Consider the following 56390-nt stretch of genomic DNA (forward strand, 5'->3'; position numbering starts at 1 on the left):
TGAATCCGAACAATATCTCATCGGCTAGCTATGCGATTTCCCACACAGCGCAATCTAAAGTTGCCACAAGGGACCTCGCAGTAGACATCCCTGATACATGTCATTCGATCCCACTCTAGTTACTGACTAGACTGTCAGGAATGCAAAATCCGTGCTGATCACCTGCAGTTAATGAACAACGCTAACGCATTAGGAAGCCAGTATAAATTTGCCAATTTACATTTAGCAACATAGAATGGTCACCATGGCTTAGCCCCAAGCTCTTGATCGCCACTTATCACCACTATCGCTAGGTGAAAACTAGAACTATACCTTGCAAAAAAATTTATCTCCGCATATGCATCCAAAATCTTGATTCGCGCAATATTCACTTTTTATTGAAAAATGCAAAAGAACTCACAGTCCCTGCAGTTTTACGTCCTCCCACAGCCCGAAAAGAATCCTGCTAATACAAAAGGATGGTCGGCGTACCTAGATACTGATTACTGGGACGACTGGGGAAAATACCGTACTCAGTTTTCTTTGACAGTTGTTGATCCTAAAGGAAAAAAGCACCAGATAGGACAAGTGAAAATTGGGTCACGGGGATTGAAGCCTCATGCTTCGGGGCCAAACGTTCCCCCAGGCCATCGTTATCCCGATCTCGAAAAGAGCTTCAGCCAACTCGATATCGACAAGGAATTCTTTTCCTTAGGGCAGGACGAGGAGTATTACTCGAATCTTAATACGCTTGGCGATCCGATTCGAGAGCAGATTCTGGTCGCCTTAAGGGATGTGGCGTGGGATAACGAGTTGTGGAAAGCGACACAGGACGAAATTGTCATGGGTGAATCATTACTCCGTTACGTTACTCATAGCACAGTCGAGGGGCAATTTAGGCGCATGGCACGTGGCGATGCTCGCGTCACAAGCTACAAATTCTCATATGCCCCTCCCAAGCGTTTGGGTGATGGTTCGCCGCCATTCAAGCTACAGTTTAGCGTTAACCCAAGGTCACCTATTCCGACAAACGTTCATGTCCTCATCGGCAGAAATGGTGTTGGAAAAACCCGCCTACTTTCTCTAATGACTAAGGCACTTGTGGCGAAAGACGCCACTGCCAAGCAGTCCGGAAAATTCGAGCTCAGCGAAGAAGGGACAAATAGCGGCAAGTTTGCAAATGTTGTTGCAGTGTCATTTAGCGCTTTTGACGAAGCCGAATTACTACCAGATCGAGGCTCGTCACCTGATGCCCTTGGCTTCTCTTTCATCGGGTTACGTGGATGGACGAGCGATTCGCCCACAGCAACTATTAAACCAAAATCTCCGCAAATGCTTGCAACCGAATTCTGCAACAGTCTAAAGGAATGCAGGATCGGCGTGCGGCGTAGAAGATGGGCAGAGGTTATTGGTACGCTCCAGTCCGATCCGGTATTTAAGGCAGCCCAACTAACAGACATGATTGAGGCAGACATATCCGAAGAAGACGAACTGGAAGGAGTATTGAAGACTTTCAAAGCGCTAAGCTCTGGACACAAGATCGTACTTCTGACGCTCACTCGCCTTGTCGAAAAGGTCGAGGAAAGAACGCTTGTTCTAATAGACGAACCAGAAGCGCACCTTCATCCACCACTACTATCAGCTATGACGCGCGCTATTTCGGAACTTTTGGTAAAGCGAAATGGCGTTGCCATCGTGGCTACACATTCCCCTATTATCCTTCAAGAGGTACCTAAGTCTTGCGTGTGGATAATTAACCGAATCCTCACTTCGTCAAAAGCCGAACGCCCAACGATTGAGACGTTTGGCGAAAGTGTCGGAATCTTGAGCCGAGAGGTATTTCAGCTTGAACTCTCCCAGTCGGGATATCATCATATCTTGAACGATGCGAGACGCGAGGCGACAACTTACAAAGAAGCTATAGAACTTCTAGGGAATCAGCTAGGTGCCGAGGCTAAGGCAGTTCTTCGAGCAATGTACCTAAGCGATGAGAGCTAGTATGAGGTATTTATCACTTCCGAAAGACGAAAAAAACAATACGTTCGTGGCACAGGACGTATTTGATATCTGTGTAACGATGGTTAAGAACCCTGCACTTAGGGCACAGCTTGAGGCCATAAGCACAGACATCAAAAAAGCAGCGATATGCTACGACACCGATGCAGCGGCCAAGACGCTTTACCTCACTCCGCTTACAGCGAAAATTCGCAAAGTAAATGGAGACGAATTGGTCAAGGTCTACACACTTCGTATGGTTCCCAAGAAAGCTAAAGGGAGACAGATATACGACCGCATTCTGTCAGCACCGGTAAATGGACGATGCCCATTTTGTGGAATTGGAACGGTGAACACCCTTGATCATTTCCTACCAAAGACGCATTTCCCGGTGTTTTCAGTCACGCCGAATAATTTGGTGCCCGCATGTACATGGTGTCAAGGCGAAAAAATGGAGTATTTTGCCACAACGGCGGGAGGACAGTTGCTCCACCCGTATTTTGATAATTTTGATCAGGATATTTGGCTTGCGGCAGATGTGGTCAAAGGATCCCCCGCAGCCTTTCGTTACCATGTGTCTCCACCTGCCCATTGGGCAGTGAATGATAAAGCAAGAGTTGCAGCCCATCTGAAAGAATTAAACCTCGGCCTCCTGTTCTCATCAAATGCTGGCAGTCGGCTTGCCGAGATTCGAGGACGCTTGGTCAAATTGCATAATCTGGGGAAAATGAACGCTGTGCGCTCACACTTAGAGGAAGAACTCGCCAGCATGGAAGAAGAATGTAAGAATTCATGGGTAGCGGCTATGTATCGGGCAGCCGTAGCCAGCAATTGGTTCTGCGATGGCGGATTTAGCTAAGCGCCAGCATTGTGCACACTGCTAATCTGGATATTAGGGGAGATACCTTAGGGGCTCGCCAGCGGCCCTGCAGGCAGACGCTGAAATGTAAAAAGCCCAACCGTGAGGCTGTGCTTTTCGATACTGCTGATGTTCTAGCTTCCCGACCTAGACTCGAACCAGGGATCTGCAGATTAACAAGATGGAGTTCTAAGAACACTAAAGGTGTCAAACTGAAAATTTCACAAAAATTCCTTGGTCTGTAGTTCTATTCGCACGGTGGACGGGTAGCCCTAACTCCAGCTCGATACCAGCAAGCAGTCAAGGGATCCATAGGAACGTTGAGCCACTCCCACGGCCTTTCCAAGCAGACCTCAGGATTTGTATTTCTCGAATCATAAGCGCAAGAATTATAGAAGGGGCAACACCGCCTAGCTGGCGACGCTTGTAAAGCCACCGTTTCCACAAAACCATCTTCACTTAAATGCAACCCCATGAAGTGTAAAGCAGCGTGTAATTTCTGTTGACCGAACTCAATGTCACTATTGATTGTAGCTGAATTTCCGAAATTGACGACATCATTGAGTCCTTGCACATCTCGCCCAATTTCTTCCAATTCAATTCGGGGGCAGGAAAAATCCGCAATAATACGCTGCAACGTTGTAGCCCTGACCGCCGGAGGTTCTTTTTTTATACAATCAAGCATCGTCAACTCAAAGAACGGTGCGGTTCTTCTTAACTCAAATTTTTCCCGCATATTCGCAACCAGACGCTTCACTTCGTCTCCCATTGGTTCAGCCAACGGAAATAACTGTTCCGTCTGAACAAAGACTTGCTCAATCAGCGCACGATACTCCTCAAGCCTTCTTAACGAAAGACGCTCGATAGCGGTAAACCTTCTATCGGCAGCTACGGTTTTTAATGCATGAAACAACTCCCAAAGTGCCAGTGGTGGATCATCGCATTGCAATGAGGTTATTGCGCAAGCAATAACTTGGTCATTGGCGATTTCGGGAATAACGTGGCGTGCTAAACCTAGAACTAGACGGTAAGGGGCCACCTTCTGCTTGTCCGGGAGTTCGCCATGAAGCATCAGGAATCGCTCCTCTAACATATTGGCAATCCCTTCGATTATTTCAACAACCCCGATCTCCGCCCTCACGCAGCGACCATGGTCGAGCTCTAATTCACAATGAATGATCGTCGAATACTCTGGTGGGTGTCCAAGCAAAGCGACCGCCAACTGTGATGTAGTAATACTTGCGCCGATCACTTTGCAAGCACCGCTGACGACAGAAGCATCAGGATTATCGCGTTGCCGCCGGGCGCCCATTCGGTAAAGATGAGTCCTTTGAACGGACGACAAAGCATAGTCCGTCAACTTTTTCGACGCAGAAGATTTTCCTACATTATCAATCTTGTTTCGGAAATTAGCCCACATGTTTACCATGCTGGCAAACGCATATATGCCATTAATCGTAGAAAGATTGTGAACGTAATGCAACCATTCATGGAGGAAATAACCAGCCGTTCGAGAGTTCGATAGGTCAAGCCTTAGTTTTCCATCATCCTCAACGCAAATATTTTCCCTTACTTGCTGAGGAATGCGGATCATGAAAAGGTCTGGGCAATAGGATGGGTTTCTCATGGCGCATAAGTGATAGAGTAGAAAATAGCAGCGGCTCTCGCCAGTTTACCTTTGCAAAGCATTTCACGCTAGTGGTGCAATTGTGCTACTTGCGTTGACACTTAGAATTCATCATGAATTCATTAGGGGCCGCCCTGCGGCCTCTCTATACCACCAAAACTTAGCCGTAGCCCCCCTGATTCTGTGCCACTTAAATTCCACCTTCTCACCTAGACTTGAACCAGGAACCAGCGAATTAAAAGTTCGGATACTTTCAGGATCTAGAAGCTCCCGGATCCACAAGCCATTTCCTCTGATTACTTTAGTGATGTGTTGGAAAATTGAGGAACGCGCCCAACATCATCCCGCACACGACTTACAATTGCAGCAACTAAAATATCTGACAGGTGAACAATTGTATGCAACGCGTCTTCATGGTAAATAGCATCGTCACCATGATCAAGAGTGAAGACATATCGAGCAGTCATACTGAAATCGTGATGAATTACATCAGAGAGAAAACTGTAGATGTCTCGTTGAAGCTCCTCACTCAACGGAAATATTCTAGCCTTGTCACCAACAATACTACCAAGACGAAAGCTTCGCATGTGAGCGTCCTTAATATTCTTTGCCTCAAGCGGTGATGCCCCCGCTGCAACATCTTCTTTGTACCAAGTAGAACAGCACTTATCCCACGCTTTTTCATTCATCACCGAGGCCATTTGTAGATAGCGATACGTCTGACCCGGAGCCAGCCAGTCAACATAAAATACAAGGGCCAACTCATGAAGAGAACGAAGCAACCCAACTGCAGTTAGTGGCTTCCCGGCCGAAACTAACAATCCCATCGATTCAACACAGTCTTCCGCTCGCAGAAGCACAGAATAGAGCGTATGGTGGTAATGTAACTTTGTAGAACCGGGCAAGTGAAAGTCGCGAACTAATTGTTTTGTATTGGAAAGAGCGGCAAGGAGTCGCGAAAAGCCCTCTGAAATATCTGGCTTCTTTGCGCCTAACACTGAAGGCACAAGCTCGGATATCACCGGCACCACTCCATCAAGGAGAACAACAGAGTCTTTTCGACCCCGCGCAAAGTTCCGCATTGAAAGACACGATTCCTCTAAGTCTTTCGGCTTAGCCATAAGTGCAACTGGAACTTTAACGATCCCCAACTGTTCATATGCGGCGTGAGGTACTGCATCATCAGTACAAATATAACTAAAATCGTCTTCAGGATTCGGAGTTTCGTATATGTATAGAACTGGTCGGGCACCTAGGCGAATGATCTCAATAGTGAACTCGAGGTCAGCGCGGTCAATTTCGTCACCATCAAGCTCCCAGCCCTGCGCTTCTTTTTTCCAGAAACCACGACGAATCTTGCTAAGCGTGAGTCGAGTTTCATGGACTGGAGTGCGCCCCTTTTGAAATGCCATATACTTCGCAAGGAAGATTTCATCCCTCGCCCTATCGTGCCTAACCTTGATCTGATCAATAGGGATTAGCTGAGTAGGGAGCGATCTAACAAGCTCGAGAGGATTAGCACTGAGCTTAACGGGAAATTTTTCCATGCAATGTGGCGGCAATCAATGTCTCAAGTTTTGGCATTTGAAAACACTAACATGGTGGTGGCACTTTCTCTACGCATTCTCGGTGAGATAGATCGCTCAACTTGCAGCATTGAAACAGCCGGACATCACGACTGACGAATGAGAAATCCCCACTCCAGCCCTACCACCACCAGAGTCTAGTGTCTGCTACCTCCCCGCACCTCTAGAGCCCAGCCCTAGAGGTAGGCCCATCCCTCCCGGCCATAACCTTACCATAGCCCACTATGCGCAAATAAATACGCTCCCGCCTTGACGCCTCATACATGCAACCGGCCAATCACTTCGGTCGCCCTGCCTCGCCTCCCAGCCAGCGTCAACGCTGCTGCAGACTGCCTCGCTGTGCCACGCGAGCCCAGCCGTAGTCCTACCCCATACCACTCACGCGACGGCCCCGCTGAGGCCCACTATGTGCAAATAAACAGGCCTCTGGAAGGCAAAAAGCCCAATCTGATAGACGCACTCCCCGCCTTGACGCCTCGCCCACTCCAGCCTGTTCCGTAGCGCTGCCCTGCGTCCCGGCCACCATCAAGAGCCCCCCCCCCACCCCGCAGGCTGCCTCTCTGTGCCAACGGAACCCAGCCCTAGGGGTAGGCGATCCCAGCAACCCAACGGCCCAACCTTGGACCACTATGCGCAAGTAAACGGGCCTCTGGAATGCAAAAAGCCCAACCGGGTAAGGGCTGGGCTCTAGGTCTTACAAAAATTCTGGCTCCCCGACCTGGACTCGAACCAGGGACCTGCGGATTAACAGTCCGTCGCTCTACCAACTGAGCTATCAGGGAAAAGAGGCCGCATTCTATAGGGCAAATTTTCAGTTGTCCAGATTTACGCTGAAAAATTTACGCGCGGCGACACTCAGCCCGGATTTTCCCGGGGCTGATAGTCAAACACCAGCACCCGCCCCAGCCATGGCTTGAGCAGATCGACAAAGGCCAAGTGGGCAGGATGGGCCAGGTACACGTCGCGCGCGCTGGCGCCATCGAAGGTCAAGGTAAAGCAATCGGTAAAACCGTCATCGAGGCCTTCCGGGCTGACGTTCGGTCCCCATTCGAATTACAGCACGCCGGGAATGCGGTGTTTAAGCTGGGAAAATTCATAGACCAGCTCGGCATGCTTGGCCGGTGTGATGTCCTCGAGAAAGTCACACAGGACGATATGGCGCAACGGAATTGAACAGATCATGGTGGCAGCTCTCCTATGGGGTTGCATTTAGGATAGCGCAAAACGAAAAAGCACACAGGCAGCGGCCCGCCACGCCACACATATTCTCTATATGCAACATGTTATTCGGATAATATCCCCCATGGACACCCCCCTACCCGCAGGCCACCATCGATATCCGCCCATGACTAAGCTACTGGCAGTGCTATTCATCACCCTGATGCCATTTTCCGCAAGCAAAGCGCAAGCGCTCGCCATCGATGCGCTGCTGACACCGGACATCGGCGGGATCAAGCAGTTTGTGGAAATCAAGACAGATAACTCAAAAAAACCTGTTCTGCTCTTTTTATCGGGCGGACCGGGAAGTTCAATGCTGAAGAATGCGGATGCCTTCACCGCCATCCTGAAAAACAGATTTACGCTGGTGCAGTGGGATCAGCGCGATGCGGGAAAAACCCTGAAACTCAATCCGTCGCCTAGCCAGCCTTCCGTCGCGCAGATGAAGCAGGACACGTATCAGGTCATCACGTTTCTTCAAAAAGAGCTCAGGCAGGAAAAAATATACTTGCTGGGCAGCTCCTGGGGCAATGTGCTCGGTTTTCATATCGTCGAACAGCATCCGGAACTGCTGCATGCGTATTTCGCCGTCAATCCCGTCATCAGTCAGCTGGCCAGCGAAAAGGAATTGCTGGCCAATTTGAAGGCGCATTTCCGGGACGATGCCACCGCCAGCAAGGAACTGGCGCAGGTGCATATTCCCTTTCAACAGGATGAAGACCTGTTCTATTTGCGCAAATGGCTTTTCCATCAGGAGGGAAAAACATTCGCGACCAGCGATGGCTTCAAAACCGGCTTTCTGCAATGGTCCAAAGCCTGGTCGCCCGTATGGAACGAGGTGATGCATATCGATTTGCCGAAAACCTTGAAGAAAGTCGACTGCCCGGTCTATTTCTTCGTTGGCAAGAACGACATCCAGACCTCCACCCGCATCACGCAAGACTATTTTGAGCAGCTGCAGGCGCCGAGGAAGGGGCTGTTTGTATTCGAACAGTCGGGCCATCAGATACACCAGGATGAACCGGAGAAATTCCAGCGATCGATCATCGAGACCCTGCCCGCACCCATCGCGGCGCTCTGAAATGCAAAAAGCCCAACCGGTGAAGGCTGGGCTTTCTGCTGCTACGTGTTCTGGCTCCCCGACCTGGACTCGAACCAGGGACCTGCGGATTAACAGTCCGTCGCTCTACCAACTGAGCTATCAGGGAAAAGAGGCCGTATTATATAGGCCAAACTTGGCGCTGTCCAGATTTCCATAGGGAAAATCTTATCGTGGCCCAAGCTATACGCGGGCGCCGCAAAAACAAAAAAGGCCACGTTTTTCAACGTGGCCTTTCGAATTCTGGCTCCCCGACCTGGACTCGAACCAGGGACCTGCGGATTAACAGTCCGTCGCTCTACCAACTGAGCTATCAGGGAAAAGAGGCAATATTATATGTCGCTTGTTCCATATTTGCAAGACCGACACTGCATCATCACAAACACGGCCATCGCCGACTTTCTACCGCCATCAGCGCCGCACTTGCATGCAGCGCCGAAGAAGCAAGATATTAAAGTACTTTGGCGATCGCGTCAATGACGATGTCGATATTGCGCGAATTCAATGCTGCCACGCAGATACGGCCCGTGTCGACGGCGTAGATCGATTGTTCGCGCAAAGACGCCACCTGCTCCTTGGTGAGACCCGAGTACGAAAACATGCCGATTTGCTGGCGCACGAATTCGAAGTCGTGGCCTGGCGCCTTGGCTTTCAGTTTTTCCACGAAGGCATTGCGCATTTCGCGGATGCGCACGCGCATGCCGGCCAGCTCCTCTTCCCACAGTTGGCGCAGTTCCGGCGTGGCCAGGACGGTGGCAACCACCTTGCCGCCGTGTACTGGCGGGTTCGAGTAGTTGGTGCGCACGACGCGCTTCAGCTGCGACAGCAGGCGTGCCGCTTCGTCGGCACTCGAGGCGACGACGCTCAGGGCGCCCACGCGCTCGCCGTACAGCGAGAACGATTTCGAGAACGAGTTCGACACCAGCAGCGGGCCGCCCGCGTCGGCGAAGCGGCGCACCACGGCGCCGTCTTCGGCGATGCCGTTGGCGAAGCCTTGATACGCCATGTCCAGGAACGGCACCAGGCCGCGCGAGGTCACCACGCTGATGATCTGATCCCACTGGGCCACGCTCAGGTCGGCGCCGGTCGGGTTGTGGCAGCAGGCATGCAGCACGACGATGGAGCCGGCTGGCATGGCGTTCAGGCTGGCCAGCATGCCGTCGAAGTTCACGCCATGGGTGGCGGCATCGTAGTAAGTGTAGTTATTGACGACGAAACCGGCGTTTTCGAACAGCGCACGGTGGTTTTCCCAGCTCGGGTCGCTGATGTAGACTTGGGCGCCCGGCGCGAAGCGCTGCAGGAAGTCGGCACCGATCTTCAGTGCGCCCGTGCCGCCGATGGCTTGCACGGTAACGGCGCGGCGCTCTTGAATTACGGCGCTGTCGGCGCCAAATACGAGTTCTTGCACAGCCTTGTCGTAGGCGGCAAGGCCTTCGATCGGCAGATAGGTGCGTGGCGCCGCCTGTTCGATCAGGATGGCTTCCGCCTTGCGTACGCAAGCTAACAGAGGCACTTTGCCGTTGTCGTCATAATAGACGCCAACGCCCAGATTGATTTTGGCGGGATTCTGGTCCGCGTTAAATGCTTCGGTGATGCCCAGGATCGGGTCGCGTGGGGCCATCTCGATGGCGCTAAACAGACTGGCAGAAACAGTTGGGTTCGTCATGATAAGATTGGATTCGATTGGAAGCAGGTTCACAGCGGAGTTGTAGACAGCGCCCCAAAATACAACGCCAGGGCCGCCAGCAGAGCACTATTCTAACAAAGGTCTGATTCACATGCCCGAATTATCTACCGCCAGCGAGGCGGAAAGCGCAATTATCTCTTTCCCGGACTCCCCGTTCAAGCTGCACCAGCCCTTCCCTCCGGCCGGTGACCAGCCCACGGCAATCGACCAGTTATCAGAGGGGATTGCCGACGGACTGGCCTTCCAGACCCTGCTGGGCGTGACCGGTTCGGGCAAGACCTACACCATGGCCAACGTCATCGCGCGCATGGGCCGGCCCGCCATCGTCTTCGCCCCGAACAAGACCCTGGCCGCGCAGCTGTACAGCGAGTTTCGCGACTTTTTCCCGCAAAACGCGGTTGAATACTTCGTCAGCTACTACGATTACTACCAGCCCGAAGCCTACGTGCCGCAGCGCGACCTGTTCATCGAAAAGGACTCGTCGATCAACGAACATATCGAACAGATGCGCCTGTCGTGCACCAAGTCGCTGATGGAACGGCGCGACGTCATCATCGTCGCCACCGTCTCGGCCATCTACGGTATCGGTAACCCGAACGAATATCACCAGATGATCCTGACGTTGCGCGTCAAAGACAAGGTCGCCCAGCGCGACGTCATCGCGCGCCTGATCCAGATGCAGTACACGCGCAACGAAGTCGATTTCGGCCGCGGCACCTTCCGCGTACGCGGCGATACCATCGACATCTTCCCCGCCGAGCATGCGGAGCTGGCCGTGCGCCTGGAAATGTTCGACGACGAGATCGAATCGATCCAGCTGTTCGACCCGCTGACGGGCAGAGTACGGCAAAAGATCCCCCGCTTCACCGTGTATCCGGGCTCGCACTATGTGACGCCCCGCTCCACCGTGCTGCGCGCCGTGGAGACCATCAAGGACGAGCTGCGCGAGCGCCTCGAGTTCTTCCGCAAGGAAAATAAACTGATCGAGGAGCAGCGGCTCGAACAGCGCACGCGCTTCGACCTGGAAATGATGGCGGAAATCGGCTTCACCAAGGGCATCGAGAACTACTCGCGCCACCTGTCCGGCGCGCTGCCGGGCGAACCGCCGCCGACCCTGGTCGATTACCTGCCGCCCGACGCACTGATGTTCCTCGACGAGTCGCACGTGCTGACGGGCCAGCTGAGCGCCATGTACAACGGCGACCGCTCGCGCAAGACGAATCTCGTCGACTACGGCTTCCGCCTGCCGTCGGCGCTCGACAACCGGCCCTTGAAATTCGAGGAATTCGAGCAGAAGATGCGCCAGACCGTGTTCGTCTCGGCCACGCCGGCCGAATACGAAAAGAACCATTCCGACCAGGTGGTCGAACAGGTCGTGCGCCCCACGGGCCTGGTCGACCCGCAAATCATCGTGCGTCCCGCGAGCAGCCAGGTGGACGACCTGATGTCGGAAATCGTCGAGCGCATCAAGAAGGACGAGCGCGTGCTGGTGACGACCCTGACCAAGCGCATGTCCGAGCAATTGACGGAATACCTGGGCGACCATGGCATCAAGGTGCGCTACCTGCACAGCGATATCGAGACGGTGGAGCGCGTGGAAATCCTGCGCGACCTGCGTCTGGGCACCTTCGACGTGCTGGTGGGGATCAATCTGCTGCGCGAGGGCCTGGACTTGCCGGAAGTCTCCTTGGTCGCCATCCTTGACGCGGACAAGGAAGGCTTCTTGCGCTCCGAGCGCAGCCTGATCCAGACCATCGGCCGCGCCGCGCGTAACCTGAACGGCACGGCGATTTTGTACGGCGACCGCATCACGGACTCCATGCGCCGCGCCATCGACGAGACGGAGCGCCGCCGCGCCAAGCAGATCGCTTTCAATACGGCCAACAACATCATCCCGATCGGCGTGAAGAAATCGATCCGCGAAATGATCGATGGCGTCTACAGCCCGCAGGAAGCGCGCGAAACCCTGCAAGTGGCGCAGGAAGCGGCCAAGTTCGAATCGATGAGCGAGAAGCAGGTCAGCAAGGAAATCAAGCGCCTGGAAAAACTGATGGTCGACCACGCCAAGAACCTCGAGTTCGAAAAGGCAGCGCAAGTGCGCGACCAGCTGCATATCCTCAAGCAGCAGCTGTTTGGCGCACCGGGTACCGACAATGTGGCGTCGATACTGGGCAAATAAACCTCGCGTAGGTCGGATTAGCTGGCCGCCAGGCCGGCGTAATCCGACAACATTGTTGGCGCTGGCGCTGGCGGTGTCGGATTACGCGGCCTTGCCGCTAATCCGACCTACCTGAGCCGCTCGCTACCTTGACCGCACCAGCACCTGCAGGACCGCTGCCCATGGGCTTTGCCCTACTCCGGCAGCGAATAGTCGATGTCGTAGAAATGCTGGCCGTTTTCAATGCGGATGGCCAGCGTCCCGCTGATACCCGTCAGCTGCCCCGTGCCGGAATGCGGCACGATGACGATGGACAGCTGCTGCTTGCCATCGGCCATGGTGCCCGCATGCTGCGCCACGAAGCTGCCTTCCCTGCCCTGCAGCACTCCCGTGATGGCTTCCATGGCGACATAGCCGGCCGCGCCCTTGGTGTCGGTGACGGCGCTGAGCATCTCCCCCTTGGCCGTGGCGACCAGGTCGCCGGCATAGACTTTGTCGAGCAATACCTTGCCCAAGGTCGTGCGCCCCGCACGCTGCGGCGCCGCGGATGGCGTCATGGTAATGCTGAAACTTCCCGTGGCGTGCACTGGCATGCGATGATCTCCCTCTGCAGACGAGGCGGCGCCGGCCGACGCCACCGATAGACAACATGCGGCCAGCATCAGGCCGGACAAGCTGTGTGATTTCATGATTCCCTTTCAATCGATGCGAGAGAACCAGCTTAAGGCAGCGCAGGAGACAAATATTGGATAAAACCGACAACACGCGCAATGTGCTCGCCGCGCGCGGCCAGGCACCGAAAGGCATCGTCGACCCGCAGGCGGCGGCGCGGCGCATACGGCTGGCGACCTATCCGCCGGAGACCGCGCTGGCGCCGTTCGTCGAGTACTTCTGGGTGGTCGAATGGGACAGGCGGGGCTGCGCGCCGGAGACGCAGCGCGTGCTGCCCTACCCGAACGCCCACCTGGTGTTCGACCTTGGGCGCACGGCCATCCATGGCGTGGTGCGCGGCGCCTTTGACAGGCCGTTGACCGGTGCGGGCAAGGTGTTGGGCCTGCGTTTCGCGCCGGGCGGCCTGCGCCCGTTCATCACCCAGCCCCTGTCATCGTTCACCGATACGACCATCGCAGCCGATGCCCTGCTGGACATGCCGGCAGGGCAAGCCGAGGCGCTGGTGCTGGGGCAAGCCGGCGATGCGGCCATGGTGGCGCAGGCACAGGCGCTGCTGCTGACCAGGCTGCCGCAGGTCGATGACGCGGCCCTGCTGGCCGCCAGGCTGACGGCCGCAGCGGCGGCCCACAACGGCCCGGCGAGCGTGGCGCAGCTGTGCGAAAAAATGGCCATCGGCGAACGCCGGCTGCAGCGCCTGTTCTCCAATTACGTGGGCGTGCCGCCGAAGTGGGTGATCCAGCGCTACCGTCTGCAGGAAGCGATCTGGCGCCTGGCGCAGCCCGATGTCCCCGACCTGGCCAGCCTGGCGCATGCACTGGGCTTTTTTGACCAGGCCCATTTCAGCCGCAGCTTTGCCGAACTGGTGGGCAGCACGCCGCTCGACTATCGCCGCTCGCAACTGCCGACAAACGCCTAGCCGGCCGCTTTCACGTCGTCGATATACGCGCGGATGATGGCGGCGAAATCCGCATCAGCCGTCAAGCCTAGCGCTTCGGCACGTTGGGTATCCCAGGCGCCGGGCCAGCTCTTGACGATGCGTTCCACGGCCGGATCGGGCGCATAGCTGATGCGCTTTGTTACTTCGCTGCCGGCCACTTCTTCGAGTGCGGCGATCATCTCGCCCACGCTCACGCTCAAACCCGGCAAGTTCACCGTGCGGCTGGCGCCGAACGCCTCGCCCGCCAGTTCATGGCCGGCGATCAGCGAGGCGATGGCGCCGCGCGGCGACAGCAGCCATAGACGCAAATCGGTAGACACGGGGCACACGGCCGCCTCGCCATTCAACGGTTCGCGGATGATGCCGCTGGCGAACGAGGACGCGGCCTTGTTCGGTTTGCCGGGACGCACGCTGATGGTGGGCAGGCGCAGCACGCGGCCATCGACGAAGCCGCGGCGGCTGTAATCGTTGAGCAGCAATTCGCCGATGGCTTTTTGCGCACCGTACGACGATTGCGGGTTCAGGGCGCTGGTGTCCTGCACCACGTCCGGCAGCTTGCCGCCGTACACGGCCACGGAACTGGTAAACACGACCTTCGGCTTGTGTCCCAGTTCGCGGCAGATATCGAGCAGCACGCGCGAGGCGTCGAGGTTGATGCGCATGCCCAGCTCGAAATCGGCTTCCGCCTGGCCGCTGACGATGGCGGCCAGGTGGAAGATCGAGCTGGTCTGCGCATCGACGGTGGCGCGCATCAGCGTGCCGTCGGCGATGTCGCCCGTGACGACTGTCACGCGCGCATCGTTGAAGTCATGCGCGGCCACCACGTCGACCAGTACCAGCTCGCTGATCGTTTGCAACTGGCCGTGGCTGTCCGTCAGCTGGCCTTGCGCCAGCAACTGGCGCGCCAGGCGCTGTCCCAGGAAACCGGCACCGCCGGTAATCAGTACTTTCATGTTCATGCTCCTTGTTTGTTGTTGTAAGCGGCCAGCCAGCCCAGGCCATCCTGAGTACGCCCGCGCGGACGGTATTCGCAGCCGATCCAGCCTTCGTAACCCAGGTCATCGAGCAGCGTGAACAGATACGGATAATTGACTTCGCCATCGTCCGGTTCATTGCGGGCCGGGACGCTGGCGATCTGCACGTGGCCGATGCCGTCGAAGTTGTTCTTGAACGTCATGGCGATATCGCCCTCGACGATCTGCGTGTGGTAAAAATCCATCTGCACCTTGACGTTGGCCGCGCCCGACTCCAGGCGCAGCGCATGGCCCTGAGCCTGCGTGACGAGGAAGTAGCCGGGCATGTCGCGCCCGTTGATCGGTTCGATCAACAGCTCGATGCCATGCTCGCCCACGGCTTGGGCCGCGTACCGCAGGTTGGCCAGGTAGGTGGCGCGGTGCAGCTTGACGTCGGCGCCCACGGGCAGCAGGCCCGCCATCATGTGCACGCGCGGCGTGCCCAGCGCCAGCGCATACTCGATGGCGCGCGCCACGCCGGCGCGGAATTCTTCTTCGCGGCCCGGCAGCGAAGCGATGCCCCGCTCACCGGCCGCCCAGTCGCCCGGCGGCAGGTTGAACAGCACATTCTGCAAGCCGTGCTCGCGCAGCCAGCCCGCCACTTCCTGCGGCGCGTGGTCATACGGGAACAGGAATTCGACGCCTTTAAAACCCGCTTGCGCGGCGGCGGCAAAGCGCTGCGGGAAAGGGACTTCGTTGAACATCATGGTCAAATTGGCGGCAAAGCGGGGCATGCGGTATCTCCTTGGGAATCTTATATGTCGAGTTTGAACGTGTGCTTCAGGTCCGCGATCTGCGCTGCGTCGAGCGGGCGCGTGGGTACGTCGCGCAGCAGCAGGAACAGCTTGGCCGTCTCTTCCAGTTCCTCGGCCGCATACACGGCCGATTCCAGGCTCGTGCCCGAGACGACGGGACCGTGGTTAGCCAGCAGCACGGCCGAGTGCTTGCGCGCCATGGCGCCAATCGCGCCCGCCAGCGCCGGGTCACCAGGCCGGTGATACGGCACCAGCGGCAAGCGCCCCACCTTCATCACAAAATAGGGCGTGAGCGGTGGAATGCAGTCGTCATGGTTCAAGCCGCACATGCACGACACGGCCGCCGAATGGGTCGAGTGCAAGTGCACGATGGCGCCGGCGCTGCCCCGCTGTTCGTACATGGCGCGGTGCAGGAACGCCTCTTTTGACGGCGGCGCGCCGCTGATCAGATTGCCGTCCCAATCAAGCTTGGACAGCTGCGCCGGATCGAGCCGTCCCAGGCTGGCGTTCGTGGGCGTGAGCAGCCAGCCGTCATCCAGACGCACGCTCAGGTTGCCGCTGCTGCCGGCCGTCAAGCCCCGCTCGAACAGCGACTTGCCGAAGTCGACGATCAGCTCGCGCTGGCGCGATTCGGTGGCGCTCATGCCAGCACCTGCCAAGCCTTGCTGAAGAAATCGACCGTGCCGAAATTGCCGGACTTGAGCGCCAGCGCCAAGGGCGCCATGCCATCGTCGCCCGGCGCGGGCAAGGCTTGCGTCCACGGCACGCCAGGGTCGATTTCGGGACCGATGCGCAAGCCCGCCACGCCCAGCGCTTTCACCACGGCGCCCGAGGTTTCGCCGCCGGCGACGATCAGCTGGCCCACGCCGAGGCGCACGAGGCCTTGCGCGATGGAGGCCAAGGTTTCCTCGACGAGGGCGCCGGCACGCTCCACGCCCAGCTGCGCCTGCACGGCACGCACGGCGTCCGGCGTGGCCGTGGCATAGATCAGCACCGGACCTTGCGCCAGGTGCTCATCCGCCCATGCCAGCGCCTGCGCGACAACCGCATCGACCACCTCGCCGCCTGCGGCCAGCTGCAGCGGATCGACGTGGAACGCTGGCGCCAGTTCACGCAGGTGCGCCACCTGCTGCTGCGTGGCCACCGAGCAGCTGCCCGAGATCACGGCGCGCAAACCGGCCGGTGGCGGCAAGCGTCCCGCCTGACCCGCGGGCGATGGCGCCAGCTGGCCCCGCTGACGGAAATTCTGCGGCAGTCCCAAGGCGATGCCGGAGCCGCCCGTGATCAGTTTCAAATCCGCGCAGGCGGCGCCGATGGCTTCCAGGTCGCGGTTCGACACGGCATCGACGACGGCGAAATGGCAGCCCTGGCCGCGCAAGTCCGTGAAGCGTTGGGCGATGGCTGCCGCGCCCTTTTCCACCACGGAGAAATCGGCCAGGCCTACCTTGGCTTGCACCTGCTGCTGCAGCACGCGCACCAGGTTCGAATCCGTCATCGGCGTCAGGGGATGCTCGCGCATGCCCGATTCGGCCAGCGGCACGTCGCCGACGAACAGGTTGCCCTTGTAGATGGTGCGGCCGTTGGCGGGGAATGCGGGACAGGCGATGGTGAAATCCGTATCGAGCGCCTGCATCAGCGCTTCGGCCACGGGGCCGATATTGCCGCGCGGCGTGGAGTCGAACGTGGAACAGTACTTGAAGTAGAACTGCTTGCATCCGGCTTGCTGCAGCCAGGCCAGCGCGGCCAGCGATTCGGCCACGGCCTCTTCCGGCGCATTCGTGCGCGACTTGAGGGCGATGACGACGGCGTCGACATCGGCTGGCGGCGGGCCTTGCGGCACGCCGATCAGCTGCACCGTGCGCATGCCGGCCTTGACCAGCATGCCGGCCAGGTCGGTGCCACCCGTGAAGTCATCGGCGATACATCCCAGTAGTACGGTCATGATGGTTCCTCTTGATTCAGTAACGCTTGCACCGGCAAAGTAATTCCCGGGAAAGTCTTGATGACGGCCGAGTCGTCCTCGCCGCCAAAACCTGCCGCCGACGCCTGCATGAACATCTGGTGCGCCGTGGCGGACAGGGGCAACGGGAACACGCTTTTCTTCGCGTAATCGAGCACGATGCCCAAATCCTTGACGAAGATATTCACGGCCGACAGCGGCGTGTAATCGCCCTTCAAAATGTGCGGCACGCGGTTCTGGAACATCCAGGAACTGCCGGCGCTGTTTGAAATGACTTCGTACAGAGCGTCCGGGTCGCAACCGGCGCGCAAGCCCAGCGCCATCGCTTCGGCGGCGGCGGCGATGTGCACGCCGGCCAGCAACTGGTTGATCATCTTGACTTTCGAGCCCTGCCCCGGCTGTTCGCCCAGGCGGTACAGCTTGGCGCAGATGGCGTCGAAAATGCCGGCGCAGGCGTCGAACGCATCGGGCGCGCCGGCCGCCATCACCGACATCTCGCCGGCAGCCGCCTTGGCCGCGCCGCCGGAAATGGGCGCATCGATGAAGCGCAGGCCCATGGCCGCCAGGCGCGCACCGAGGGCCTCGGCAAACTCGGGCGCCACGGTGGCGCAGGCGATCACTACGCTGCCCGGCGCCAGGCTGGCAGCCGCACCGTGTTCGCCAAACAGCACGGCTTCCGTCTGTTGCGCATTGACGACGACGATCAGCATCGCTTGCACCTGCGCCGCCAGCGCGGCCGGAGACTGCGCCGCATGGGCGCCCTGGCCGGCCAGCGCTTGCACGGTTTCGGCGCGCACGTCGCAGGCATGTACTTCAAAGCCGGCGCGCAGCAACGATTGCGCGATGCCCATGCCCATGGCCCCCAGGCCGATCACGCCCACTTTTTTCATTTCTACGTTCATCTGCTACTCCAGTTTTATTTGTTCACCAGCTTGGCCGGCACGCGCATGATGATGATGGCGCCGATCACCAGGATGCCGGCCAGCAGGTAGATGGCGATGTCGGTCGACTGCGTCAGGTCCTTGATCGAGCCGATCATGTACGGCGCCGCGAAGCCGGCCAGGTTGCCCACCGAGTTGATGGCGGCGATGCCGGCGGCGGCCGAGACGCCGCCGAGGAAAGCCGTCGGCAGGCTCCAGAACATTGGCGAGGCGGCCAGGATGCCGCCGGCGGCGATCGTCAGGAAGAAGATGGCCCAGCCCGTGTTATGGGCGCCGGCCAGCGCGCTGCAGACGATGGCGGCGGCGCCGACGACCAGCGGGATGGCCATGTGCCAGCGGCGTTCGCGGTACTTGTCCGAGCTGCGGCCCAGCAAAATCATCGACGCCACGGCCACCGAGTACGGGATCGCCGTGAACAGGCCGATATTGAGCACGCCCGTCACGCCGGCCGCCTTGATCAGGCTGGGCAACCAGAAGGTCAGCGAATACTGGCCCATCACGCAGCAGAAATAAATCAGGGCCATGACCCAGATGCGCGGGTCGGCGAACATGGCGCGGATCGACGGATGCGACACCTTGCCCTGGGCTTCCGTGGCGATGCGCTGTTCGAGGATGACTTTTTCCTCTTCCGTCAGCCACTTCGCGGCGCGGATGCTGTTATCGAGGTAGCACAGCACTGCCACGCCCATCAGCGCGGCGGGAATCGCTTCGAGCACGAACATCCACTGCCAGCCCGCATAGCCGTGCCAGCCGGCGAAGGTTTCCATGATCCAGCCCGACAGGGGGCCGCCGATCAGGCCCGCCACGGGAATGGCGGCCATGAAGGTGCACACCATGCGCGCGCGGCGCTCGGACGGATACCAGTAGGTCAAATAAAGAATGATGCCGGGGAAGAAACCCGCTTCGGCGATGCCGAGCAGGAAGCGCATGACGTAGAACTGGGTCGGCGTCGTGACGAACATGAAGGCGCCCGAGATGACGGCCCACGTGATCATGATGCGGGCGATCCACACGCGCGCGCCGATCTTGTGCAGCATCACGTTGCTGGGCACTTCGAACAGGAAGTAGCCGAGGAAGAACACGCCCGCGCCCAAGCCGTACACGGTTTCGGAAAACTGCAGGTCGGCCAGCATTTGCAGCTTGGCGAAGCCCACGTTGACACGGTCGAGGTAAGCGACGATGTAGCACAGCATGAGGAAGGGAATGATGCGCCAGGTCACCTTGCGGTAGACGGCGTCGTCGATGGTTTTCTGGCTCGCGGCGGCGCCGGCCGGCTGCCCGGGCAATGCTTGTGATACGTCCATGCTTGTCTCCTGATCGCTGGGGGATCGACCGTGCCGGGTTTTTATGGTCCACCGGAGGTGGATGGCAACTTGTCTAAAATTTGTATGGATGTATATTATGTGTGTGTTTTGTGTGTGTCAAGCTGTATATTCCATATAATGGCAAGCAGGCAAGCCCCATGAGAACCGCTAGCACAAGGATGCACCCGATGGACCGCACGTTCCGCTTTACCCTTCCCCCGCCGGAGCCCGCCGCGGGCAGTTTCACCACCGGCACCCTGGGTGCGCGGGTGGCGGCACGGCTGCGCCAGCAAATCCACAACGATGGCCTGGCCGGCGGCACGCGTTTGCCGTCGGAGCAGGCGATGGCCAGCCACTTCGGCGTGAGCCGCACGGTGCTGCGCGAAGCCATCGCCCTGCTGCAGGCGGACGGCATCGTCGCCACGCGCAAGGGCAGCGGCACCTTCGTGTGCGCGCAGGATGGCGCGAAGACGGGCGAACGGGGCGACGCGCTGACGGAACAGTCGGTGCAATCGCTGCTGAACCTCATCGAGGTGCGACAAGGGCTGGAGGCGGAAATCGCCGCGCTGGCGGCCGTGCGGCGCACGCCGGGCCAGCTGGCCGACATCGAGCATGCGTTGCACCGGATCGAGGAAGCCGTGGCGGCCGGCGTCGACGGCGTGGAAGAAGACGTGCGCCTGCACCTGTCGATCGCTGAAGCGACGGGCAACCCCTATTGGCCGAAATTCGTTGCCATGTTTGCCGACCCGATCCGCTCGGCCGTGAAGGTGACGCGCGCGAATGAAGCGCGGCGCACGGACTTTTCCATCGAAGTGCGGCACGAACATGAAAAGATCGTCCAGGCGATCGCCGACGGCGACCCACAACGGGCGCGCCAGGCGGCCATGGAACACATGCAGCATGCGGCCGAGCGCGTGCGCCTGGCCGACCGCGAATTCTGGCGCGGCGACGGCGGCGCGCTGGCGCGTACACTGGGGCGCGATCCCATCATGCAAAAATAAGACCGCTCACGCCCGCCGCCCCTGCTTGCCTATGCTCGCGCTCATCATGTCGAACAGGGTGCGCGACGCGGGCGGCATCGCGTGCTGATGCCGGCTGATCAGGCCCAATGTCCGTTTCACGGCGGGATTGACGAGCGGCACGCCGACCACCGTGCCCTGCCGCTCCGGTAAAATCGACAGCCCTGGCACCGCCGCCACGCCCAAACCCGACTCCACCAGCGCCAAGATGCCTGACACGTGGTTGATCTCGCACGAGATCCACGGATGCTTTTCCACGCCGGCCAGCGCCGCATCGAGCACGCTGCGGTTGCCGCTCGACTTGGCCACCGAGATATAGCGTTCGTCGACGGTATCCTTCCAGCTCAGCTTCTTGCGCCTGGCCAGCCGGTGGTCGTGCCGCATCGCCAGCACGTAGGTCTCGACATAGATGGGCTGGAAAAGAATCTCCGGATTTTCCGCGCCTGTAAAACTGATGCCGAAATCCGCCTCGCCCGTCAGCACGAGGTTGAGCACATCCTGCGCGCTTTCATCATGCACGCGCACGCGGATTTTCGGAAACTGCGCGCTGAAGCGCTTGAGCACGTCCGGCAGGAAGTGCCACACGGCCGATGGCACGCAGGCGAACGTCACCGTCCCGGTGCGGTGCGCGGCCAGGTCGGCGACACCGAGCACGGCATCCTCGAGGCCATTGAGCGCATCGCGCACGTTCACCAGAAACACCTGCCCCACATTCGTCAGCTGCACGCGCCGGGTGGTGCGTTCGAACAGCTTGACGCCCAGCGCATCCTCGAGTTTTTCAATGCGGCGGCTCAGTGCCGGCTGCGACAGGAACAGGTCGGCCGCGGCCTGGCGAAAGCTGTTGCGCTCCGCCACGGCCACGAAGGCCTGCAAATCATGAAGTTCGTAATTGATGCGCTGCATGCATGAATCCCCGGAAAAATTGCAATTATCAAATTATGCCATTTCAACGATGATGAGGCCTTAATGCTGAGCCTCGCCAAGAAGGCATCACCCCAAAAAAAGATGGAGACACCATGCGACATTGTTCCACTTTCGCGCTGTTGTTCGCGGCCAGCGGCACCTGCCTGGCCCAGAGCGGCGCGGTTTTGTATGGCATCGCGGATGCCGGCATCCGCTATGGTAAAGGCTTGAACGCCGCCAATGCACCCACGCCCGGCGGCACCACGCCCTCCGTCAGCAGCGGCATCAACAACACGAGCCGCTGGGGCCTGCGCGGCCAGGAAGACCTCGGCGGCGGCTGGCAGGCGCTGTACCGCCTCGAGGGCGGCCTGAATCTGGACACGGGCAGCGCGGCCAAATCCGACAAGCTGTTCGACCGGCAAGCGTGGGTGGGCCTGAAGTCGCCGCTGGGCTCCGTGACCCTGGGGCGCCAGGCGACCTTGCTGGCCGACGCCATCGCACCGGTGGACCCGCTGGGCATCCGCTACGCCTCGTTCAATCCGAACGTGAACATCACGGGCTTGAGCAATACGGCTTTTGGCCGCCACTCGTTCGGCCAGCAATACGGCAGCAGCGGCTATGCCGACAACTTCTACCGGCTCGACAACATGGTGAAAACCAGCGCCAACCTCGGGCCGGTGGTGGCGCGCGCCGCCTATTCCTTTGGCGAGGTGGCGGGCGCCACGTCGCCATTGTCGACCTGGGGCGGCGCCCTGACGTACCAGCAGGCGGGGCTGGCCGTGTCCGGGGCGGTGATGCGCTTTCGCAATCGCGACAACCGCAGCCTCGACGCCGCCACCGTGGGCGCCGCCTACAAGATGGACGCCTGGCAGTTCAAGGCCAACCTGGGCTTGAACCGCGCCGACGTGGGCGCCGGCAAGTCGGTCCGGCAGAGCGTGATATCGGCCGGCGTAAGCCGGCAAATGGCGCCGGACGTGCTGCTCACGACCGCCTACTACAAGGTACGGCGCAGCGCCACGGGCCACGTCGACGACGGCTTCCAGCGTGCTTTCGCCTACCTCGAAAAAACGCTCTCGCCGCGCTCGACCCTGTATCTCGAATCGGACTACACCACGTGGCAAGGCGATGCGGCCGGCGTCACGGGAACGCGGGCCAACGACCGCAAAGGCATGGGCTTGACGCTCGGCCTCATGCACAAATTTTAACGACAGGAGAAACAACCATGCTTCAACATATCCTCGTGCGGCGCTCCGCCCCCCTACTGGCCGGCTTCATGCTGCTGGCCGCCGGCGCGGCCCATGCCGCCGATATCCGCGTGGTCAGCTCGGGCGGTTTCGCCCAGGCCTACAAAAATCTGGCACCTGCCTACGAGCGCGCCAGCGGCGACCACCTAGTTTCCGAATGGGGACCGTCGATGGGGACGACCAAGAATGCGATCCCGGCGCGCCTGGCGCGCGGCGAGCCGATCGACGTCGTCATCATGGTGGGTGACGCGCTCGACAAACTGATGCAGGAAGGCCGCCTGGTCCCCGGCAGCAAGGTGGTGCTGGCCAATTCACCGATTGCCTGCGCCGTGCGGCGCGGTGCGGCCAAGCCCGACATCAGCACCACCGAGGGCTTGCGCAGCGCTTTCCTGAAGGCGGACAAGGTCGCCTATTCGGACAGCGCCAGCGGCGTCTACATCGAGACGCAGCTGATGAACAAGTTGCAGATTTCGGAGCAGATGCAAGGCAAGGCCGCAAAAATTCCCGCCACCCCCGTCGGCGAAATCATCGCGCATGGCCAGGCCGATTTCGGCTGCCAGCAGCGCAGCGAGCTGCTGCCGGTCGATGGCATCGACATCGTCGGCCTGCTGCCGCCGGAAGTACAGAAGATGACGCAGTTTTCGGCGGCGCTGGTCCCGGGCGGCAAGGAACCGGAAGCCGGCCGCGCCTTGCTGCGCTTCCTCGCCGCCCCTGCCAACGCGGGCGCGATCGAAGCGACCGGACTGGAACCGGCGGCGGCGCCGGCGCCAACGCCAGCAATGCACTAGGCGTGCGTCACTCATCTTTCATCAATAGGTAAATCATGGACATTCCCTCCACCGCCGCACCCATCGCCAAGGCCGCAACGCCGCGCGCGCAAGTGCGTCCGCCCTCGCGCATCGCCACCGTCATCCGGGTGACGAGCGGAAACTTCATCGAAATGTACGATTTTTTCCTGTTCGGCTTTTACGCCACGTACATTGCCAAGGCCTTCTTCCCCGCCACCAGCGAATACGCTGCCCTGATGATGACGTTCGCCACCTTCGGCGCGGGGTTTTTCATGCGGCCGCTGGGCGCCATCATCCTCGGCAGCTATATCGACCGCATCGGCCGCCGCAAGGGCCTGGTGCTGACCCTGGCCATCATGGCTTCCGGCACGGCGCTGATCGCCTTCGTGCCCGGCTATGCCACCATCGGATTGCTGGCGCCGTTCCTCGTGCTGATCGGGCGTTTGCTGCAAGGCTTTTCCGCCGGCGTGGAACTGGGCGGCGTGTCCGTCTACCTGTCCGAGATGGCGACACCCGGCAACAAGGGATACTACGTCAGCTGGCAATCGGCCAGCCAGCAGGTGGCCATCATCTTTTCCGCCGCGCTCGGCTACTATCTCAACGAGACCTTGAGCAAGAAATTCATCGCGGACTGGGGCTGGCGCATCCCGTTCTTCATCGGCTGCTCCATCATCCCCGTGGTGTTCTACATCCGCCGTTCGCTGCAGGAGACCGAGGCCTACCTGACGCGCAAATCGCATCCGACGTTCCGGCAGATGCTCAAGACGATCGCGCTCAACTGGCCGCTGGTGGTCACCGGAACGATGCTGATCGTGCTGACGACGGTCGCGTTCTACCTGATCACCGTCTACACGCCGACCTTCGGCAAGAACGTGCTCAAGCTGAGTACCGAGGAAAGCCTGCTCGTCACTTTGTGCATCGGCCTGTCGAACTTCATCTGGCTGCCCGTCATGGGGGCGCTGTCCGACCGCATCGGCCGCTGGCCCATCATGGCCGTGTGCTCGGCGCTGACGGTGCTGACCGCGTATCCGGCCCTGTCGTGGCTGGTCGCCCATCCCAGTTTCGACCACATGCTGATGGTGGAGCTGTGGCTGTCCTTCCTCTACGGCAGCTACAACGGGGCCACCATCGTCGCGCTGACGGAAATCATCCCGGCCAGCGTCAGGACCACGGGCTTTTCGCTGGCCTACAGCCTGGCCACCGCGCTGTTCGGCGGCATGACACCGCTGGTATCGACCCTGCTGATCGAGAGCACCGGCGACAAGGCGGCGCCAGGCTACTGGATGGCCGGCGCCGGCGCCATCAGCCTTGTGGCGACGTGGCTGATCTATCGCGGCATCGTCAGGGAGCGCCATCCGCTCCCTGCATGATGTTACGGCCAGGCGGGCCGGCGCATGTGGAACAGGCTGTCCGGCCCGATCTCGAAATAATCGGCCGGACCGCCGCCGCGCAAGATCGGCGCGGCGGCCGCCGTGTCGTACACGCCATCGTTGAGCAGGTGGCGCGCGATGTGCACGCCCACCACTTCCCCCAGCACCAGCCAGCTGCCGACACCGTCGCCATTGACGCCTTGCAGCTCGATGATCTGCGTGCGCCGGCATTCGAAGGAGACGGGACTTTCCGCCACGCGCGGCACATTGACGATGCGCGAGGCGGCCGGCGTCAGGCCGGCCAGCGCGAATTCATCGACTTCGGGCGGCGCCGGTGCGCAGCTGGTATTCATCGCGTCGGCCAGTGGGCGGGTGGCCAGGTTCCACACGAATTCACCCGTCTGTTCGATATTGCGCAGGGTATCCTTGCGGCCGATACTGGAAAAACCGATCAGCGGCGGATGGTAATTGAAGGCGTTGAAAAAGCTGTACGGCGCCAGATTGAACACGCCCTCGCTGCTGCGCGAGGCGATCCAGCCGATGGGCCGCGGCCCCACGATGGCATTGAACGGGTCATGCGGCAAGCCATGGCCCTGCGCAGGTTCATAAAAGTGAATATTGTCGGCCACGCGCGTTCCTGAAGTCAAAGTCAACAGCGCCCGGGATGGAACGCCTGGAACGACAGCTTACTGGAATTGCCGCCACCGCGCTGCCAGCCCGCCGGCGCCAGGTGCGCTCGCGCACGCATCGAGACAATTGTATGGCGCGCCGCACCATGCCTCGCTTATGATGGGACAACTCAACCCTTATCATTCCGCTACCGCCCATGCATACCCTCACGCTGCACCAGAAAGTGTTCCTGCTCCTCTTGAGCATCGTCACCATCGGCTTCGGCTGGATACTGGCGCCGTATGCGGGCGCCATCTTCTGGGGCGTCATCCTGGCGATCCTGTTCGCGCCCGTGTACCGCTGGCTGCTTCTGAAAACCAAGGGACGCGCCGGCCTGGCGTCGCTGCTGACCTTGCTGCTGATCATCGTCATCGTCATCCTGCCGCTGTCGCTCATTTCCGTATCGCTCGTGAACCAGGCAGCCAGCGTCGTGGAAATGGTACGCTCTGGCGAATTCACGGTCGCCATGTTCTTCAATAAAATCATGGCCGTGCTGCCGCAATGGCTGATCAATTTGCTCGACCGTTTCAACCTGACCAGCCTGGCCAGCATGCAGGACAAGCTGGCCGAGGGCGCCACGCAGGTGAGCCAGGTGGTGGCGGTGAAAGCCATCAATGTGGGCCTGTACACCTTCGAATTTCTCACCAGCCTGTGCATCATGCTGTACCTGCTGTTTTTCCTCATGCGCGATGGCTCGACCCTGTCGGCCCGCATCAAGGGCGCCGTGCCGCTGAGCCGCAAGTACAAGCAGCGCCTGTTCACCAATTTCACCACGGTGATCCGCGCCACCGTGAAAGGCAACATCCTCGTGGCGATCGCCCAAGGCGCCCTCGGCGGGCTGGCGTTCTGGTTCCTCGACGTGCCGGCACCCCTGCTGTGGGCCGTGCTGATGGCCTTCCTGTCGCTGCTGCCGGCCGTCGGCGCCGCCCTCGTCTGGGCGCCCGTGGCCGTCTACTTCCTGGCCACGGGCGCCATCTGGCAAGGCGCGGGCCTGGCCGCCTTCGGCGTCTTCGTCATCGGCCTGGTCGACAACGTGCTGCGCCCTATCCTGGTGGGCAAGGACACCAAGATGCCCGACTACGTGGTGCTGCTGTCGACCGTGGGCGGCATGGCCCTGTTTGGCCTGAACGGCTTTGTCATCGGCCCCGTGGTCGCGGCCCTGTTCATCGCCTCGTGGGACCTGTTCGTCTCGGCCAGCGAATTCCAGGCCGAGGATTGAGGCGCCGTCCCAGCCTGCAAAAATAAACCATCGAGAACCCGGCCTGCGGGCGGCGCCACTTGCGCTTCCCGAAACGGGCCGGAACCGCCTGGCGGCAGAGTGTCCGCCAGCGCCGGCCAGCCTCGGCAACTATCCACATGAGACCACATTTCATAGCAACTATCATGTTGCAATAGTATGCATTTAGCAACAAATGCAAAAATATAGTTTTTGACGCAGCAGGAGCCGCGGCGTAGTGTCGGTCGTCCCGACAACCACGTAATGAGGAGCCTTCCATGGCAAATCCACTGTGCTTAATGATGCCGGTACTACCCGGCACCAATCCGATCTCCATCGCCGCAGCATTGCAGGAATACCAGACGAAGATCAATACCGCCCTCACCAACATCGGTACCGTGCACTTTGCCCGCTTCGTCCTGTTTGACCGCTCGCAGGCCAATCTCTTGCCCAACATTGGCAAGACGGGCACTTCCGATACCCTGATCATCGGCGTGATCACCGAGTATGACGGCAGCTTCAATGGCTACATCGAGGATTTCGTGGCCCAGCTGGGCGAAGTATTCGACGCGCTGCTGCAGTTTGTCGTGGGCGGCAAGGCGCTGATGCCCGTTGCCAACCATGTGGCCGCATTCGAAGCCTTCATCACCGCCAACGACGCCTCGCAGCACGTGCCCAACACGGGCCTGTATAACGCCTATCCGCAGACCGTCCAGCAAATCCTCGCTTCCGTCTAAAGAAAACGCCACGCCGGGGCTGCGCAAGCGGCCCCACCACCCCAGCCCCCGGAGAGACAGCATGGCCGATCCCACCATCGATTACGACGACGTGCAAGGCACGATCCTGCGCGGCTACCGCGTCAACCTGGCGCGCCATTTCATCTTCAGCATCACGGATGCGGCGCAGGCGCGGCGCACCATCGCGGCCCTGCTCGACGGCAGCGACGGGCTGCCGGCCATTACCACCGCGCGCCATATCCACCCCAAGCCGCCCTGCTTCCTGAACCTCAGCTTTACCGCTCCCGGCCTGTCGGCTCTGGGGATAACCGCGGCCGAGCTGGCCACCTTTGACCAGGCATTTCAACGGGGTGCGGCCGATCCGGCCAGCGTCGCCGCCGTGGGCGACGTGGGCGACAGTGCCCCCGAACACTGGCTCGGCAACCTGGGGCCGGCCACCACAGCCGGCCAGGTGCATGCGATGCTGAGCCTGTGGGTCAGCGAATCGGAGGAAGTGCTGCAGGCAACGTCGGCCAAGCTGCGTGGCGCCTTTGCCGCCGGCTGGCATGAACTGTATGCGCACGATGGCGTGGCCCTGCCAGGCAACCGCGTGCATTTCGGCTACCGCGACAACATCGCCCAGCCCGACGTCGATGGCGCCCCGCCGCGCAAGCACGAACGCGCATACGACCCGGACCCGCTCAACAGCGTCAAGACGGGCGAATTCCTGCTCGGCTATCCGAATGAAAACGGCGGCACCTACCAGGTGCAGCCACCGCAACTGTCCACCAATGGCAGCTATGCCGCCTTCCGCATCCTGGAGCAGGACGTGCCCCTGTTCGACAGCATTCTGAGCCAGGGCGCGGCCAGTTCCGGACTCAGTACCGAGATGGTGGCCGCCAAGATGTGCGGACGCTGGCGCAACGGCAATCCGCTCGTGCTCGCGCCGGACGAACCGGGGCCCGTGCTGCCGAACGCCAGCCTGAACCGCTTTCACTATGTCGATGCGCAGCCGGAGCGGGACGACACGCTGGGCCTGAAATGCCCGGTCGGCGCGCATATCCGGCGCAACAATCCGCGCGACGAAGGCGTCGTGGGCACCTCGGCCCGCCACCACCGCATCGTGCGGCGCGCCATGCCCTACGGCAGCGAATACGATCCGGTGACACCCATCGCAGAGCAGCGGGGCCTGGTCGGCTATTTCATCAACGCCAACCTGCGCAATCAGTTCGAATTCCTGATGCAGCAATGGAACGATGACGCTACCTTCGTCAAATCGGCCGTCGGCCCGGCCGGTCCCGAGGCGGGCAACGCCACGCTCAACATCAGCGGCCAGGACGTGTTCCTGGGAATCAACGACCCGAGCGTCAGTTCCTTCACCTTGCCCGGCGTGGGCGCCAAGGGCAGCGGCAATACGAAACTGCAGCATTTTTCGCGCAGCGTCGTCACGCGCGGCGGCGTGTATTGCTTCTTCCCCAGCATCACGGGATTGCGCTATCTGGCAAACCTGAGTTAGGCGGCAGGCGGGCCTCAGATGCAAGCGGAACGGCCCGGACCGCTTGCATTGATCCTGTCATTCCACTATCGTTGCCACACGCGCGTGTTGCCAACCTTGCACAGGAGATTCCACCGTGCCGCTGATCCTCTACGGCCATCCCTTTTCCTCGTACACGCAAAAGGTGCTCGTCGCCTTGTACGAAAACGCCATACCGTTCGATTTCCGCTGCCTGGCGCCGGACATGCCCGAGCACTTGCAGCAATGGCTGGAGCGCTGGCCGCTGCGCAAATTCCCGCTGCTGGTGGACGGCGAGCGCAACGTCGCCGAGACCAGCATCATCATCGAATACCTGCAACTGGCCCATCCGGGCCCCCTGCGCCTGCTGCCGGACGGCGCCATGCAGGTGCTGGACGTGCGTTTTCTCGACCGCTATTTCGACCTGCACGTCATGACACCTGTGCAGCATGCCGTCGGTGCCGCCTTGAGCGGCGACCCGGAGAAGGCCGAGGAAGGCCGCGCGTTCGCCGGCGACAAGCTGGACCTCGCCTACGCCTGGCTGGAAACCCGCCTGGCCGGCAAGACGTGGGCCGCCGGCGACCACTTTACGCTGGCCGACTGCGCCGCCGCTCCCTCGCTGTTCTATGCGGACTGGACGCAGCCGATTCCCGCGGCGCTGCCCCTGCTGCGCGCCTACCGCGCGCGCCTGCTGGCCCGCCCGTCGTTCGCCCGCGCGGTGGAAGAAGCACGCCCGTACCGCCACCTCTTCCCCCTGGGCGCGCCGCAGCGCGATTGACCTTGTTCAGGCAAACACGGGGCGGAAAAAACTGCGCTCATAGCTGACGATGCAGCGCGTCTCCTCGGCATAGCGGAAGGCGGCCTGGCATTCGGCATCCTGCATCGAGTCGCTGCGGTACTGCTCGTACAAGGCCAGGCTGGGAAACGAGAACATGGCCAGCGCCACGTTGCTGGCGCCTTCCGATGGCAAAAAGTAGCCGTGGTGCTGGCCGCCGAAGCGTTCGACCAGCGGTATCCACAGCTTGCCGTAGGCTTCGAATTCCCGCAATTTGTATGGGTCGATGATGTAACGCAGGTAGCAGGTGATCATGGAGTTTCCTTGTGAACGTTCAGATCCATCAGCATGCCAGATTCCCAGGAACCGATGGCGGCCAATGGCGGGCCAGGCAAAAAGTCCAGCGCGCAGGGATACGCAAAATCTTCCTGCGCCAGGACGCCGAGACCCGGCCAGCCGTAGAACAGCAGCTTGCCCTTGCCGATGCGTCCCAGCGCGCTGCCGTCGGGCAGCCAGCGCAAGGCGTCGCCCGTGCCGGCGCCCGCTTCCACGGGCGCCGTGGCCAGCAAACGGCCATCGTCCATCGCATGCACGGACAGATACTCGTCGCCGCCCGCGTAATGCAGCACGGCCAGGCGCTCGCCATCGGGCGATGGGGCGCACGACGCCAGCTTGGGCAGCGACAGCACCACGCGCCCGCCTCCCGCTTGCAATGGCCAGTCCCACACGCTGCAGTAGTCGGGCGGCTGCACCTGCCCTTCCTCCACCGACTTGACGCCATGCAGGACCAGCAAACGCCGCCCGCCATCGATGGCGTAGATTGCGCGCAGCATTTCGCCAGGGTGCGCCTGCGTGAACAGCAGGTCGCCCGTCTGCGCATCGCGCACGCGCAGGCGGCCATCCCAGCCGCCGTCGACGAGATACCGGCCGCACGGCGACCACGCGGGACCGCAGCCTTCGCCATCTTTTTTGTTCTGGAAGTTCACGAGCAACTGGCCCGCCTGCGCATCCACCACGGCCTGCAGGCCCGTCGTGCTCTTGATGGCCAGCCGGTCGCCGTCAGGCGAAAAGGCCATGCTGGAACAGTGGGCGATGAACTTGCCGCGCCACAGTTTCTGGCGTGCCGCCACGTCCCACAGGACCAGGTCGCGCCCCAGCACAGCCAGGCGCGCGCCATCGGGCGAAAACCGCACGCCGTAGGCGCAGCCCAGCGTCAAGGACTTCGGCCTTGCCGTCATGGGCGCGCCAGGCGGTACACGACGCTATCGATATCGTAATGGCGTTCCATGCCCACGTATTGCATGCCCAGCCGCGTCATGACCTTGATCGAGGCGGCATTGTCCGGGTGCGCCACGGCCACCACTTCGGGCGCGCCGACGAGGTTGAACGCATGCGCGACGATGGCGGCCGCCGCTTCGCTGGCATAGCCCTGGCCCCAGCCCGTGCGGGCCAGACGCCAGCCGATTTCGTGCGGCTTGCTCTTGTCGCCATCGAGATGCTGCAGGCAGGCCATGCCCACCATCTCGCCATCATCGAGGCGTATCAGCGCCCACCACGAATAGCCCCACTCGGCCCAGCGGCCCGTGACGCGCTTGACGGCGGCGCGCGTGTCCTCTTCCTTTTCGGGCTGGCCCGCGTTCAGGTAGGTCATCACCTCGGGATCGGTGTTGAGCGTGCGCATGCGCTCGTAGTGGTTTTCCGTAATCGGTTCCAGGCGCAGGCGCGCCGTCGTGAGTATGGTCATCGCATTTCCTTGGACGAAAAAAAAGACGATACACGATCGTCTTTTTTTTGCAAGCGCGCACGCAATTACTTGCCTGCTTCGCCCTTCTTGATCCACGCCGCCAGCTGGTGCGGACGCAGGCCGTCGTAGTCTTCGAACGGCTGGTGGATCCACGGATTGTGCGGCAATTCGTCGAGGAAGTAGTCGGGACGCACGACGGAGCAGCCCTTCAGCCAGATCACGGCCGATTTGACTTCGGTCACGTCAGGGAAGTTTTCCTTCAGGTGACGCGTGACCTTGTCCAGCGTGACGCCCGAATCGGCCAGGTCGTCGACCAGCAGGATGCGGCCGGCCAGCGGGCCCTTGGTCATGGTCATGTACTTGGCGATATCGAGGTCGCCGCGCACCGTGCCCGCGTCTTCGCGGTAGGAGCTGGTCGACAGGATGGCCAGTGGTAAATCAAAAATGCGCGAAAATACGTCGCCGGGACGCACGCCGCCGCGCGCCAGGCACAATACCTGGTCGAATTTCCAGCCCGATTCGTAGACCTTGAGCGCCAGGCGCTCGATCAGGCGGTGGTATTCTTCCCAGTTGACCCAGAGGTGTTGATCGTTCGATTGTGGGGTAGTCATGATAGTGGAATCTTATTATTAGCGTGATTAAAAAAATCCGCCTTGCGGCGGATTGTGTCCAGCAGCTTACTCGAATGGGTGACGCAGCACGATCGTTTCTTCACGATCCGGACCGGTCGAAACCATGTCCACCGGTACGCCGACCAGTTCTTCGATGCGCTTGATGTAAGCGCGCGCCGTTGCCGGCAGCGCCGCCAGCGATTTCGCGCCGACCGTGCTTTCCGTCCAGCCTGGCATCTCTTCGTACACCGGTACGCAGCGGGCGGCTTCTTCGGCGCCCGATGGGAAGATGTCCGTGGCCACGCCGTCGATGGTGTAGCCGGTGCACAGTTTCAGCGTTTCGATACCATCCAGCACGTCCAGCTTGGTCAGGCACATGCCCGTCACGCCGTTGATCTGCACGGAGCGGCGCAGCAAGGCGGCGTCGAACCAGCCGCAGCGGCGGGCACGGCCCGTCACGGTGCCGAATTCATGACCGACTTGCGCCAGGTGGTGGCCGACGCCCGCATCCGTTGGCAGTTCCGAAGGGAACGGGCCGGAACCGACGCGCGTCGTGTAAGCCTTGGTGATGCCCATGATGTAGTGCAGCATGCCAGGACCGACACCCGAACCGGCGGCGGCATTGCCGGCCACGCAGTTCGACGAGGTGACGAACGGGTAGGTGCCGTGGTCGACGTCGAGCAGGGAGCCCTGCGCGCCTTCGAACAGCAGGTTCGCGCCGGCCTTGTGCGCCTTGTACAGCGCGCTCGACACGTCGGTGACCATCGGACGCAGACGCGGCACATAGGCCAGCGCGTCGTCGAGGGTCTTCTGATAGTCGACTCTCGGCGCCTTCAGGTAGTTTTCCAGCACGAAGTTGTGGTAATCGAGGTTTTCAGCCAGCTTTTCGGCAAAGCGCTTCTCGTTCAGCAGGTCGGCGATACGGATCGCGCGGCGCGCCACTTTGTCTTCATAGGCCGGGCCGATGCCCTTGCCGGTGGTGCCGATCTTCGCATCGCCACGCTTGGCTTCACGCGCCAGGTCGATCGCGGTGTGGTAAGGCAGGATCACGGGCGCCGCGTCCGACACTTTCAGGCGCGAGGCGACTTCGACGCCGACGGCTTCGAGCTTGTCGATTTCGCGCAGCACGTCCGGCACGGAAACGACCACGCCGTTACCGATGTAGCAGGCGACGCCTGGACGCATGATGCCCGACGGGATCAGTTGCAGCGCGGTTTTGACGCCGCCGATGACCAGCGTGTGGCCTGCATTGTGGCCGCCCTGGAAGCGCACCACACCCTGGGCGTGATCGGTCAACCAATCGACGATCTTGCCTTTACCTTCATCGCCCCATTGGGTGCCGATGACAACGACGTTCTTTGCCATAATTTTCTTTGACATCACTTAACCTAAGTTTTTAAGAATCCAGCTACTACCATTATCGGCAAGTACCAGCACGCGATCGCACTCGAACTCGTCTTGTTCATTACTGTGACCCGGCATACTCTGGATCACGACCTCGCCCGCCTTGCGCAACTCGGCGATTTTTTCCTTCAATTCTGGCGCGCTGCCCCATGGGGCGCGGATCGAATGCTTCCGTTCCGCCGTTGGGAGCAGGCGCGCCAGTTCGCGCAAATCGAGCGAGAAGCCGGTCGCGGGACGTGCCCGGCCGAACGCTTCGCCGACGTGGTCATAACGGCCGCCGCGCGCAACCGCGTTCGGCAAGCCAGGTACATACAGCGCAAACATCGCGCCACTTTCATATTGGTAGCCGCGCAGGTCGGCCAGGTCGATCGCCACTTCGGCGCGGCCCAGGGCAGATCCTGCCAGCGCGGCCAGTTCGGCCAGCGCCTTCAACACGCCCGGCAACGGCGGCAGCACTTCGCGCGCACGCGCCAGCACGTCGATGTCGCCATACAGATTCGGCAAGGCCAGCAGCGCATCGCGCGTGACGGCATCGTAGGATGCGGTCAGGGCGCGCAGGCCTGGCGCATCTTTCGCCCGCAGCAGGGTGTACAGCGCAGCTTCGTCGCGCTCGGCGGCGGCGTCTTGCGCAATGATAGCGCGCAACAGGCCGACGTGCGACAAATCCAGGCGGACGCTATCGAAACCGGCCAGTGCCAGCGAGGCGAGCGCCAGTTCCTGGATCTCGGCATCGGCTTCCAGGCCGGCGTGGCCATAGATTTCGGCGCCGATCTGCAGCGGTTCGCGGGTGGCGTGCAAGCCCGACGGACGGGTATGCAGCACGCTGCCGGCGTAGCACAGGCGGGTGACGGTGGCACGGTTCAGCAGATGGGCGTCGATGCGCGCCACTTGCGTCGTCATGTCGGCGCGCAGGCCGAGCATGCGGCCAGACAGCTGGTCGACCAGTTTGAACGTGCGCAGGTCGGTATCCTTGCCAGCGCCGGTCATCAGCGATTCCAGATACTCGAGCAGCGGCGGCATCACCAGTTCATATCCGTACAGACGGAAATTATCCAGCATGAGGCGGCGCAGCTCTTCGATCTTGCGCGCTTCCGACGGCAGAACATCGGCAATATTTTCGGGCAAAAGCCAATTCGGCATGAGGGAGCGAGATACGGAAGAAAGTTGAAAAAATGCATCATGCGAGGCAGCGGCGGGCGCGCCAGGCAAGAGGCCGAACCTGATATTTTACGCGAAAACACGGGCCTTTAGGGATAAGTTGTCCGAAACGCTGCCGCGCAGCTCTAAAAACAGGGAATTTTACGCCTTCCCGCAACAGCCTGGCGGGCACAAAAAAACGGGGCCGGCAATGATGCCGGCCCCGCTGCTACTGCCCCGTCGTTGCGGACGGGGGCAGTCCCGATGCTGTCTTACTTCTTGGCCGAACCGGCTGCGCCGCCGCCCTTGAAGTACTTGAAGAATTCCGAACTCGGATCGACCACCATCACGTCGCCCTTGTCCTTGAACGTGGCGCGGTAGGCTTCCAGGCTGCGGTAAAACTTGTAGAACTCCGGATTCTTGCCAAACGCTTCCGCATAGATCTGCGATGCCTTGGCGTCGCCCTCGCCGCGGATCTTCTCGGCTTCGCGGTACGCTTCGGCCAGGATCACCGTGCGCTGCTTGTCGGCGTCGGCACGGATCTTCTCGGAGTCGGCCGAACCGGTCGAACGCAGCTCATTGGCCACGCGCACGCGCTCGGACTTCATGCGCTCGTACACGGAGTTGTTGATCTGCTCGACGTAGTCGACGCGTTTCAGGCGCACGTCGACGATTTCCACGCCGATGGCCTTCGCTTCCGCCGAGACCTTCGCCAGGATCGCTTCCATCACCTTGCCGCGCTGGCCAGAGATCACTTCGCGCACGGTGCGCTTGGTGATTTCATCGTTCAGCGCCGCCTTGACGATTTGCGACATGCGGTTGCGGGCCGGCTTTTCATCGCCGCCGAAGCTGCGGAAATACAGGCGCGGATCGGCGATGCGCCATTTCACGTAGGCGTCGACGAGGATGTTCTTCTTCTCGGCCGTGATGAAGCGTTCCGGTTCCGGCGTATCCAAGGTCAGGATGCGCTTGTCCAGGTACAGCACGTTCTGGAACGGCGGCGGCAGCTTGAAGTACAGACCCGGCGTGCTGATGACTTCCTTGACTTCGCCGAGGGCGAAGACGACCGCATACTTACGCTGGTCGACCACGAACACGGTCGAGGACAAGAGCATGATCGCGATAAAGCCCGCGATCAGGGCGGCTACGATACGATTCATTAGCGGCTCTCCCGTTCACGCGAAGAGCGGCTGTCGCGGCGCTGATTGACTTCTACTGTCGGCATGGCTTCCTGTGGCAAAACGGTGTTGGCTGCGGGTGTCGCGGCAGCACGGGCGGCGGCAGCGGCAGCGTCGGTGGCCGCCGTCTGGGCGATCAGCTTGTCGAGCGGCAGGTACAGCAAATTACTGCCCGTCTTCGCGTCGACCATGACCTTGCTGGCACTGCTGAACACTTGCTGCATCGTTTCGAGGTACATGCGGTCACGCGTGACAACCGGCGCCTTCTGGTACTCGACCAGCACCTGCTTGAAGCGCGAAGCATTACCTGCCGCGTTCTCGGTCACCATCGCGCTGTACGCTGCGGCTTCCTCCATCAGGCGGAAAGCGGCACCGCGGGCTTTTGGAATGACGTCGTTGGCGTAAGCCTGGCCTTCATTCTTCTGGCGCTCGCGGTCCTGGCCTGCCTTGACGGCATCGTCGAAGGCGGCTTGCACCTGCTCCGGCGGCTGCACGGCCTGCATCGTCACGTTGGTGATGACGGCGCCGACCTTGTAGCGGTCAAGAATCTGCTGCATCAGCTGCTGCGTATCGTAAGCCACCTTTTCGCGGCCCTCGTACAGCACGAAGTCCATCTTGCTGCGGCCGACCACTTCGCGGATCGCCGTTTCGGCGACCTGGCGCAAGGTGTCTTCCTGGTCGCGCGTGTTGAACAGCCACGCCACGGGATCTTTCAGGGTGTATTGCACCGCGAACTGGATGTCGATGATGTTTTCATCGTCCGTCAGCATCAGCGACTCGCTGGCCTGCTTGTTGCGCAGCGACTGGCGGTAACCCACTTCCACCGTACGCACCTGCGACACGTTGACGGTTTCGTCGGTCTGGAACGGGTACGGCCAGCGCCAGTTGAAACCGGCCGGCGTGGTGTGGCTGTACTTGCCGAACGTGAGCACGACGCCGTTCTGGCCCTCTTGCACGATGAAGGCGCCGCTGGCGAGCCAGATGAAGACGGCGATCACGCCGACCACGCCTGCGGTGATGCCGGCGCCCTTCATGTCTGGGCGCGGACCACCGCCACCGCCGTTGTTATTGCCGCCGTTGTCGGGACGGTTCTTCTGTCCGAAAAAGGCGTTCAGGCGCTGATTGAAATCGCGCCACAACTGATCGAGGTCCGGCGGACCTTCGCCGGGCTTTTTGCCTTCTTGGGCTTTCTTGCCGTCGTCCTTGCGATTGCCCCAGCGGGGATCGTTCAGGGACAACTTCAAGCCTGTTTTTTTGAGTAGGGAGACAAGCATAACTATCGTGTTCCGACTTGGGAGTGGGTGGAAATCCTATCGTCCTCGCCAGGCTCTTCGTCCTGGTCCGGGGCGGCGCCATCGTGCTGGTCGTACTGACCGTCAAACTGATCTTCCTGCGGTGCTTCGTCGTTCTGATACAGGTGGGCCGAACCGGGCGCCTTCCTGGCCATCTCGACGATCGCATCGCGCAGCAGGTCGAGCCCACTGCCCTTCTGCGCACTGACGAACACGCGACTGATCGTAGCATATTCGTCGCGCTCCACCGAAGGCTCCAGCCCGGCCGCATCGATCTTGTTCCACACGAGGATTTGCGGAATATGATCGGCGCCGATCTCTTTCAAGACCAGGTTGACCTGCTCGATCTGCTCCATGCGCACCGGCGACGCGGCGTCGACGACGTGCAGCAGCAGATCGGCATGGATGGTTTCTTCGAGCGTGGCGCGGAATGCGGCCACCAGCTGATGCGGCAATTCGCGCACGAAGCCGACCGTGTCGGAGATCACCACGTTACCCACTTCCTGGCCCAGGTAAACCCGGCGCGAGGTGGTGTCGAGCGTGGCGAACAACTGGTCGGCGACGTACACGCCGGCCTTGGTCACGGCATTGAACAGGGTCGACTTGCCGGCATTGGTATAGCCGACCAGGGACACCGAGAATGTGTGATTGCGGCCGCGCGCGCGGCGCTGCGTTTCGCGCTGCTTGTGCAGCTTTTCCAGACGGGCGCGCAAGGCCTTGACGCGGTCGCCGATCAGCCGGCGGTCGGTCTCGAGCTGCGTCTCGCCGGGACCGCGCAAGCCGATACCGCCCTTTTGCCGCTCAAGGTGGGTCCAGCCGCGGATCAGGCGCGTGGCCAGATGCTGCAGCTGGGCCAACTCGACTTGCAGCTTGCCCTCGTGGCTCTTGGCGCGCTGCGCAAAGATGTCGAGGATCAGGCTGGTACGGTCGAGCACGCGCACATTCAGGCGCTTTTCCAGATTGCGCTGCTGGGCAGGCGAGAGGGCATGATTGAAGATGACGATTTCCAGGCCATCGTTGACGACGACGTCGCCAATTTCATCGGCCTTGCCGCTGCCGACGAAATATGCGGAGTCGGGACTCGAACGCTTGGCCGTGATGGTGGAAATCGGGTCTGCGCCAGCAGAACGCGACAACAGCATGAGTTCCTCCATGCTGGCGGCGAAGTCGCTGTGACCGAAGTCAACTCCGACTAGTGCCGCGCGCATGATGGCATCTGATGAGTTGTGGCGGACGCCGACGCCGATGCAAACGCATCAGCGCCGCTGGCGCGGACGGGGGCGATGGACGGTGAAAGGCGCTGGGCCGTCAAGCTCAACGCTTTACTCCGCTTCAGATTCAATATTGAGATTGACGGCACGGGCCGGCACCACTGTCGAGATGGCATGCTTGTACACCATCTGTGTCACCGTATTGCGCAGCAATACGACATATTGATCGAACGATTCGATATGGCCCTGCAATTTAATGCCATTGACCAGGTAGATCGAGACAGGAACATGCTCTTTGCGTAATGCATTGAGGAATGGGTCTTGTAACAGTTGCCCTTTGTTGCTCATAACAGCTCCATTGTTTATGTTGTTGTGTAAGAATTGGAGGCGACTCGCTTGATTTCAAGTGCTCTCACACCTTTCAAAGAAAGAAAGATGCGTCATAGCTACTGTAACCTGTTTTCGCGATCGCTGTCGCGCATGGCGCATTAACACTTTATTATTTTCGTGCAAACAGCCATTAAATGACTGTCGGCGCCGCATTATCTCCGCGGCGCCTTAATATGCACTTAATTCAGCATTTAAAACATTACTTGCTTGGCGTGCGTGCAAACGGGTTTTTACCCGTACGCAATTCAATGCGCAGCGGCGTGCCGACCAGGGCAAACGTATCGCGGAAATGTTTTTCCAGATAGCGTTTGTACGGGTCGCCAACGGCGTCGAGTGCATTGCCGTGAATAACGATCACAGGCGGGTTCATGCCGCCCTGGTGCGCATAGCGCAGCTTCGGACGGATCGAACCCTTGCGGCGCGGCTCCTGCTTTTCCACGGCCTCGATCAGGGCGCGCGTCAGCTTCGGCGTCGACAGGTCGCACATGGCGGCCGCATACGCGGCGTTGAGCGACTTCATCAGTGGACCGATGTTGGTGCCTTTCAGCGCGGAAATGAAATGCATCTGCGCAAACGACAGGAAATCGAGCTTGCGGTCGATATCGATCTTGATCTCGTCGCGCTCGTGCGATTGCAAGCCATCCCATTTATTCACGGCCACGACCAGCGCGCGGCCCGATTCCAGGATGAAGCCGGCGATATGCGCGTCTTGCTCGGAAATATCCTGCTGCGCGTCGAGCATCAGCACGACCACGTTGGCTTCGGAAATCGACTGCAGCGTTTTCACGACAGAGAATTTCTCGATCGCTTCGAACACCTTGCCGCGGCGGCGGATACCGGCCGTGTCGATCAAGGTGTATTGCTGGCCATCGCGCTCGAACGGGATTTCGATCGAATCGCGCGTCGTGCCCGGCATGTCGAAGGCGATCACGCGCTCTTCGCCCAGCAGGGTATTGATCAAGGTCGACTTGCCCACGTTCGGACGGCCGACGAGGGCGATCTTGATGCCGCGGTCGGTCTTTTCCAGCTCTTCAGGCTCATCCGGACGCTGCGCGAACGCCAGGTCCAGCATCACTTCGACGAGGTCGTTGACGCCGTCGCCATGCGCCGACGAGATCGCATACGGATCGCCCATGCCCAATTCATAGAATTCGGACACGACGGCCGTGTAGCGCATGCCTTCGCTTTTGTTGACTACCAGCAAGACCGGACGGCCGCTCTTGCGCAGGAAGTCGACGATGGTCTTGTCATGCGGGGTCAGGCCTTGACGGCCGTCGACGATGAATACCACCACGTCGGCCTCGGCCACGGCCTGCTTGGTCTGCAGTGCCATCTGGTGCATGATGCCTTCCTTGGCGACGGGTTCGAAACCACCCGTATCGATGACGAGGAAGGGACGTTCGCCGACACGGCCTTCGCCATAGTGACGATCGCGCGTCAACCCAGGCAAATCCGCCACCAGCGCATCGCGCGAGCGGGTCAGACGATTGAATAAAGTCGATTTCCCAACATTGGGTCGACCTACTAGTGCAATTACCGGCTTCATTGTATTACTCGACCGCGAGAGCGGTCACTGTCCCTGATTGGGTTTGAAAAATCAAATTCGAACCGGCAACGACGGGAGCCGAAACAATCGGGCTACCGTCGGTGCTGACACGACCTATTAATGCACCATCTTCCCGTGACAGGAAGTGGATGTAACCTTGATAATCGCCAACGGCGACGCTGCGGCCGTAGGAGGCCGGCGTCGACAGGCGGCGGCGCGCCAGCGCGTCATTCTTCCAGGCGCTCTGGCCGCCTTCGCGGCTGAACGCCACGACGGCGCCCTGGTCATCGGCGGTGAACACGAAACGCTGGTCGACGGCCACGCCCACATCGGACGAGATCGGCTTGGTCCAGCGCGGCACGCCCGTGGCGGCATCGAAGCAACCCGCCTTGCCCTGGTACGTGACGGCGCACACTTCGCCTTCGTACACCACCGGCGTGCCGGCGATGTCGGAGACGCGCTCCAGTTCGGTGGCGCCGCGCGGTTCGCTGACGACGACCTCCCAGCGTACCACACCGGTGGCCGCCGTCAGTGCCAGCAGCTTGCCGCCCGGCTGGGCCACGTAGATGTTCGCGCCGCCCAGCGCCATGCCCGGCGCATTGCGCAAGGTCAATGCCGGCGTGACGCGCTGCACCGTCCACTTGCGCTCGCCCGTCTTGGCGTCGAAGCCGACGATGCGGTTGTCCACGCTGCGCACCACGACCACGCCCTGTCCCACGACGGGCGCCGTCAATACTTCGCTGGACGCCTGCGCCTTCCACAGCTGCTTGCCATCGGCGTCAAACGCCAGCACGGCACCCTTGGCGGCGCCGACGGCCACGACCGTGCCATCGCTGCCGGGGCTCGACGTGATGTCGCTGCCGGCCTTGACGCGCCACGTTTCACGGCCGCTGGCCGCATCGAGGCGCGCCAGCGCGCCATCGGCGCTGACCACGTACAGGCTGCTGCCAGCCAGCGCAGGCGTAAACGCGTACACGCCAGCCTTGCCGATCGAATACTTCCAGGCGTCGCGCACGGCGATGCTCGATTTTAACTCGACCAGCTTGGCCGGCTCGGCTTTCGGATCTTTCGAGGCGAACGGGTTCCAGGACGAGCAACCGGCCATCAGGGCCAACAGACTTGCAGCTACCAGCTTTTCAGTGACACGCATAAGTGTTATCCAACCTTTTTCTTGTACTTGTAAGGGCAAGGCGGGCGGCGCACAACGCCGCGCGGCCCCGCCATCAGTGTTCCTGTCAGGCGGCGGCCTTGTCAGCCTTGGCCTTGTCTTCCGGTACCGTACCGCCGATCGCTTCCAGTTTGACCTGGATCAGTTGACGGCCTGGATTGTTTTTGTCCGTCGCGGCCAGAGCGGCCAGGTAAGCCGTGCGGGCGTCGGCCAGCTTGTTTTGCGCCACCAGGATGTCTCCCTTGCGGTCGGCCACGGCGCCGGCAAATTGCGCCACGGAAGCCGTTGCCAGCACTTTCAGCGCTTCATCGTAGGCTTTTTCATCCAGCAGAACACCTGCCAGGCGCAGCTTGGCGATGGCCTTGTACTCTTCCGTGCCATGCTCGGCCACCCATTGCAGCTGGGTCTTGGCCGTTTTCAGGTCGTTCGCGTCGAACGCCACCTTGGCCGCGGCCAGGGCGCTCATCTGCGCGTATGCCGTGCCGCTGAAACGCGATTGCATGTCGCCAGCCGCGCGCATCACCTTGGCCGTGTCCTTGGCGGCGATGGCGTTCTGCAGTTCGTCGTATAACTGGCCCGCTTGCGCAGCCTGCGTGCGCTGGTAGTACTGCCAGCCAGCCCAGCCGCTGTAGCCTGCCAGCGCCACGATCAGGACCCAGGAGGTCAGATTGCCATTGCGCTGCCACCAGGCTTTGAGGGTTGCCAGTTGTTCTTGTTCTTCGTGATCGTATGCCATGGGTCGTCAGTTTTAATGAGTAGTTGATCGAGGGTAGAACGGTCTTGCGTCAAATCAGTGGTGATGATGCACGTGGCCGCCAGGACCGTGGTCATGGCCGCAATCGTGGTCGCCGATGATCTGGTCCACCACGTAATCGACGACATCGTCGAACGGCACCGTGTTCTGCTGCGCGCCCGCATCGGCTTCGCGCATGGCTTTCACCGTTGCGACATTATTGGCGATTTCATCGTCGCCCATGATCACGGCAAACGCCGCACCGCTGGCGTCCGCCTTTTTCATTTGCGTCTTGAAGCTGCCGCCACCGTTGCTCGCTGCGCAATGTAGCACAACGTCCAGGCCGGCATCGCGAATCCGCTCGGCCAGCACGAACGCTTGCAAGCCTGCCTGCTCGCCCTGGTGCACCAGATAGACGTCGCACTGGGCTGGCTGCTCCGGCTCGGCCGCGTCCTTCATCAGCAGCACCAGGCGTTCGACGCCCATGCCGAAACCGACGGCAGGCGTCGATTTGCCGCCAAACATTTCCACCATGCCGTCATAGCGGCCGCCGGCGCAGACCGTGCCTTGCGCGCCCAGCTTGTCGCTGACCCACTCGAACACCGTGCGGTTGTAGTAATCGAGGCCGCGCACCAGGCGTGGATTGATGATGAAGGGAATATTGTTGTGGTTCAGAATCTTCTGCACGCCGTGGAAATGGGCCAGCGATTCCTCGCCCAGGTACTCGAGCAGCTTCGGCGCGCCATTGACCAGGTCCTGCATGGCAGGGTTCTTGGTATCCAAAATGCGCAGCGGATTGCTGTGCAGGCGGCGCTTGGCTTCTTCGTCGAGCAGCTCGCTGTGGCTTTCCAGGTAGGCGATCAGGTCGGCGCGATGGCGCAGGCGCTCGGCCGCGTCGCCGATCGAGTTCAGTTCCAGGCGGATGCCTTCCAGGCCCAGGTCATCCCACAGGCGGCGCGTCATCATGATCAGCTCGGCGTCGATGTCCGGACCCGTAAAGCCGATGGCTTCCGCGCCGAACTGGTGGAACTGGCGGTAGCGGCCCTTTTGCGGACGCTCATGGCGGAACATCTGGCCCTTGTACCACAGGCGTTTCGGGCCTTCGTAGACGAGGTTGTGCTCGACGACGGCGCGCACCACGCCGGCCGTGCCTTCAGGACGCAGGGTCAGGTTGTCGCCGTTCATCGAATCGGTGAACGAATACATTTCCTTTTCCACGATATCGGTCACGGCGCCGATGGCGCGCGCGAACAATTTCGTTTCTTCCACGATCGGCGTGCGGATCTGCTGGAAGCCGTAGCTTTGCAGGACAGATTGCGCCGTGTTTTCAAACAGTTCCCACAGCGGGGCGTCAGCTGGCAGGATATCGTTCATGCCTTTAACGGCGGTGATTTTGTCGAGCTTTTTATTTTCGGACATAGTGTTCTTCTTTGCTTTAACTTGATTGCCGGATGACGCGCACAGCGCTAATCCGACCTACGCCGTTGCCGTAGCGGCGGCGCCGTAATGGCTTTTAACATAATTGAGGACGATGTCCTGGAATTCCTCGACGATGCGTTCGCCGCGCAGGGTGACGACTTTTTCGCCGTCGACAAACACGGGCGCGGCAGGCGACTCGCCCGTGCCGGGCAGGCTGATGCCGATGTTCGCATGCTTCGATTCGCCGGGACCGTTGACGATGCAGCCCATCACGGCCACGTTCATCGCTTCCACGCCCGGATACGATTTCTTCCACTCCGGCATCTGCTCGCGCAGATACGTCTGGATGTTGTCGGCCAGTTCCTGGAAGGTGGTCGACGTCGTGCGGCCGCAACCGGGACAGGCGATGACCATGGGCGCGAACTTGCGCAAGCCCATGGTTTGCAAAATTTCCTGGCCGACGATGACTTCGCGCGTACGGTCGCCGCCCGGTTCGGGCGTCAGCGAAATGCGGATGGTGTCGCCGATGCCTTCCTGCAGCAGCACGGCCAGGGCCGCCGTCGAGGCGACGATGCCCTTGCTGCCCATGCCCGCTTCCGTCAGGCCCAGGTGCAACGGATAGTCGCAGCGCTGCGCCAGTTCGCGGTACACGGCGATCAGGTCCTGCACGCCCGAGACCTTGCACGACAGGATGATCTTGTCGCGCGCCAGGCCCAGCTCTTCGGCGCGCACGGCGTTTTCAATCGCCGACGTCACCAGCGCTTCATACATGACGGCTTGCGCCGGCCATGGTTCGGCACGGCCCGCGTTTTCATCCATGATGCGCGCCAGCAAGGCTTGATCGAGGCTGCCCCAGTTCACGCCGATGCGCACCGGCTTGTCGTAGCGGCAAGCCGCTTCGATCATTTGCGCAAATTGCGTGTCGCGCTTGGCGCCCTTGCCCACGTTGCCCGGATTGATGCGGTACTTCGACAGCGCGCGCGCGCAATCGGGGTAGTCGTTGAGCAGGGTATGGCCGTTGTAATGGAAATCGCCGACCAGCGGCACGTCGATATCCATCTTGTCGAGCTGCTCGCGGATGTAGGGCACGGCCGCAGCCGCTTCCGGACGGTCCACCGTCAGGCGCACCAGTTCCGAACCGGCACGCGCCAGTTCCTTGATCTGGATCGCCGTGCCGATGGCGTCGGCCGTATCCGTGTTCGTCATCGACTGCACCACCACGGGGGCGTCGCCGCCCACCCAGATCTGGCGCTGGCCGTGCGCGATCAGCACCTTGCGGCTGTCGCGCCGGCCGGATGGACCGGAGCCGATCGCTGTTTTCGAGGTAGCCATAATATTATCTTCTGAGTTTGCTTGAACGGTTACTGCAATTATTTGATGCTGACGCGCGAGATCGTGCCGCCGGCAACGGTCGGCAGCTCCAGCTTGGCGCCGCGCAAGGTTGCCTGCACCACACCAGGTTTGCCCACCACCAGGGTGGCCGGGCCCGTGATATCGAACGTTTCCGTGCTGCCCGCCTTGACCATGCGCGAAATCAGCGGCGTGCTGCCAGGGCGGCGGATTTCCACCCAGGAATCCTGCTCCACCTTCAGCACCAGCGCATTCGCGCCCACGGCAGGCGCAGCGGTAGCCGCAGGCGGCGTGACGGCGGCCGTCGCAGCTGTCGCAGGGGCTGGCACGGCGGCTGGCGGCACGGCGGCGGCCGGCGCCGAAGCGATGGCGGAAGCCGGAGCGCCCGTCTGCGTATCGTTGCCTGGTGGCGGCGGTACGGAAATCAGGGGCACGGACGGCGACTGCACGGGCGTCAAGTCCTGGCCCGGCTTGACCAGGGTCGTTTCCACGGGGCCCACTTCCGCATGCGATGTTTCCTTCCCGGCCTGCGAGGACAGCAGGCTGGCCGGCACATAACCGAGTTTATACGCGCCAAAGGCGGCCGCCACGACGACGGCCACGGCGCCGGCGATCCACAGGGGCGTCTGGTTCGACGAGCGCTGCGTCATCGACGGGAAGCGCGATTCGGAAAACGTGGCAGAAATTTCACGTCGTACGGGCGCGGCCGGGTCTTGCGCCGGCGCCGGGTGGACTTCGATCATGGCCACCAGCGGTGCCGCGTCGAGACGCACGACCTTGGCGTAGGCGCGCACGAAACCGCGCACCACGGCCAGGTTCGGCAAGGCCGCCATGTCGCCCTCTTCCAGCGCGACCACCTGGCGCGGCGCCAGCTTGAGCTGGTCGGCCACCTGCTCCACCGGCCAGCCCAGCGCTTCGCGCTGCGCCTTCAACTGCGCGCCTGCCAACGCCAGATTGCCCTGGGGCTGCTGCTGAGGCGTTTCTGCCCACTCTGAATTCATTGGTATCCCTGTCTCACTCATCAAACGCCCCATTTTGATAAGCAGCATATTCGGGGGAGCCGGAATGGTGGTTGCGCAAATGCGCCCCCAGGCCAGCTTCCGCACCCGCATCCCCGAGCTTATGCTGCACCTTGATCCCGAGCCACAGCACATCGGCCGTCTGGCTCTCCATTGTTGCTATCTTACCGAGCCGCTGCAAATAATAAGCCGCCTGCCGGTAGTCTTGCTGTTGGTAATACACGCGCACCAGGCCGGCGTTCGTCACTGCCACGTCCGGTGCGATGCGTACGGCGCGCATCCAATACGCGCCCGCACGCGGGTAATCGTTCAGGGCCAGGCTGCAAGCGCCCCCATTGTTGAGCGCTTTTTCCGGCGACACATACGCCGCATCCGCCAATGCCGCATCGAAATACGCCAGCGATTGCGCGGCGCGTCCCGTCTGGCACAAAAACAGGCCGTAATTATTGCTCAACTCAGGATTGTGGGGCGCAAGGCGCAAAGCGTAAAGGAAATCTTTCTCGGCAGACGCAGTTTGCCGCTGGGCCGCAAGGATCAGGGCGCGCACGCCATACGCTTGCGCATCGTTCGGCGCCAGTTGCACGGCTTGCTGCGCTTCGGCCAGGGCCACGTCGAGCTGGCCTTGCGCATAGTACGCGCTGGCCAGCTGCAAGCGCAGCGCGGCGCGTTCCGGCGCACCCGCCTGCACGTCTCTGGCGACCGTGTCCGGCGTGGAAGAGGCACAGCCGACCAGCAGCACGGCCAGGCAAACAGCGGCCACAGCGAGCGAGCGTTGGTAAGCCATGCCTTCCCTCATCAGGAGCGGATCTCCACGATCTTGCCGAAATTGGCGCCAAATTTCTGTTGATACTCAGTCATCTTTTCCATGCGCTCCTGCACCCGGGTGCGGTCCTTGACTTCGCCGGCCAGCTGGCCGCAGGCCGCATCGATATCATCGCCGCGCGTCTTGCGCACGGTGGTGATGATGCCGCCATCCATCAGCACCTGGGCGAACGCCTTGATGCGCGGGTTTTTCGAGCGGAACAGGCCCGACTCGGGGAAGGGGTTGAACGGGATCAGGTTGAACTTGCAGTTCACGCCGAACTCGCGGTCTTGCACCAGCGCCAGCAGCTCACGCGCGTGCTCGTCGCTGTCGTTGACGCCGTCGAGCATGCAGTATTCAAACGTGATGAAATCGCGCGGGGCGAATTCCAGGTAGCGCTTGCAGGCCGCCATCAATTCCTTCAGCGGGTATTTCTTGTTCAGTGGAATCAAGCCATCGCGCAAGGCATCGTTCGAGGCGTGCAGCGAGACGGCCAGGGCCACCGGCACTTCCTGCGACAGCTTGTCCATCATCGGCACGACGCCCGAGGTCGACAGGGTCACGCGGCGGCGCGACAGGCCGTAGGCGTTGTCGTCGAGCATCAATTTCAGGGCCGTGACGGTCGGCTCGAAGTTCAGCAGGGGCTCGCCCATGCCCATCATGACCACGTTGGTGATCTGGCGCTCGCCTTTCGGGCCCGGTTCGATGCCCTTGGTGCGGCGCAATTCGAATTCCGCCATCCACAGCTGGCCGATGATCTCGCCGACACTGAGGTTGCGGTTGAAGCCTTGCTTGCCCGTCGAGCAGAAACGGCAGTTCACGGCGCAGCCGGCCTGGGTCGAGATGCACAGAGTGCCGCGGTTTTCTTCCGGAATGAACACGGTTTCCACGGCATTGCCATTGCCCACGTCGACCAGCCACTTGCGCGTGCCGTCCGTCGACGTATGGTCGCTGATGATGGCCGGGGCGCGCACTTCGGCGCGCGTGGCCAGCTTGTCGCGCAGCGACTTGGCCAGGTCCGTCATGGCGTCGAAATCGGAGGCGCCGAACTGGTGTATCCAACGTTGCAATTGTTTCGCACGAAACGGTTTCTCTCCCAACTCGGCGCAGTAAGCGATGAGTTGCGCGGGATCGAGGTCCAGCAAGTTGGTGAGGGTCGTCGTATTCATGATCTTGTCTATTCTAAAAATCCGTCCCCGCGCGCATCCGGAACAAAAACTCCACAGCGCAGCGGGAACAGGGGGTGATAAGTTATTTCACAGATAACGCCAGGAAATAACGTTATCTAAGGCAATTAAGCCTTCAGTTCTGGGAAGAAGTAAGCGATTTCCACTTTAGCAGCTTCGACAGCGTCGGAACCGTGTACGGCGTTTGCGTCGATCGAATCGGCGAAATCGGCGCGGATCGTGCCTTTTTCTGCTTTCTTCGGATCGGTCGCGCCCATCAGGTCACGGTGGGCCAGAACGGCGTTTTCGCCTTCCAGGGCTTGAATCATGACTGGACCGGAAACCATGAAGTCGACCAGATCCTTGAAGAAGCCGCGTTCTTTGTGCGCTGCGTAGAAGCCTTCAGCTTGTTCGCGCGACAGTTGGGTCATGCGTGCTGCAACGATTTTCAGGCCAGCGTTTTCAAAACGCGAGTAGATTTGACCGATTACGTTTTTTGCAACTGCGTCTGGTTTGATGATCGACAGGGTGCGTTCGATTGCCATGTGTGAAAACTCCAATAAAAAGTAAGGTTTAAAACGGTAAATTGAGAACTCAATCAACCTTTGATTTTACCATACTCCACCCCATATCACCCAGACAGGCAGGGGCATCTTGCCGCCCTGTCCCTGTTTAATGAAATCTTAAGCTGCTTTTTTGGCAAATTCCGGCCCTCATGCTATCCTTGAGTAAAGCAGTAATTTGAATTGACAACACGGAGGCACTATGAATCAGAACATGCAACGCACCTTTGACCTGTCGGGGGGCATGCAGCAAGTCCGCCATCAGGTCTTGCGCAACACTTACTGGCTGCTGGCGCTGTCCATGATCCCGACCGTGCTGGGCGCCTTCATCGGCGTGCAAATGCATTTGCCGATGCTGACCGGCGGCATGGGCTTCATCATCTTCATGGCCGTCGCATTCGGCTTCATGTACGCGATTGAAAAGACGAAGAACTCGGGCCTCGGCGTCGCTATCCTGCTGGGCTTCACCTTCTTCATGGGCCTGATGCTCACGCCTATCCTGACGCGCACGCTCGGCTACTCGAACGGCGGCATGCTGATCATGACGGCATTCGGCGGCACGGCCACCATCCTGGCCGTGATGGCGACGATCGCCACGGTCTCGAAGCGCGACTTCTCGGCCATGGGCAAATGGCTGTTCGCCGGCGTGATCGTGCTGATCCTCGCATCGGTGGCAAACATTTTCCTGGGCCTGTCGGCACTGTCGATCGTGATCTCCATGGTCGCCATCGCCATCTTCTCGGCCTACATCCTGTATGACGTGCAGCAAATCATCAACGGCGGCGAGACCAACTACATCTCGGCAACCCTGCGCATCTACCTGGACGTGTACAACATCTTCACCAGCCTGTTGTCGCTTTTAGGTTTCGCCGGCGGCAGCCGCGACTAAGTATTGCGCTTAAACGAAAAGCCGACCCTCGGGTCGGCTTTTTTACGTCCACAGCATTTACTTGATCCTCTCCGCCACCTCGAGCAGGCAGGCGCGGGCGCGGTCCAAGGTCGGGTTGTCGCGCTGGGCCGCGTAGACGGCGTAAGCCGAATGCGAGAATTCGGGCGCGTCGCGCACGCGGTGCAGCAAGCCCGCATCGAGATAGGGTTGTGCGCTGCCGATGCGGAAGTAACTGGCGCCGCCCACTTCCAGCAGGTAAACGAGGGCCAGCGGCCCCAGCGAGATCGACACGGGCGGGCTGCTCAGCTCCGGGTAGGCCGCCTGGTGGTTCGCGGCAAACGCCGGCCCCCAGTCCACGTACACATAGGTATCGGCATGCATCTGCCCGTCCGCGCGCGTGGTCACCATCACGAGCTTTTCCTCGGCCAGCAATTCGCTGGCCAGGCCCGGCCGCTGGGGCGGGTTGTACAGAACGGCCAGGTCGAGCGAGCCGTCGTGCACGGCGTCGAGCAGGCGCGCGGGACTGTCAACTTCCGCGCGCAAGGCGATCTCGGGACAGTCGCGGCTCATGCGTATCAGCCAGTCGCCCAGCAACGGCGGCCACAAGCTCAGTTCGCAGCCGATGCTGACGGCGTCGTCGCGCCCCGGCGGCAAGGCTACCTGGTGGCGCGCCCGCTCCCACACCTGCACCATCGTGGCCGCATGGCGCATGAAGCGCTCCCCGGCCGGCGTCAGGCGCGCGCCCGCCTTGTTACGCACGAACAGCTGGCGCCCCAGCTGCTGCTCCAGGGTGCGGATGCGGGCGCTGACGGCCGTCTGCGTCACGTGCATGCGCTCGGCGGCCATAATGAAGCTGCCGCAGGACGCCACTTCGAGGAAGGTACGCGCTTGATTGATATCCATCAATCCATGATATCAGCTGACACGTTCATAGCCGCCCAATACGCCCTGCTTCGACAGCACCCACTGCCACAGCTGCAGGTCGCGCGCGCGGAAAGCACCGGCGCAGGACAGCAGATAGTATGACCACATGCGGTGAAAGCGCTCGCCCAGCTGGGCGGCAAAGCGCGGCCACGCCAGCTCAAAATTCGCATGCCAGGCCATCAGGGTCTTGTCATAGTCGGCGCCGAAGTTGTGCAAGTCCTCGGCCACGAACAGATCGTCCATGGCGTCGCCGATCTGGCCGACCGATGGCAGGTCGCCATTCGGGAAGATGTATTTGTCGATCCACGGATCGCACGTGGAATGGCGCTTGTTTTTGCCGATCGTGTGCAGCAGGAACAGGCCGTCGTCTTCCAGGCAGCGGTGCGCCACTTCCATGAAGGTGCGGTGATTCTTGTGGCCCACGTGCTCGAACATGCCGATGCTGACGATGCGGTCGAATTTCTCATCGGTGTCGCGGTAATCCTGCAGGCGGAAGTCCAGCTGTTCGCCGCCCGGCATGGCGCGCGCATACTCTGCCTGCGCTTGCGAGATCGTCACGCCCACGCACCGCACCTGGTATTTTTCCGCCGCATAGCGCATGAAACTGCCCCAGCCGCAGCCGATGTCGAGCACGCGCATGCCCGGTTCCAGGCGCAGCTTGCGGCAGACCAGATCGAGCTTGGCTTCCTGCGCCTCGGCCAGGTTGGCCGCATCCTTCCAGTAGCCGCACGTGTACGTCATGCGCGGGTCGAGCATGGCCGCATAGAAGGCGTTGCCCAGGTCGTAGTGTTCCTTGCCCACCATCCAGGCGCGGCGCTCCGTCTGCAGGTTGAACAGGCGCGCGGTCAGCGCGTGGAAAGCCAGGCGCATGGGGCGCACGTCATCGGCCACCCTGGCGCGCAGCAAATGGCAAAAGAATTCATCGAGCTGCTGCGCATCCCAGTCGCCATCCATGTAGGCTTCGCCGAGGCCCAGGTTGCCGCTGGCGAAGGCGCGTTCGGGTACGCCCGGTTTGCGCAGCTGCATGTCCCAGGCGGCGCGGCCGTTCAAATGGATGTCGGCCCTGGCCAGCAATTCGGCCGCTTCGCGGGTCAGCCTTGTGTCGAGCCGAAGTTCCGTACGACCTGCTGGTGCTTGCTGTAACTGTGTCATTTGCTGCGTGTTCATGCCCTGCCGCCTCCGGATGGTTGTCGGTGCTGGCGCCGCGCCAGCCATCAAATTATCCGCCCGCCATGAGCATCTGGATAATGAAACATCGTGGCCATTCATATCAAAATAATTGCTACAAAATGACTTGAATCAATTATTTTATGGAAATATCTTATACAAGAAGCGCACCGTAGCATGAAAAAAGCCGCCCATAAGGCGGCTGTTCGCGGCATCTTGGCCTCGCCATCAGAAGTCGTGATTCGATGGATACTTGCTGTAAAAATCGTTATCCCATTTGAAGTTGGTAAACGCCACCGTCATCGATACGTCGAGCGCTTCGACGAAATGCCAGCAGCCGACGGGCAAAAACAGGATCTCGCCCGGCGCCAGCACGCATTCGCGCACCTGCACGTCGGCCATCAGCGGGTAGCGCCGCACGTCTATGTCGCGCCCGTCGACGGGCGTAAAACAGTGGCGCTGGTTATACACGCGCGCCACCTCGCAGGCGGCCATGATGCGCAGCCGCTTGCGCCCTTTGACCTGCGCCATGAAGTTGTTCGTCAGGTCGTGGTGAAATGGCGTCACGGTGCCGGCCGGGCCGAACCACAGAAAGCCCGTGGGGCCGCCATCCTGCTTCAGGTATTCGGGCAGCTGGCCGATATCGTCCCACAGCTCGCGCAAGGCTTGCCGGTTCTGCGAATCGTTATTCGCCGTCATGTAGAAATCGTTGGTCGCGCCGCTGCCCTCGACCAGGCTCGCATACTCGCCAAACGCCATCTTGCGCTTGTGGGCCACGCTGTTCATCTCGTACTGATCGTCCGCCTCGCGGCCGAACTGCACTTCCACTTCGCGCTGCGCGTAATGCTCGCGGAAATAGGCGGGGCTCCACTTGGCCATGGCGGGCCAGTCGTCCATCATGCCCGTGATGATGACGGGCTGGTTGGTGGAGTAGTACTCATCGAGGAATTCCTGCGCAGAGAGCTTGTCGCGGCGGGGAATCTCGGGGTCGCGCAGCTGGTTCAGCTTGCGCTGGATATCGATCACCCAGTCGCGCTTGGCCAGGCGGTTCGACAGGCGCACGGCGCCGGCAAGATACGGGCTTTGCAGCGCCAGCTCGATTTCGCGGCGCGCCAGGGGCTCCGCGATGCCGGCCTGTTGCAGCACCGGCATCAGCGCCGACGGGTGGCTGCCCAGCATGAGGTTTTCCGCAATCCAACTGCGCCACTCGCGGCTCAGTTCCTGTTCCGGATGTTTTACTCCGAATGTCGATACCGCCGCCATCGCCCGTCTCCTGTTTTTTATGTGAACAAGCGGCCGGGCGGCAATGCCGCCCGGCCGCGTCTTACTCTACTCCAGTGTTACCGCACTTTCCACACCTCGGTCGCCAGCACGCCATTCGCGTCGCCATCGAGTTCCCACGAGAACGCGCCGCGCAAGCCCTGGTCCTTCACATATTTCACCTTGGTGCCGATGACGGTCGGATCGTCATAGCTCCACCACTGGCCGCCCGCACCCGTGTACAGGTACAGCTGCTTGGTCACGGGATGGTAGTAGCGCGTACCGGCCTTGGCCACGAGGATTTTATAGTCCTCGATGCCCGACTCGTAGGTGCCCGGCGCCGTGCCCGTGGCCGCCTGGTACAGGCCATCGCCGTTCGGCCCTGGCGCCACGCCCGTCCAGCCGCGGCCATAGAACGGTATGCCCAGCAGCAGTTTGTCGCGCGGCACGCCGGCGGCAATCATGTACTGCACCGCCTTGTCGCCCACGTATTCGCGCGCCATGCCCGTCGATGGGTCGGCAGGGTCGGCAAACAGCTGGGCGTTGAAGTTGGTGCTCGTTTCCCAGCCGCCGTGGAAGTCGTAGGTCATCAGGTTGATCCAATCCATGTACTGCGAGTACAGGGCCGGTTCCGTGTTGTCGATCTTGTCCTTGCCGGCGCCGACAGCCGCCGTCAACAGGTAGCGCTTGCCGTTGGCCGCACCGAGCGCATCGAGCTGGCTGCGGAATTCCGCCATCAGCAAGGTGAAATTACGCTTGTCGTTCGGGCTGACCGTGTTGTACGGCTGGCCGCCGCCGACCGGATATTCCCAGTCGATGTCGATGCCGTCAAAGATGTTGGCCGCCGCGCCCACGCCGCCGCGACCGCCCTGCACCGGCAGGTTGCCCTTGATGTAGATATCGATGCACGAGCGCACCATCTGCTTGCGCAGCGCATCCGTGGCCGAACCAACGGAGAAGTTCTTCGACCAGCTCCAGCCGCCCAGCGAAATGAACAGCTTCAGGTTCGGGTGCGCCGCCTTCAGCTTTTTCAGCTGCAGGAAGTTGCCCGACAATGGAGCATCCCATGGAATGACCTGGCCATCGACGGTGCGCTTCGGCGTGCGGATGTAGTCGGCCTCGGCATCACCGCCCGTGCCCGCATCGGGCGAATTCGGATTTGTCGCGCCCGGCTCGGCCTTGGTGATCATGCCGCATTCATAACCGCCGTTTTTCGGGTAGATATTGCCGAAGGCGTAGTTGATGAAGGTCAGCTTGTCGGCCACGCCGCTCGTGTGCACGTTCGCCACTTCATAGTCGCGGCCATACACGCCCCACTGCGCGAAATAGGAACCGACTTCGCGGCCCGTTGGGGTCGGCGTTGGGGTTGGAGTAGGTGTCGGCGTTGGAGTAGGCGTCGGCGTAGGCGTCGGCGTAGGTGTCGGAGTCGGTGTTGGAGTCGGTGTTGGAGTCGGTGTTGGAGTAGGCGTCGGCGTCGGCGTGGTGCTGCAGATCTCCTGGCTGGTCCATGGCTTGCCCGTGCCGGCGCCGCCGCTGCTGGTCGACGGGTTGTCGCCCTGCGTCCAGTAATTGGCGCGGTAATTCGTGCCAGCATAGCTGACGGTGGCGCCCGCACTGTAAGCCGTGCCGGCCGCCCACGCCAGTGCGCAGGTGCCGCCGGTTGGCGTCGGGGTCGGCGTAGGCGTTGGGGTCGGCGTTGGCTCCGGTGTCGGGGTGGGCGTCGGTGTCGGGGTGGGAGTCGGCGTCGGGGTCGGCGTGGTGCCGCCGTCGCAGGTGCCGCCGGCGCTCCACAGGCTCGGCGTGGAGACGGGATTCCAGCCCGAGCCCACGTGATCGGTCTGCGTCACCAGGGCCGTGTAGTTGGCCCCCAGATACGTGACTACCGTGCCCGCGTTGTAGGTGCCGCCCTCCTGCCACGGCACGCAAGCGACGACCGTGCTGGCCGCCAGCAATTGCGAACCAGCCGGCGCGCCGGCGTCACCGCCACCGCCACCGCATGCCGCCAGCACGCCGCCGCTGGCCAGACATACCATCATGTTCCTGATTGTTTTTTTGAGTATTAAATTTTCCACGTTGTCTCCTGTTCAGGTTTGCAGAAATGCCATTCTGCCTCGTAAATAACTACCCTGTGATCTTGTTTTTTTGCAGTTGCAAGAACAGCATGCTGCTGAAAAAATAGGCGGTCAAGTGGTTTTGAAGTGGCATCAAAGTGAGCAATACCACTTCGAACAGAAAGCGCAGCGGAGGGTGCAAACGGCGTGTTGTCCTACTGGACAATGAAAAAACGGCAGAGGGAGGATGAAAAAAGACGCTGGAACGGGAAAAGACAGACCAGTTTTATAACACGGTGTAAGTGGTATTGGGGTGGAGGCAGAACAAAGGGTGGAATCAGTGCAAACGGCCGGGATACTCTCGGCGCGCCTGAAAAACGTTCAGAGCAAGGCGCCTTGCCGAAGACAGTACGAATAGTACGGCTAGGCAAGGCAACGCAGCTATGGACGTTTTCTCAGGTGTGCCCTCAGACCAGATCAAATACTGCCATCGACTCCACGTGGGAGGTATGCGGGAACATATTGACCACGCCCGCCTTGCTCAGCACATAACCGGCTTCCAGCGCCAGGATGCCGGCATCGCGCGCCAGAGTCGATGGGCTGCACGAGACGTAGACGATGCGTTTCGGCAGCAGGTCCGGACGCACTTGCGACAGGCCGACCAGCGCCTGGCACAGGGCCATGGCGCCATCGCGCGGCGGGTCGACGAGGATGCGGTCGAATTTGCCCAGCGCGATCAGGTCATCCGTCGTCACTTCGAACAGGTTGCGCGTCGAGAACGAGGTTTTTTCCGCCAGGCCATTGGCCAGCGCATTTTCCAGCGCCCGCTCCGTCAGGGTGGTGCTGCCTTCAATGCCGACCACTTCGCTGCCTTGCGTGGCCAGCGGCAAGGTGAAATTGCCCAGACCACAGAACAGGTCGGCCACGCGGTCCGTCGGCTGCACTTCCAGCAAACGCAAGGCTTTCGACACCAGCACGCGATTAATGTGATGGTTCACCTGCGTGAAATCGACGGGCTTGAACGGCATCTTGACGCCGAATTCCGGCAGCAGGTAGTGCAATTGCTTGTCGAGCGGATAGAACGGCACGGCCGTTTCCGGGCCTTTCACCTGCAACCACCATTGCACGCCGTACTCGTCGGCAAAGGCTTTCAATTTCGTTTCGTCATCCGCCGTCAACGGCGCCATGATGCGCAAGACCATGGCGGTGACGTCTTCGCCCACGGCCAGCTCGATCTGCGGCATCTGGTCGAAGATCGACAGCGAAGCAATCAATCCACGCAGGGGCAGCAGCATGGCCGAGATATGCGGCGGCAGGATTTCGCAGCTATCCATGTCGGCGACAAACGCCGATTTCTTTTCAT

At 60.9% G+C, this 56390-nt stretch carries 52 protein-coding genes, 3 tRNA genes and 1 pseudogene (2 of these 56 only partly in view); 15 read left to right on the forward strand and 41 right to left on the reverse strand.

What is annotated here, in order from left to right; translation table 11 throughout:
• From SKZ59_RS21800 to SKZ59_RS21810, 3 genes are all read left to right on the forward strand, one after another.
• Nucleotides 1-28: the 3' end of an ImmA/IrrE family metallo-endopeptidase gene (locus tag SKZ59_RS21800; protein ID WP_319992929.1), read on the forward strand. It extends 1289 nt beyond the left edge of the window; 28 of the gene's 1317 nt are visible here — the last part of the coding sequence; its start codon lies off the left edge, out of view; the stop codon is at nt 26-28.
• A gap of 356 nt (nt 29-384) precedes the next feature.
• Nucleotides 385-1977 carry an AAA family ATPase gene (locus SKZ59_RS21805; protein ID WP_319992930.1) on the forward strand — a complete coding sequence of 531 codons (1593 nt, stop codon included), beginning with the start codon at nt 385-387 and terminating at the stop codon, nt 1975-1977.
• A 1-nt stretch (nt 1978) separates the two neighbouring features.
• A complete protein-coding gene (locus SKZ59_RS21810; protein ID WP_319992931.1) occupies nt 1979-2833 on the forward strand; it encodes a hypothetical protein in 855 nt (284 codons plus the stop codon).
• A gap of 247 nt (nt 2834-3080) precedes the next feature.
• On the opposite strand, the gene SKZ59_RS21815 is transcribed toward SKZ59_RS21810, so the two are convergent.
• The 5 genes and pseudogenes from SKZ59_RS21815 to SKZ59_RS21835 all read right to left on the reverse strand — a co-directional run bounded on the left by SKZ59_RS21815 (nt 3081) and on the right by SKZ59_RS21835 (nt 7228).
• The gene (locus tag SKZ59_RS21815) at nt 3081-4427 is read right to left on the reverse strand and encodes a hypothetical protein (protein ID WP_319992932.1); all 1347 of its coding nucleotides are present in this window, start codon (nt 4425-4427) and stop codon (nt 3081-3083) included.
• Nucleotides 4428-4756: 329 nt separating this feature from the next.
• Nucleotides 4757-6007: a hypothetical protein gene (locus SKZ59_RS21820; protein ID WP_319992933.1), complete on the reverse strand. Its 1251-nt coding sequence runs from the start codon at nt 6005-6007 to the stop codon at nt 4757-4759.
• 745 nt (nt 6008-6752) lie between these two features.
• A tRNA-Asn gene (locus SKZ59_RS21825) sits at nt 6753-6828 on the reverse strand.
• 73 nt (nt 6829-6901) lie between these two features.
• Nucleotides 6902-7087 (reverse strand): annotated as a pseudogene (locus tag SKZ59_RS21830) (Dabb family protein); the annotation flags it as partial.
• Nucleotides 7088-7099: 12 nt separating this feature from the next.
• Nucleotides 7100-7228 carry a hypothetical protein gene (locus tag SKZ59_RS21835; RefSeq protein ID WP_319992934.1) on the reverse strand — a complete coding sequence of 43 codons (129 nt, stop codon included), beginning with the start codon at nt 7226-7228 and terminating at the stop codon, nt 7100-7102.
• Nucleotides 7229-7391: 163 nt separating this feature from the next.
• On the opposite strand from SKZ59_RS21835, the gene SKZ59_RS21840 reads away from it, so the two are divergent.
• On the forward strand, nt 7392-8345 hold the full coding sequence (locus tag SKZ59_RS21840) for an alpha/beta hydrolase (protein ID WP_319992935.1): 954 nt from the start codon (nt 7392-7394) through the stop codon (nt 8343-8345).
• 51 nt (nt 8346-8396) lie between these two features.
• On the opposite strand, the gene SKZ59_RS21845 is transcribed toward SKZ59_RS21840, so the two are convergent.
• The 3 genes from SKZ59_RS21845 to SKZ59_RS21855 all read right to left on the reverse strand — a co-directional run bounded on the left by SKZ59_RS21845 (nt 8397) and on the right by SKZ59_RS21855 (nt 10029).
• Nucleotides 8397-8472, reverse strand: a tRNA-Asn gene (locus SKZ59_RS21845).
• A 135-nt stretch (nt 8473-8607) separates the two neighbouring features.
• Nucleotides 8608-8683 (reverse strand) — tRNA-Asn (locus SKZ59_RS21850).
• Nucleotides 8684-8814: 131 nt separating this feature from the next.
• The gene (locus SKZ59_RS21855) at nt 8815-10029 is read right to left on the reverse strand and encodes an aromatic amino acid transaminase (protein WP_175444492.1); all 1215 of its coding nucleotides are present in this window, start codon (nt 10027-10029) and stop codon (nt 8815-8817) included.
• A 112-nt stretch (nt 10030-10141) separates the two neighbouring features.
• Here SKZ59_RS21855 and uvrB point away from each other — a divergent pair, with 112 nt between their 5' ends.
• Nucleotides 10142-12229, forward strand: coding sequence for an excinuclease ABC subunit UvrB (uvrB, locus tag SKZ59_RS21860; protein WP_128142427.1), 2088 nt, complete (start codon nt 10142-10144; stop codon nt 12227-12229).
• Between the two features lie 173 nt (nt 12230-12402).
• Here uvrB and SKZ59_RS21865 read toward each other — a convergent pair whose 3' ends face one another.
• A complete protein-coding gene (locus SKZ59_RS21865; protein ID WP_254671463.1) occupies nt 12403-12897 on the reverse strand; it encodes a DUF3224 domain-containing protein in 495 nt (164 codons plus the stop codon).
• 56 nt (nt 12898-12953) lie between these two features.
• Here SKZ59_RS21865 and SKZ59_RS21870 point away from each other — a divergent pair, with 56 nt between their 5' ends.
• Nucleotides 12954-13796 carry a helix-turn-helix domain-containing protein gene (locus SKZ59_RS21870; RefSeq protein WP_319992936.1) on the forward strand — a complete coding sequence of 281 codons (843 nt, stop codon included), beginning with the start codon at nt 12954-12956 and terminating at the stop codon, nt 13794-13796.
• Here SKZ59_RS21870 and denD read toward each other — a convergent pair.
• Genes denD through SKZ59_RS21900 form a run of 6 tightly spaced genes read right to left on the reverse strand, consistent with a single transcriptional unit; the run spans nt 13793 to nt 19790 of the window.
• Nucleotides 13793-14770, reverse strand: coding sequence for a D-erythronate dehydrogenase (gene denD / locus SKZ59_RS21875; protein WP_319992937.1), 978 nt, complete (start codon nt 14768-14770; stop codon nt 13793-13795). The genes SKZ59_RS21870 and denD overlap by 4 nt on opposite strands.
• 2 nt (nt 14771-14772) lie before the next feature.
• Entirely contained in the window at nt 14773-15564 is a 792-nt protein-coding gene (gene otnI, locus SKZ59_RS21880) for a 2-oxo-tetronate isomerase (RefSeq protein WP_319992938.1), read from the reverse strand.
• 20 nt (nt 15565-15584) lie between these two features.
• Complete coding sequence (otnC, locus tag SKZ59_RS21885; protein WP_319992939.1) at nt 15585-16229, reverse strand: 3-oxo-tetronate 4-phosphate decarboxylase; 645 nt, start codon at nt 16227-16229, stop codon at nt 15585-15587.
• Entirely contained in the window at nt 16226-17527 is a 1302-nt protein-coding gene (gene otnK / locus SKZ59_RS21890; RefSeq protein WP_319992940.1) for a 3-oxo-tetronate kinase, read from the reverse strand. Before otnK ends, otnC begins: the two co-directional genes overlap by 4 nt.
• A complete protein-coding gene (gene ltnD / locus SKZ59_RS21895; protein WP_319992941.1) occupies nt 17524-18447 on the reverse strand; it encodes an L-threonate dehydrogenase in 924 nt (307 codons plus the stop codon). Before ltnD ends, otnK begins: the two co-directional genes overlap by 4 nt.
• 14 nt (nt 18448-18461) lie before the next feature.
• On the reverse strand, nt 18462-19790 hold the full coding sequence (locus SKZ59_RS21900) for an MFS transporter (protein WP_319992942.1): 1329 nt from the start codon (nt 19788-19790) through the stop codon (nt 18462-18464).
• A 188-nt stretch (nt 19791-19978) separates the two neighbouring features.
• On the opposite strand from SKZ59_RS21900, the gene SKZ59_RS21905 reads away from it, so the two are divergent.
• Nucleotides 19979-20791 (forward strand): FadR/GntR family transcriptional regulator, encoded by an 813-nt coding sequence (locus tag SKZ59_RS21905; protein ID WP_319992943.1) that lies wholly within the window; start codon nt 19979-19981, stop codon nt 20789-20791.
• Between the two features lie 6 nt (nt 20792-20797).
• On the opposite strand, the gene SKZ59_RS21910 is transcribed toward SKZ59_RS21905, so the two are convergent.
• Nucleotides 20798-21712 (reverse strand): LysR family transcriptional regulator, encoded by a 915-nt coding sequence (locus tag SKZ59_RS21910; RefSeq protein ID WP_070301510.1) that lies wholly within the window; start codon nt 21710-21712, stop codon nt 20798-20800.
• Between the two features lie 113 nt (nt 21713-21825).
• Between SKZ59_RS21910 and SKZ59_RS21915 the strand changes: the two genes are divergently transcribed.
• Genes SKZ59_RS21915 through SKZ59_RS21925 form a run of 3 tightly spaced genes read left to right on the forward strand, consistent with a single transcriptional unit; the run spans nt 21826 to nt 25114 of the window.
• Nucleotides 21826-22917: a porin gene (locus tag SKZ59_RS21915; protein ID WP_319992944.1), complete on the forward strand. Its 1092-nt coding sequence runs from the start codon at nt 21826-21828 to the stop codon at nt 22915-22917.
• A 17-nt stretch (nt 22918-22934) separates the two neighbouring features.
• Nucleotides 22935-23744, forward strand: a complete 810-nt coding sequence (locus tag SKZ59_RS21920) for a substrate-binding domain-containing protein (protein WP_070301512.1) — start codon at nt 22935-22937, stop codon at nt 23742-23744.
• A gap of 35 nt (nt 23745-23779) precedes the next feature.
• Nucleotides 23780-25114 (forward strand): MFS transporter, encoded by a 1335-nt coding sequence (locus SKZ59_RS21925; RefSeq protein WP_319992945.1) that lies wholly within the window; start codon nt 23780-23782, stop codon nt 25112-25114.
• 2 nt (nt 25115-25116) lie between these two features.
• Here the strand turns inward: SKZ59_RS21925 and SKZ59_RS21930 are convergent, their stop codons facing one another.
• Nucleotides 25117-25743 (reverse strand): flavin reductase family protein, encoded by a 627-nt coding sequence (locus SKZ59_RS21930; RefSeq protein WP_319992946.1) that lies wholly within the window; start codon nt 25741-25743, stop codon nt 25117-25119.
• Between the two features lie 197 nt (nt 25744-25940).
• On the opposite strand from SKZ59_RS21930, the gene SKZ59_RS21935 reads away from it, so the two are divergent.
• From SKZ59_RS21935 to SKZ59_RS21950, 4 genes are all read left to right on the forward strand, one after another.
• Nucleotides 25941-27002, forward strand: coding sequence for an AI-2E family transporter (locus SKZ59_RS21935; protein WP_139089956.1), 1062 nt, complete (start codon nt 25941-25943; stop codon nt 27000-27002).
• Nucleotides 27003-27277: 275 nt separating this feature from the next.
• The gene (locus SKZ59_RS21940) at nt 27278-27736 is read left to right on the forward strand and encodes a hypothetical protein (RefSeq protein ID WP_319992947.1); all 459 of its coding nucleotides are present in this window, start codon (nt 27278-27280) and stop codon (nt 27734-27736) included.
• A 61-nt stretch (nt 27737-27797) separates the two neighbouring features.
• A complete protein-coding gene (locus SKZ59_RS21945) occupies nt 27798-29231 on the forward strand; it encodes a hypothetical protein (RefSeq protein WP_319992948.1) in 1434 nt (477 codons plus the stop codon).
• A gap of 115 nt (nt 29232-29346) precedes the next feature.
• Nucleotides 29347-30006 carry a glutathione S-transferase family protein gene (locus SKZ59_RS21950; RefSeq protein ID WP_319992949.1) on the forward strand — a complete coding sequence of 220 codons (660 nt, stop codon included), beginning with the start codon at nt 29347-29349 and terminating at the stop codon, nt 30004-30006.
• Between the two features lie 6 nt (nt 30007-30012).
• Here the strand turns inward: SKZ59_RS21950 and SKZ59_RS21955 are convergent, their stop codons facing one another.
• From SKZ59_RS21955 to ndk, 19 genes are all read right to left on the reverse strand, one after another.
• Complete coding sequence (locus tag SKZ59_RS21955; RefSeq protein WP_034752016.1) at nt 30013-30318, reverse strand: NIPSNAP family protein; 306 nt, start codon at nt 30316-30318, stop codon at nt 30013-30015.
• On the reverse strand, nt 30315-31241 hold the full coding sequence (locus SKZ59_RS21960) for a WD40 repeat domain-containing protein (RefSeq protein ID WP_319992950.1): 927 nt from the start codon (nt 31239-31241) through the stop codon (nt 30315-30317). Before SKZ59_RS21960 ends, SKZ59_RS21955 begins: the two co-directional genes overlap by 4 nt.
• Nucleotides 31238-31747, reverse strand: a complete 510-nt coding sequence (locus SKZ59_RS21965; RefSeq protein ID WP_319992951.1) for a GNAT family N-acetyltransferase — start codon at nt 31745-31747, stop codon at nt 31238-31240. The genes SKZ59_RS21960 and SKZ59_RS21965 overlap by 4 nt, the downstream gene beginning before the upstream one ends.
• A 65-nt stretch (nt 31748-31812) precedes the next feature.
• Nucleotides 31813-32358 carry a phosphoribosyltransferase gene (locus SKZ59_RS21970; RefSeq protein ID WP_034752020.1) on the reverse strand — a complete coding sequence of 182 codons (546 nt, stop codon included), beginning with the start codon at nt 32356-32358 and terminating at the stop codon, nt 31813-31815.
• 66 nt (nt 32359-32424) lie between these two features.
• Nucleotides 32425-33738, reverse strand: a complete 1314-nt coding sequence (locus tag SKZ59_RS21975; protein ID WP_319992952.1) for an adenylosuccinate synthase — start codon at nt 33736-33738, stop codon at nt 32425-32427.
• Between the two features lie 3 nt (nt 33739-33741).
• The gene (locus SKZ59_RS21980; protein WP_319992953.1) at nt 33742-34902 is read right to left on the reverse strand and encodes an ATP phosphoribosyltransferase regulatory subunit; all 1161 of its coding nucleotides are present in this window, start codon (nt 34900-34902) and stop codon (nt 33742-33744) included.
• A 269-nt stretch (nt 34903-35171) separates the two neighbouring features.
• Complete coding sequence (gene hflC, locus SKZ59_RS21985; RefSeq protein WP_034752023.1) at nt 35172-36059, reverse strand: protease modulator HflC; 888 nt, start codon at nt 36057-36059, stop codon at nt 35172-35174.
• Complete coding sequence (hflK, locus tag SKZ59_RS21990) at nt 36059-37351, reverse strand: FtsH protease activity modulator HflK (protein ID WP_034752025.1); 1293 nt, start codon at nt 37349-37351, stop codon at nt 36059-36061. Before hflK ends, hflC begins: the two co-directional genes overlap by 1 nt.
• Before the next feature lie 2 nt (nt 37352-37353).
• The gene (gene hflX, locus SKZ59_RS21995) at nt 37354-38577 is read right to left on the reverse strand and encodes a GTPase HflX (RefSeq protein ID WP_034752026.1); all 1224 of its coding nucleotides are present in this window, start codon (nt 38575-38577) and stop codon (nt 37354-37356) included.
• A gap of 114 nt (nt 38578-38691) precedes the next feature.
• Nucleotides 38692-38928 carry an RNA chaperone Hfq gene (hfq, locus tag SKZ59_RS22000; protein WP_008450615.1) on the reverse strand — a complete coding sequence of 79 codons (237 nt, stop codon included), beginning with the start codon at nt 38926-38928 and terminating at the stop codon, nt 38692-38694.
• 241 nt (nt 38929-39169) lie between these two features.
• Nucleotides 39170-40516 (reverse strand): ribosome biogenesis GTPase Der, encoded by a 1347-nt coding sequence (der, locus tag SKZ59_RS22005; RefSeq protein ID WP_034752028.1) that lies wholly within the window; start codon nt 40514-40516, stop codon nt 39170-39172.
• A gap of 4 nt (nt 40517-40520) precedes the next feature.
• A complete protein-coding gene (gene bamB / locus SKZ59_RS22010) occupies nt 40521-41666 on the reverse strand; it encodes an outer membrane protein assembly factor BamB (protein WP_034752030.1) in 1146 nt (381 codons plus the stop codon).
• An 85-nt stretch (nt 41667-41751) separates the two neighbouring features.
• Nucleotides 41752-42420, reverse strand: coding sequence for a YfgM family protein (locus SKZ59_RS22015; protein WP_034752031.1), 669 nt, complete (start codon nt 42418-42420; stop codon nt 41752-41754).
• Between the two features lie 54 nt (nt 42421-42474).
• Nucleotides 42475-43836 (reverse strand): histidine--tRNA ligase, encoded by a 1362-nt coding sequence (gene hisS / locus SKZ59_RS22020; protein ID WP_139089963.1) that lies wholly within the window; start codon nt 43834-43836, stop codon nt 42475-42477.
• Nucleotides 43837-43893: 57 nt separating this feature from the next.
• Nucleotides 43894-45168, reverse strand: a complete 1275-nt coding sequence (gene ispG, locus SKZ59_RS22025; protein WP_070301527.1) for a flavodoxin-dependent (E)-4-hydroxy-3-methylbut-2-enyl-diphosphate synthase — start codon at nt 45166-45168, stop codon at nt 43894-43896.
• A 38-nt stretch (nt 45169-45206) separates the two neighbouring features.
• Nucleotides 45207-46187 (reverse strand): helix-turn-helix domain-containing protein, encoded by a 981-nt coding sequence (locus SKZ59_RS22030; protein ID WP_319992954.1) that lies wholly within the window; start codon nt 46185-46187, stop codon nt 45207-45209.
• Nucleotides 46188-46200: 13 nt separating this feature from the next.
• Nucleotides 46201-46989, reverse strand: a complete 789-nt coding sequence (gene pilW, locus SKZ59_RS22035; RefSeq protein ID WP_319992955.1) for a type IV pilus biogenesis/stability protein PilW — start codon at nt 46987-46989, stop codon at nt 46201-46203.
• An 11-nt stretch (nt 46990-47000) separates the two neighbouring features.
• Nucleotides 47001-48176 carry a 23S rRNA (adenine(2503)-C(2))-methyltransferase RlmN gene (gene rlmN / locus SKZ59_RS22040; RefSeq protein ID WP_034752035.1) on the reverse strand — a complete coding sequence of 392 codons (1176 nt, stop codon included), beginning with the start codon at nt 48174-48176 and terminating at the stop codon, nt 47001-47003.
• A 125-nt stretch (nt 48177-48301) separates the two neighbouring features.
• Entirely contained in the window at nt 48302-48718 is a 417-nt protein-coding gene (gene ndk, locus SKZ59_RS22045; protein WP_034752036.1) for a nucleoside-diphosphate kinase, read from the reverse strand.
• Nucleotides 48719-48950: 232 nt separating this feature from the next.
• Here ndk and SKZ59_RS22050 point away from each other — a divergent pair, with 232 nt between their 5' ends.
• Complete coding sequence (locus SKZ59_RS22050; RefSeq protein ID WP_413774585.1) at nt 48951-49625, forward strand: Bax inhibitor-1/YccA family protein; 675 nt, start codon at nt 48951-48953, stop codon at nt 49623-49625.
• A gap of 57 nt (nt 49626-49682) precedes the next feature.
• Here SKZ59_RS22050 and SKZ59_RS22055 read toward each other — a convergent pair whose 3' ends face one another.
• The 5 genes from SKZ59_RS22055 to rlmD all read right to left on the reverse strand — a co-directional run.
• Nucleotides 49683-50528 carry a LysR family transcriptional regulator gene (locus SKZ59_RS22055; RefSeq protein ID WP_319992957.1) on the reverse strand — a complete coding sequence of 282 codons (846 nt, stop codon included), beginning with the start codon at nt 50526-50528 and terminating at the stop codon, nt 49683-49685.
• 12 nt (nt 50529-50540) lie between these two features.
• Nucleotides 50541-51701 (reverse strand): cyclopropane fatty acyl phospholipid synthase, encoded by a 1161-nt coding sequence (gene cfa / locus SKZ59_RS22060; RefSeq protein ID WP_413774589.1) that lies wholly within the window; start codon nt 51699-51701, stop codon nt 50541-50543.
• Nucleotides 51702-51944: 243 nt separating this feature from the next.
• Nucleotides 51945-52979: a cupin-like domain-containing protein gene (locus tag SKZ59_RS22065; RefSeq protein WP_319992959.1), complete on the reverse strand. Its 1035-nt coding sequence runs from the start codon at nt 52977-52979 to the stop codon at nt 51945-51947.
• A gap of 77 nt (nt 52980-53056) precedes the next feature.
• The gene (locus tag SKZ59_RS22070) at nt 53057-55012 is read right to left on the reverse strand and encodes a glycosyl hydrolase family 18 protein (protein ID WP_319992960.1); all 1956 of its coding nucleotides are present in this window, start codon (nt 55010-55012) and stop codon (nt 53057-53059) included.
• A gap of 482 nt (nt 55013-55494) precedes the next feature.
• Nucleotides 55495-56390 carry the 3' portion of a 23S rRNA (uracil(1939)-C(5))-methyltransferase RlmD gene (rlmD, locus tag SKZ59_RS22075; RefSeq protein ID WP_319992961.1) on the reverse strand. 445 nt of this gene lie beyond the right edge of the window, so the window shows 896 of its 1341 coding nt (coding positions 446-1341); its start codon lies beyond the right edge, outside the window; the stop codon is at nt 55495-55497.

This window comes from Janthinobacterium sp. GMG2, assembly GCF_033949445.1.
In the GTDB taxonomy this organism is placed as follows: domain Bacteria; phylum Pseudomonadota; class Gammaproteobacteria; order Burkholderiales; family Burkholderiaceae_D; genus Janthinobacterium; species Janthinobacterium aestuarii.

What these genes read in the sequence shown, in the direction of transcription:
- SKZ59_RS21805 (WP_319992930.1), top strand. Translation starts at nt 385, where the DNA reads ATGCAAAAGAACTCACAGTCCCTGCAGTTTTACGTCCTCCCACAGCCC.
- SKZ59_RS21810 (WP_319992931.1), top strand. Translation starts at nt 1,979, where the DNA reads ATGAGGTATTTATCACTTCCGAAAGACGAAAAAAACAATACGTTCGTG.
- SKZ59_RS21815 (WP_319992932.1), bottom strand. Translation starts at nt 4,427, where the DNA reads ATGATCCGCATTCCTCAGCAAGTAAGGGAAAATATTTGCGTTGAGGAT.
- SKZ59_RS21820 (WP_319992933.1), bottom strand. Translation starts at nt 6,007, where the DNA reads ATGGAAAAATTTCCCGTTAAGCTCAGTGCTAATCCTCTCGAGCTTGTT.
- SKZ59_RS21835 (WP_319992934.1), bottom strand. Translation starts at nt 7,228, where the DNA reads ATGATCTGTTCAATTCCGTTGCGCCATATCGTCCTGTGTGACTTTCTC.
- SKZ59_RS21840 (WP_319992935.1), top strand. Translation starts at nt 7,392, where the DNA reads ATGACTAAGCTACTGGCAGTGCTATTCATCACCCTGATGCCATTTTCC.
- SKZ59_RS21855 (WP_175444492.1), bottom strand. Translation starts at nt 10,029, where the DNA reads ATGACGAACCCAACTGTTTCTGCCAGTCTGTTTAGCGCCATCGAGATG.
- uvrB (WP_128142427.1), top strand. Translation starts at nt 10,142, where the DNA reads ATGCCCGAATTATCTACCGCCAGCGAGGCGGAAAGCGCAATTATCTCT.
- SKZ59_RS21865 (WP_254671463.1), bottom strand. Translation starts at nt 12,897, where the DNA reads ATGAAATCACACAGCTTGTCCGGCCTGATGCTGGCCGCATGTTGTCTA.
- denD (WP_319992937.1), bottom strand. Translation starts at nt 14,770, where the DNA reads ATGAAAGTACTGATTACCGGCGGTGCCGGTTTCCTGGGACAGCGCCTG.
- otnI (WP_319992938.1), bottom strand. Translation starts at nt 15,564, where the DNA reads ATGCCCCGCTTTGCCGCCAATTTGACCATGATGTTCAACGAAGTCCCT.
- otnC (WP_319992939.1), bottom strand. Translation starts at nt 16,229, where the DNA reads ATGAGCGCCACCGAATCGCGCCAGCGCGAGCTGATCGTCGACTTCGGC.
- otnK (WP_319992940.1), bottom strand. Translation starts at nt 17,527, where the DNA reads ATGACCGTACTACTGGGATGTATCGCCGATGACTTCACGGGTGGCACC.
- ltnD (WP_319992941.1), bottom strand. Translation starts at nt 18,447, where the DNA reads ATGAACGTAGAAATGAAAAAAGTGGGCGTGATCGGCCTGGGGGCCATG.
- SKZ59_RS21900 (WP_319992942.1), bottom strand. Translation starts at nt 19,790, where the DNA reads ATGGACGTATCACAAGCATTGCCCGGGCAGCCGGCCGGCGCCGCCGCG.
- SKZ59_RS21905 (WP_319992943.1), top strand. Translation starts at nt 19,979, where the DNA reads ATGGACCGCACGTTCCGCTTTACCCTTCCCCCGCCGGAGCCCGCCGCG.
- SKZ59_RS21910 (WP_070301510.1), bottom strand. Translation starts at nt 21,712, where the DNA reads ATGCAGCGCATCAATTACGAACTTCATGATTTGCAGGCCTTCGTGGCC.
- SKZ59_RS21915 (WP_319992944.1), top strand. Translation starts at nt 21,826, where the DNA reads ATGCGACATTGTTCCACTTTCGCGCTGTTGTTCGCGGCCAGCGGCACC.
- SKZ59_RS21920 (WP_070301512.1), top strand. Translation starts at nt 22,935, where the DNA reads ATGCTTCAACATATCCTCGTGCGGCGCTCCGCCCCCCTACTGGCCGGC.
- SKZ59_RS21925 (WP_319992945.1), top strand. Translation starts at nt 23,780, where the DNA reads ATGGACATTCCCTCCACCGCCGCACCCATCGCCAAGGCCGCAACGCCG.
- SKZ59_RS21935 (WP_139089956.1), top strand. Translation starts at nt 25,941, where the DNA reads ATGCATACCCTCACGCTGCACCAGAAAGTGTTCCTGCTCCTCTTGAGC.
- SKZ59_RS21940 (WP_319992947.1), top strand. Translation starts at nt 27,278, where the DNA reads ATGGCAAATCCACTGTGCTTAATGATGCCGGTACTACCCGGCACCAAT.
- SKZ59_RS21945 (WP_319992948.1), top strand. Translation starts at nt 27,798, where the DNA reads ATGGCCGATCCCACCATCGATTACGACGACGTGCAAGGCACGATCCTG.
- SKZ59_RS21955 (WP_034752016.1), bottom strand. Translation starts at nt 30,318, where the DNA reads ATGATCACCTGCTACCTGCGTTACATCATCGACCCATACAAATTGCGG.
- SKZ59_RS21960 (WP_319992950.1), bottom strand. Translation starts at nt 31,241, where the DNA reads ATGACGGCAAGGCCGAAGTCCTTGACGCTGGGCTGCGCCTACGGCGTG.
- SKZ59_RS21965 (WP_319992951.1), bottom strand. Translation starts at nt 31,747, where the DNA reads ATGACCATACTCACGACGGCGCGCCTGCGCCTGGAACCGATTACGGAA.
- SKZ59_RS21970 (WP_034752020.1), bottom strand. Translation starts at nt 32,358, where the DNA reads ATGACTACCCCACAATCGAACGATCAACACCTCTGGGTCAACTGGGAA.
- SKZ59_RS21975 (WP_319992952.1), bottom strand. Translation starts at nt 33,738, where the DNA reads ATGTCAAAGAAAATTATGGCAAAGAACGTCGTTGTCATCGGCACCCAA.
- SKZ59_RS21980 (WP_319992953.1), bottom strand. Translation starts at nt 34,902, where the DNA reads ATGCCGAATTGGCTTTTGCCCGAAAATATTGCCGATGTTCTGCCGTCG.
- hflC (WP_034752023.1), bottom strand. Translation starts at nt 36,059, where the DNA reads ATGAATCGTATCGTAGCCGCCCTGATCGCGGGCTTTATCGCGATCATG.
- hflK (WP_034752025.1), bottom strand. Translation starts at nt 37,351, where the DNA reads ATGCTTGTCTCCCTACTCAAAAAAACAGGCTTGAAGTTGTCCCTGAAC.
- hflX (WP_034752026.1), bottom strand. Translation starts at nt 38,577, where the DNA reads ATGCGCGCGGCACTAGTCGGAGTTGACTTCGGTCACAGCGACTTCGCC.
- hfq (WP_008450615.1), bottom strand. Translation starts at nt 38,928, where the DNA reads ATGAGCAACAAAGGGCAACTGTTACAAGACCCATTCCTCAATGCATTA.
- der (WP_034752028.1), bottom strand. Translation starts at nt 40,516, where the DNA reads ATGAAGCCGGTAATTGCACTAGTAGGTCGACCCAATGTTGGGAAATCG.
- bamB (WP_034752030.1), bottom strand. Translation starts at nt 41,666, where the DNA reads ATGCGTGTCACTGAAAAGCTGGTAGCTGCAAGTCTGTTGGCCCTGATG.
- SKZ59_RS22015 (WP_034752031.1), bottom strand. Translation starts at nt 42,420, where the DNA reads ATGGCATACGATCACGAAGAACAAGAACAACTGGCAACCCTCAAAGCC.
- hisS (WP_139089963.1), bottom strand. Translation starts at nt 43,836, where the DNA reads ATGTCCGAAAATAAAAAGCTCGACAAAATCACCGCCGTTAAAGGCATG.
- ispG (WP_070301527.1), bottom strand. Translation starts at nt 45,168, where the DNA reads ATGGCTACCTCGAAAACAGCGATCGGCTCCGGTCCATCCGGCCGGCGC.
- SKZ59_RS22030 (WP_319992954.1), bottom strand. Translation starts at nt 46,187, where the DNA reads ATGAATTCAGAGTGGGCAGAAACGCCTCAGCAGCAGCCCCAGGGCAAT.
- pilW (WP_319992955.1), bottom strand. Translation starts at nt 46,989, where the DNA reads ATGGCTTACCAACGCTCGCTCGCTGTGGCCGCTGTTTGCCTGGCCGTG.
- rlmN (WP_034752035.1), bottom strand. Translation starts at nt 48,176, where the DNA reads ATGAATACGACGACCCTCACCAACTTGCTGGACCTCGATCCCGCGCAA.
- ndk (WP_034752036.1), bottom strand. Translation starts at nt 48,718, where the DNA reads ATGGCAATCGAACGCACCCTGTCGATCATCAAACCAGACGCAGTTGCA.
- SKZ59_RS22050 (WP_413774585.1), top strand. Translation starts at nt 48,951, where the DNA reads ATGCAACGCACCTTTGACCTGTCGGGGGGCATGCAGCAAGTCCGCCAT.
- SKZ59_RS22055 (WP_319992957.1), bottom strand. Translation starts at nt 50,528, where the DNA reads ATGGATATCAATCAAGCGCGTACCTTCCTCGAAGTGGCGTCCTGCGGC.
- cfa (WP_413774589.1), bottom strand. Translation starts at nt 51,701, where the DNA reads ATGACACAGTTACAGCAAGCACCAGCAGGTCGTACGGAACTTCGGCTC.
- SKZ59_RS22065 (WP_319992959.1), bottom strand. Translation starts at nt 52,979, where the DNA reads ATGGCGGCGGTATCGACATTCGGAGTAAAACATCCGGAACAGGAACTG.
- SKZ59_RS22070 (WP_319992960.1), bottom strand. Translation starts at nt 55,012, where the DNA reads ATGATGGTATGTCTGGCCAGCGGCGGCGTGCTGGCGGCATGCGGTGGC.